Raw genomic sequence first — 57,671 nt, 5'->3', positions numbered from 1 at the left:
GCAAAGAATATATTACGTTGACGAGGAAGAAACTTGGAACCCTGTTGTTGAAAAGCCTGAGGAATTAGAGAAAAAGATGGAACAGACTATTGAAAAGGCTTTAGAATGGGAAGAGAGAATTCCTCTAGGTGTATTATTCCAGGATAAGACGAAACCTGAGTACTTCGAGAGGCTTAAGATGAGAATACCCTTCATAGGAGACATGCCGCCTTATAAACAACCTATACACATTGATGGTAAGCCTATTGTAGATGTAGCTCAAATATTCGTTGATAAACTCGTTATTTAGTAACCTTCCCTTTTTCCTCCTACTTGGAATGCTATCTTATTTTACTTCCATTAGATTTTATGTAGTGATGGGAGCTTGTATTGAGCAGACGCCTTGAAGAGTATATAGATAGTAATGACTGTAGTAAAGTCATTGATGAATTAAGGAAGCTCGAGAATATGATAGCATTGTCCGTAAAAGCGGTCCAAGAAAATATAGAAGATATAAGAAAGAAACTTGACGTTATAGAATCTCAATGTGCGAAAACTCAACAAAGCCGCATTGCATTGGGTAAATCTCAGTTACCCGTAAGGAGTAAGGACAAGCATGGAGAAGCTGTTCTAGAGTTTATTAAAGAAAAAGTAAATAGCCAGGGATACATAATGGCATCTAACGTCTTTAATCACTTTAAAATCAAACCCAGGCAGGTGGTGTATCTAGCTAGGAACAAGGGTTTTAAGATTATAGAATCTGGGGGAGATTACATTATAACATCAATAGGTACACTTATAGAACTAGAAAACAGGTTGTCTCATCTCCACTCAACAGATGTCAATGAGGCAATCAAGAAGGCAGAGAACCTATCCGAGTTATTTGAGGTTCTCAGACGGTATGGAATGGTATATTATGATGCACGAATAAAAGGATGGAAAGTTAGTCCCGATTAAGACTCATTCGATATGCTTTGCTATACAATTGATCTGATATAGCAGTGTCCTGTACGGCAATTCCAACACTCTTAAATACTGTTATTCCACTGGCTCTTGCTCTAGAAGTACTGCTTTCCTTTAAAAGCTTACCTATTTCTACAATTTCCCCTTTTCCTATTAAACCTTTTTTCATAGGTATGGAGAAGTCACCCACTTCCCTCATCACAGCCTCTATACTGTCTACAGCTATAAGTTCTGCTCTTCTAACAGTTTCATCGTCTAATTCACGGTAATCTGGACCCATTACACCTATGCTTATTACATGTACAGGAGCTGATAGGCATTCACCATTTATCGCAGGTTCCTTTGCTGTTGTAGCAAGTAAAACGATGTCAGCATCCTTTACTGCATTACAGGAATCTCTTACGGCTTCAACTCTATCAAATAATTTACCTGCTTCCACAATAAATTTGCTTACCTTATTTTTGTTTATATCGAATACTTTGACTCTATTAAGAGTTGGGTGTATTTCTTTGAAAAACTTCAGGTGAACTGAAGCTTGGTATCCTGTTCCGATTATAGATAGAACCTTCGGTTCCAGAGGTGACAACAGCCTAGAGGAAGCCATACTTCCAGCAGCTGTTCTATAGGCTGTGAGTATGGGGGCATCAATGACTGCTAGTGGACTACCGGTTTCGGGGTCCAGATAGACTACTATTCCATTTATCGTTGGCAGGTCTCTACTGGGATTTTCTGGGATAATACCCACGATCTTAACTGAGACCCCTGTATCGGGGAGACTAGCACTCATAACTCCCCACCAATTTCCCTTGACCCAGAAAACTTGTCTAGGGGGATTTATAGCATCTCCTTCAGAAAACATTGTATATGCCTTAGCCATCCTATTAACTAATTCAATTTTATTCACTTTTTCAATTTCATTAGGTGTAATTATCCTAATACTATCAAGTGACATTAGAGGTTTCACCTTATGTATTATAACTGGTTTTCAGGGGAATTTATACGTGGGGATATTGATGAGGCAACCGGTTCACTTGGAGGCTAGAAGAGTTCCTGAGAGCATGTTAATAGTTGGAGATCCAGATCGAGCGAAGTATTTATCTGAAGAGTTACTAGATAATCCTGTAGTAATAAACAGGAAAAGAGGGTACCTTATTTATTCTGGCGAATTTAAGGGTTTTGAAACAGGTATTGGTGTTCACTATGTAGGGGGTCCCACGACTGCAGTTTTCGTAGAGGAACTGGCTATGATAGGTGCTAAGAAAGTTGTCAGAATAGGTACAGCGGGCTCTCTATGCGAGGGTGTAAAGCTTGGAGATGTTGTTATACCCCCAGCTTCTGGTCATGCGAGTGATGGTGGATTATTAAGACAGTATTCGCCTCAAGGGTTACCCCCACTTTATCATTCACCTGAAATTGTTTTGGGATTGTATAGTAAAGTTAAGTCAAAGGGATTGAATTCTCTTTTAGCTCCTGTTGTTAGTAGTGATGCTTTTTATGTAGAAGACGAAGGTTTTGCCTCGTACTGGTGCTCTAGAAACGTTGTAGCTGTGGAAATGGAATGTTCAACATTAGCATATCTAGGTCTTGTTAGAAGATTAGATAATGCATGTGCGCTCGTTATTTCAGATGAGTTAATACATCTTGAAAGGGGACATCTCGATTCTATGGCTCTCAAGGAGGAGTTCTTGAAAGTAACAGAATCAGCATTAGAGGTTATGACGGAGAATTGAATTCAGATTTATACCTTGACTTTCAAAGTTATCGTCTCAATAGGATAAAAATATTAGAGCAGAATATAAAAAACAGACAAGTTGACTTAGAACTTATAGAATGGCTTATTATTTTTAACCAAAACAAATGTTTAGTCACGACTAGTAGTTGTAGTGGCCGGTTAACCCTCCATATGGGATCTAACCCTCTCGATAAAAAGAGCTCTGCACTTATTAGATCTTGGCATAATCCATCTCAAGGATATAGCGAGTTATGTGAGCATAGTATACGTCTATTTACCGATGAACATGCTTCTAATATATCCGGTATGGTGTGGTTATCGCTTCAGCCTCCCATACTTCACATTGTTTCACCTTTACTTGATCTGTTAATGGAATTACTTAATACAGCTGTTAAATTAGGTATGAGGCGGTCATGTCTCAGAGGCTCTAAACAAGGATGGCAGCTAGAGGTGAAATCAGGGGATAAATCTATTTACTACTTTGACTGGCCACCAGACTGTAAGGTCGTTGGGTCTATGGCTAAAATATTGGTTGAATATAAGAAAAGATTTCACTCTTGGATGGATTATGCTCTAGGTATCTCAAAGAAACATAAATGTATGTGAGGTCTTATTATTGTATTGTTTCTAGAAGGATATGACGTAGGGTCGACATAAGTTTCCCCACGTCCTCCAGCGTATGATGTATCGAAGGCAGTAGATGCATTATAGACTCACTAACGTATAGTATACCATTTATTCGCATGTATAAATTGATGAGCTGGTAAAGGTCTTCGCAGTATCTATACTCGAATACTTCTCTAGCGTTTGAAGGTTTTTTACTTGTAAAGTGTATTCCCGTTATGCCTCTTGTACCGGTAACATGTAATGGCATGTTTACCTCCCTGGAAATCTTATTTACCTCTGTTTCGACAGAAGAGTGTATTTCTCCAAGGTGCTCATAGATCTCCCTGTTCCTTTCTAAGAAGTTAATTGCTGTTATACCGGCAGATGCTGTTAAGGGATTGCCTGTGAATGTTCCTCCTTGGAATACATGCTTTTCTACTTCTCTATGATCTAGTAGCTTCATTATTTCTCGTTTTCCTCCAAAGGCTCCAGCTGGAAGTCCTCCACCAATTATTTTACCCATAACCGATAGATCGGGTTCGACGTTAAGGTATTCAGCTCCTCCTCCTAGGCCTATTCTAAATCCTGTGATAACCTCGTCGAAAATCAGAAGGCAGTTATACCTGTTACATAGCTCTCTAGCTTCTTCAGCGAATTCCCTGCTTGAAGGGACTCCTCCTCCTGCACCCAAGACGGGTTCCATGATTAATGCAGCGATATCATTCCTATTTTCAGAAATTTTTTCTTTTAGGTCTAATATGTTATTCAATTCGACGGTAATAGTGTATTCAGAAAACTCTCCGGGTATTCCTGGGCTCTCCGGTTTTCCTGTAAATGGGGGGTGAACATTAACGTGTAGACCATTATAGCTGCCATGCCATCCTCCTTGTATTTTTACAATTTTCTTCTTTTTAGTGTAGGCTCTTGCCAGCCGTATTGCATAGCTGTTTGCTTCAGTTCCACTGTTAGTAAACCTTATCATCTCCATTGAAGGATAATTTCTTTTGATAGCTTCAGCCCACTTAACAGCTAAAGGATGCTCATATCCATAATGTGTACCTATTTCGGTTTGCAACTTAATCATTCTTACTATTTCAGGGTTGCTATGACCTAGAATTAACGCTCCATGACCCATCCAGTAGTCTGTATATTCTTTTCCATCAATATCAATGACCTTTCCCCCCATCCCTCTTATTATATATGGCGGGTATGGGTGAAAGTCTCTGATTTTATATGTAACACCGCCAGGTAAAATTGATCTAGCTTTTTCATAGAATTGTTTGCTTCTAGGAGTTCTTTGCCTGTATATCTCAGTGTATTTAATTAGTAGTTTGGAGATATTTGAGCATGACTTATCAATCATATTCTAAGTACACCCTCGAGTCATGAACCATCTGCAAAACTAATTAAATAATATATCCAATTCATCCAATGATGGTTTTCAAATATGAGTGCTGGCCCGGTGTTTAGGAAGGTCTACCCAAGAACCAGTATTAGGTTTAGCTGCGTACGCTGTGATATATGCTGTGGGACTGGTCCTAATGTATCGCTCACGATATTTGATGTTATCAGGATGGCATCATATGTTAATATACACTGGAGACAGTTCCTTGAGATATATATAGATGTAATTATAGCTGATGTTTTCCCTTTTATGAAGCTCTCGGGAATAGGGAAAGGTAGGTGCCCTTTCCTACGGTTTGACCCGGAAGATAAAACATATTGCGTGATATATAATGCTAGACCTATGAAATGTAGGTTGTATCCATACATTATAATGTCGCCGTCTTCTCAAACAATATACATAGATGAGAAATGCCCAGGGGTGGGTGAAGGCTCTAAAGTAAAGGTTAACCTGGTGTTTCTCAAGAGATATCAAACGGAACTCAAAGAGCACTACGATAGATTGCATAAGCTCATATTAGAAGAAGGTTACGACCCGTTAGAAGCGCTATACAAGGCGTTAGATGGCGCATATCATGAAGCTAAAAATGGTGCTGAATGGTTTAACTTAGAAATTCTCTCAAGGTTGAATCCTCTTATTGAAGTAGAGTAGCAGGCAAATATGGAATAGAGGCGGGCAAGCCTCATTAATTACTTGGACAATTTTATTGGAGAACAGCCTTGGATGACAATCCTCACTCTCTTAATAGTTTACACGAACAACTTCTATTCGAGCTACTAAAAGCGATTGACAAGATAAAGGAGAATGGAGTACCACAGAATTTTAGTGGGATAGATCTGGTTCAAATAGAGTTAAATGAGGTTTTGAACAACCTAGTTGACATAACGAATTCTATTGCTGAGAGATTAAATAATATCGAGAGCGAAATGGCATCCACTCAGGAGATTCTAAACGGATTAAAGAGAAATGTTGATATGCTTCACTATGGTTTAAAGGTTCTATATAGTGATTGTGCTACAAGACGCGAATTTTAAGGCATTCCCTTGCTTTCCTATTTTCTAACCATGCTCTTCTAATAATAAGCTCTGCATTTACTCCTTTTGAAACAATTTCTCCCTCAATGCAAATTCTGCTGTTAAAGAGAGGTGAATAAACGACCAACGTTTCAGCTTCTCCTCCTTCAAAAGCCGGGTTGAAACCGTATTTCTCACTCTTTGCAATAATAGTATCAATAATCTTCTCATCAACTATTTTGCCCATTATTTCGATAGGCAAGCCATGTGCTGCTATTCGCGTTATTATGAACTCTATGTTCCTTCTTATTAGTTCTCTTAAATACTTCTTCTGATCACACCACCATAGAGGGCTTATAGGCTTGATGCCTAGTTCATCGAACATGTTATAAAATCTTATCCTCTGGTAGTCGCTTTTCAATGCCCCGGTTGTAATGTAAGAGAAGTTCTCTTTCTCCAATAAGTATTCTAGGTAATCTTTTATTTCAGCAACCTCTTTCTCCTTAACCCCTGAAACTCTGAAGGAATAGTATTTTAGGCCCATGGCTTTGGCTTGTAATTCGGATAACTCAGTATTAATTGTTTGCAACATGTATGAGTCGGTTCTAATGGAATTGAAAGTGATAATGCATTTAGGTGTAAAGCCGTGTGTAGTAGCCCAGAGGAGAGCATAGCTACTGTCCTTACCGCTTGATAGAAGTGAGCAAAAATTCATGGATCTCACGGGTAAAGCCGGTCTCTGAATCTAGGATAAGGGGTTGCATCTCTTATATGATCTAAACCACCGATCCACATAGCCATCCTTTCTATTCCCAGACCAAAACCGCTATGTGGAACACTACCGTATTTTCTTAAATCTAGATACCATTCATAATCTTTTGGGTTCAATCCTTCCTCTCTGATTCTGTTTAGTAGAACGTTATAGTCATCCTCTCTGACGCTTCCACCAACAATCTCTCCATAACCCTCTGGAGCTAGTAAATCAAAACCGTAAACAAGGTCTGGGTTTTCTTTTGAAATCTTCATGTAAAAGGATTTTATCTTCCTTGGGAACATTGTCACAAATACAGGTACATCAAATTGTAGTGTGAGCACCCTTTCCTCGTCTGCACCAAAATCGTCTCCCCATTCAATTTTGACACCCCTCTTCTTCAGGATCTCAACAGCTTCATTATAGGTAATAATAGGGAATTTATCTGATAAAACCTGCTCCAATTTTCCAGCATCCCTCTTAATCAGTTCTAACTCTTCAAGTCTCTCATTCAGAACTTTTTTCACTCCAGCTTTTGCCATGTCTTCAACAATATTCATCATGTCTTTCATATCCATCCAAGCCGCCTCGGCTTCAAGATGGGTATACTCATACAAATGCCTCCTAGTCCTGCTTCTTTCTGCTCTAAAACTAGTAGTGATAGACCATACTTTTACAAGGCTAAATATAAGAGTTTCCAAGTAGAATTGAGCGCTTTGGCTCAGATACGCCTTTTTACCGAAGAAATCAACAGGAAATAGAGTAGCTCCACCTTCTACAGCAGACATAGTCAGTATTGGTGGAGTAACTTCCCACCACCCATTGCTATTGAAATATTCTCTCAAACCTTCTAGTAATGTGTGTTTTATTTTAAATATACTTGTTAATCGCCTGCTTCGTATCCATAAATGCCTATTGTCCAGAAGATACTCAATACCCTCTCCTCCTTTTATTGGAAAGTTGTTTGATACGCCAATCACTTTCAGCCTGCTTATATTGATTTCTTTTCCCCCGGGAGCTCTTCTATCGAACCTTACTGTACCACTAGCTATCACAGAGGCTTCAATACCTATTTCCGATATCTCCTTCTCAAGCTTCTCAGTCATCTCTTTATCTATAACGCATTGAATTATGCCGCTTTGATCACGTAATACGATGAAAACCTTTCCGCCAAGCCATCTTAATCTATAGATCCAGCCTCTTAAATTAACAGGATCTCCTTCATTAGAGTTTTGTAATACATAGGAGATACTATGATAGGATTGCATATCTCTCACCTACAATCAAAACCTTCTAAATCCTCAAAGCTTTCATTTTCTATTAATACATCAATCATCTTGCAGTCATTATTAACGCATAGCACTAAACCCATAGTATTTTCATTTATTTCTATATCGTATAGATCTACTGAGGAACCTGACATTTCCTCAGACAGAATATGCTCCCCTTTCTCCGCCTCGCTTTTAGTAATACTGCAGTAAACATCTTTTTTGAGAATGTTCCCTGCATCTGTCTTTATGATTATTTTTCTAGTATGTTTATTGACGAATTCCTCCTCAACTACAACCATCACTGCATACCCTTAATGTGTAATTTGTGTAATAAAGGATAATACAAAGACTTATGTAGTTCACTTAATAACACTGACGATTTCGAGTGGTTTACCACAGAATGGGCATTTATAACCAACACGTCTAGCGTCTGCACTGCAGAAGTATGCTTCGTATTTATCTTTACAGTTAGGGCAAGCGTAAACAACATCCTTTGTTAAATCTAATGGTTTACCACAAATTCTACAATAGACAGTAAACCATCCTTTATGCCCCGATGTGTTGAGACCTCTGACTTTCCCTATAGTCATATGCATCTCACCTTAACCCTATACCGCCTAAAGGGGGTTTAGGGAAAGCAGTTAAATAGATTATCCATAAAATACACCATTCCAGCATCGGAGTTAGGGGCGGAAATGTTTAGGTGATAAAGAGTGGTTTCAGTGAAAATGCTATTAACAATAATATTCTTGTTATCGGTAATATCGGCTGGAATAGGAGTCTATATCGAGTATCCTAAAGTATCGTTTGAAACATATGTGTTTAAAGATCTCCAGCAGACACAAGGTAACCCGCCAGACATAATAACAATTCTTTCAAAGATAAGGTACATGGAATTTGCTGTCACTTGGAGAAACTTAACAACTGATACTGTTATAGAAGGAACAGGTGGTAACTACTCTATAAAAATATTTTATAATAATTCGTTGCTAGATGAAATAAAATTCCAGTTAAAGGATGATGCAATAATTAATCCGGTAGAAACAGTATTCAATACAACGACTGGAAAGCCTAGAGCAAGCAGAACCCTAAACGAGACAGAACTCGTTAGCAGACTCACTGGGAAAGCATACTCTACACAAGTAGCTCCAGGGTTAACTTTACTCCCCCCTGAAACCCTATTCCCTGTATATGTAATATATATGCCTCATGTATCCTTTAATCAAACTAAAAGTTACGTAGAACTAGCCTCATCCAAATTAGTAACAGTAACATTCGAAGATAAGAAGGTCTATGCTCTTCAAATAGGGTTAAGACCTACTGAAATAGGACTACAATTCGCTAGAACGACATGGGATCAAACGGAATATAATATAACTTTAACGAAAATGGATGGACTCCTTGTAGCATTACAAATTGAAATGGTCAATGTTCCACAAGGAGGTGCAACAGCTCTCATACCGGCACATGTTACACTTCTAAAACTCGATCTCAGCAAATAACACTAGGAATAATCCTTTTAAACACAAAACGTTAAACCCAAATAGAACAGGAAGCCGCCGTAGCTCAGCCTATGGCAGAGCGCCGGACTCATACGGGTAGTAGTAGAACCGAAGGTCAAGCCCTATTCGAAATACAGGGGTCCTGGGAGATCCGGAAGTCCCGGGTTCAAATCCCGGCGGCGGCACCACAAAAAGCTCTCCCAGGTCTCCAACAAACATAGATCCTTAGTATCCTAGTAGAAAAGATAAGACGAATGGAACACTCAACGTTATCAAACCTCCATTGATCATTGCTATTATAGAAGCTTTTCTACCTCCATACATCGCAATAACAGGCAACCCCGTATCCATAGTGGTTGCACCTCCGACAGCTATGCCTGGAAGCCAGCAACATCTAGCTAAAACAGGATATATCAATATATGTATGATCTCTCGAAGCAAGTTAGCAAGAAACCCTACGAGACCCATTAGCGGATCAATCTGCGAAATCATAGGCCCAACAAGACTATACCATCCGGAACCCCCTCCGATTACTGCACCCAACCGTGTGTCAATACCTAGAATCTCAGATACAAGTATACCTCCAATAATGCTCGATAAAATGGTGGAGAAAGCGAGAAATCCCCCGGTAGCGAATGCTTTACCAGCATTCCTGCCAAGTCTTGTTAATTCGTCTCCTATCAAATATCCCGCAGCTAAAACTAGTAAGTATAACGTATATATCATAGTGTTAGAAGGGATGTCTATCCCATGGTAACCAAGGAAGAATCCAGTAATTAATACTGAAACAGTATATAAACTGAATGGAAGCTTCACCAGTCTCTATCACCTGTCTTGCTTATAATAAAACCGGACAGCAAACTAAGCAATATTCCAGCAATGCTAAACAATGCGCTAGCTTCGACGAGAAAGCCCCAACTACCTGAACTCCTTAGTATGAATCCAGCTCTAATACCTATAGTGAAAACTATGACTAGGGTGCTAGCAGACAAAACCAGGTCAATGATTTCGTACAATTTTTCATTACCCTTATATTTTGAAGAGCCTATATACCCTAAGATAACGGCTAGAACAAGCAAGATAGCCAGGTCCAAATAGCAACACCGTGGGAATGGAGATAATGTGTTAGAATCAATAAAACAGTAATCCTTAAATCTCTACCTCTAGAGAAAATACTAGACGGTGCCGCCGTAGCTCAGCCGGTAGACCCCTGCGCGGGGCCGTAAGCGCCGGCCTTGTAAGCCGGTGGTCGCGGGTTCAAGTCCCGCCGGCGGCTCCAATTTCTGTCTTCTAATGGTTTTTCTTGGTTCAAATTAAATGTAAGTTGCGATCATTGTGATGTGTAATCGGTGGTTATAGCAAGCCTAGTCTAGCAGGTGTTGATAATCTCTGCAATATCTTTTATCGTTATCATTATTTCTCGGTAAGTGCTAACCATATCTAGATAGTCTTGTTTATTGAGGTAGAAGGTCATTTCCTCCGTTAAATTTTCTAGTACTTCTGTTTTTGTTTTTAGTAATTCTCCGACTTTTCCAGGGCAGGTTATATTATCAGCCATGTTTGAAGCTTCTCTAGCTAATGTGGTTGCTTCCAATGTTATGTTTTTAGTTAAATTTACATCAAGTGTAGTGTTTTGATTGATACTTGAGATTTGTTTTATAATTATTGTCTCTAGTTTATCTATAGTAGAAAGTTTTTCTATTAGAAGTAGCATCCTATAATTATTTCCTAGTTCTGTCACTTTGGATTGAAGAGAAGTTCTTTCATGCTGTGTCCCCTGCATGTAACCGAAGTCGTATCCTCCTAGTATACCGACTAGCAATCCTAGAATGAAAATTAGAACTATGGTTTGTTTTTTGCCATTCATTTTTCCTCCCTAGCTACTAACTTGCTCATACTAGTTTTTCAATTGTTTCCTTCAGAACATTAATCGCTTCATCAAATGCTTTCAACCCCTTTTCTGTAGGGTGATACCGATTTGTACTGTCTTTTCTTATAAGCCCTTCTTTCTCCATCCTATAAAGGACAGTGTAGGTAGTTATAGTTGCCGGATTGAAATTGAATTCTTGTTGGATCGCCTTTTTGACTCCATAACCATGCTGAGCCCCCCTTTTCTTAAGGACAGCTATTACATAGATCCATAGTGTTTCTATGGTCATTTTCCTTTTCAATCGTTTCAATGCCTCGGTTTCACTGTGATTCAATCTCACATGCACCGGTAAACCTTTTATATTTTATAGTAATTAATATTTGTAACGATAAATATGTGGTGGTAGACGTGGCCAAAATAAAGGCAGCTGTAATAGGAGTAGGAAATTGTGCATCTGCACTTATACAAGGAACATTTTACTATGAAGATGTAGCTGAAGATGAGTTTGTTCCTGGCGTATCTAAAGTAAAACTAGGAGGTTACCATATAGGTGGCATCGAATGGGTAGCAGCGATAGACATCTCTAAATATAAAGTAGGTAGGGATTTATCTGAAGCAATATTTCAGCCTCCGAATTTGACACCGAAGTTTGCAGATCTTCCAGAGAAACTAGGAGTAGAGGTCTCTCCAGGTGTCGTGCTCGACGGAGTCGCTCCTCATATGAAGGAAAGATTCAACCCCATCGAGCATGATGCAAGCTTCGAGGATGTAGTGAATACATTGAAAAACAGCGGTGCTGAGATAGTCATTAACTTCTTGCCAGTTGGAAGTGAAGAAGCAACTAGGTTATATGCTAAAGCTGCTCTCGAAGCTGGTGTAGCATTCATTAATGGTATGCCAGTATTCATAGCCAGTGATCCTGTCAGTGATTGGGATAAGAGGTTCAGAGAGAAAGGGATACCCTTAGTTGGAGACGATGTTAAAGGACAGCTAGGTGCTACGGTGTTCCATAGAACGCTCGTAAGACTTATGCATATGAGAGGTGTAAAAATCGAAGAAACTTACCAGCTTAACATAGGGGGAAACACTGATTTTGAAAACATGTTAGTAGAAGAAAGGCTGAGAAGCAAAAGAATATCCAAAACATCAGCAGTTACTAGCATCCTTCCATACGGTGACGAGCTAGCTAAAGAAGGTAAGGTGAGAATAGGTCCGAGTGATTATGTCCCATTTCTAGGTAATACAAAAATAGCGTACTTTCACCTAAAGGGAACTAGCTTCGCAGGATTTCCAGTAGTAATTGAAGCCAAACTCCAAGTGGATGATAAGAGTATGTTTGCTGGTGCAATGATTGATGTCATTAGGGGAACCAAGATCGCATTAGACAGAAGAATAGGTGGTATCATACCGAGCGTTTCAGCTCCCTTCTTCAAGCACCCTCCAATTCAAGCACCAAGTGATGAAATAGCCTACATATGGTTTAACGAGTTCATTGAAGGTAAAAGAGAGAGATAACGAAGGGCCTCCTCTTTTACAATGCCCATCTATGTTTAAATATATCTCTTATACTTTTCATATCTCCAACTAGCTCGGCTACCATTACTTCGAGAAACGGTGTTACGATAGCGTCGACCAGGTGACCAGTAAATGGAGTGGTAGGGTTTCTTGCTACGTTGACATGTAAATGCGTATAATACTTACCATCATCACCTAGTACACTGTTACCTAGTAGAGATACTACTTCTAGAACATGTCCGGGTTCGGGTTCAACATTAACAGTATCATAGGTTTTTCTATCAGGATCGAACACTCCTATACGAGCCCAGGAAAACCCGCCTATACCGTTAATCCAGGCAGATTCTATTCCTTGGGATTCTAGGAGTTCTTCTATTCCGCGGTGAGGGTGGTCCCCTTCATTTAGTTTTAAGAAGAATACTCTCCCAATTCTGGTAAAAGATTTCTCCATCATAAATCACCTCCTTAAACCTGCCATTAATTTGAGTATATCTGTCCTTGTTATTATACCGTTAGGATTATTGTTAGAATCTACGAGAATAAGCCTACCTATTCCATGGGATTCCATTAGACTTATGGCATCGAATATGTCTGCATGTTCACTTATGGTTATAACATCTCTCCTAGTCAGAGCCTCATGTACTTTATCGGAAGGTTTAAATCCTCGGGCTATTGCTCTAGCAAGGTCGGAAGCTGTAAAGAACCCGACAAGCCTATAGTCTTCATCTCTAACTGGTGCTCCTCTTATACCGTGTCTAGATATTATTGTTGCTGCTTCCAATAATGTCTGATTTGCATCTAGGTATATTACGTTTCTTTTAGCTATTTCCCCTACTTTTATCTCTGGGATGCTAATGATGTTTATTAACCTGACTAGAATTTGCCGGACAGCGTTATCTATTTTTTCCACGTATCCTTCTGCAATGAATCTAGGTTTGGGTATGCTCTCAATCCTAGCTTTCATTCCCCTATCGATGAAAGAAGTATCTCCCAAAACCTTTATGAATGCTTTACCCGGCTCCTGTGAAAATAGGTTAAGAATCTCCATCGAGATTATATTAAGCAAGTGCTCGCGTCTCTCACCTAGCTTTACAACTCCGTATGCTATGGGATGGCCATAAGATCTTTTTAAGAGCTCTTTTGCTTTTAGTGTTGGTATGTATCCTCCAAGCGGTCCAGTTCTTGATTCAACTAATCCAACATTTTTCAACCATACAATAATATTTCTAACAGTTCCTTCGTCTTTACCCAATATGCTTGCCACTTCCTTACTCTTTATCATCCCCTTTTTCTCTTCATACAAGTTCACAAGTGTTTCAAGTACTTGTCGCTGTGTCATAGTGAGTTCTACCAATAAATTCCACCGGCTGATCCACTAATTATATATGCAGATTAATAAGAATATTCTAAATAATTTAGAAATATAGGGGATCTCTAGGCTCTCAAAAAATAGGAAACTATCTTCTTGGGAACATTAAAAACTTCAAGTGCGATGTGGCCGACATAAGCATCATCAGGTATAACAGTTTTATCCCAGCCTAATCTAACAGCGAGAGCCTGCTTATACGCCTCTTTAGTTAATCTATCTCTTATCTCTCCTTCAGATATCGCGTCGGCAACTCTTATTGCAATGTAAAATCTAAGGTACTTCCTAATAGAAGGTTCGAGTTCAGGAAATGCCGTAACAGCATTCTTAAAAGCCTTAGCAACTTCTTCCTCTGCCGCCATACCAAATAGTTCCTTTACAACTGCAACTCTGAAGATCTTGGATAATAGGTTCATTGATACCTCATCGAAAGTTTTCTCAATGAATTCTCTAGCCTCATTTGAACTTTTGGTGAGGAGATATTCTAGGGTTCTATCCAGTTTTAACTCAAATTCAAATAAATCCTCAAAAATCTCTGGAAACTCCTCATCAAGGTGCATACCGTATTTCCCTACAACGTATAAGGCTACGAGCTCTTTTTCATAGATATCTGGAGGTGTTGCCTTTCCTTTTATAGGTGAGAGGCCTTCCATACGATATCTCTTTTCTAAAACAGAGATAACATCTTCCCTAGAATTGATGCTCTCCTTGTATTCATCGAGAATGAGGCCCCAAAGATCTGTTAATATCGATATCCTTCTTCTAGTGTTGTTTCCTTGCTTCCTATTATTCTCCACCTTTAATCCCCTTTGAATGTAACCACTTTATTATGGAATATAAAACACAATCATAAAACGTTGATAGAGACTTAGTACGTGTGATAGAGTACAGTTAAACAGTGCAGGTATGACTGTTTTAGGTGAGATGAAAGTGTTACATGAGGCTTTTATGCTAATTTCTAACAGGAAGGTTTATGCTTTAATTCTATTATTCTTGCTGTTTTTCACTGTAGGGCTAGTATTTTATAGTGATATCCTTAACTCTTTAAGCTGGGCGGGATTATCTAAAAAAGAGCTTGAAAATAGTATAAGAGAGAAGTTCTCGTTTTCTAAGGAGACTCTACTGTTCATACCAATAATAATCTTTGTAAATAATCTAGTAGCTTCAGTTATAACTTTTCTTCTAGGATTCACTATCCTAGGCCCTATACTTATTCTTTTGTACAACGGATTAATTACAGGTTTGGTAGTATCTATAGGATTAAATGCGTCTGAATTCTTCGGCCAGTCTGTAGTAGCTCTATTGATACCTCATGGTTGTCTAGAAATTCCAACTATATCGTTCTCAGGAGCAATCCCAGCATATTACATGTTGACTAGGGGTAAACTGGACAGAAATACCCTTTTTGGAGCCCTCAAAGTAGTTCTCTATACTCTTCTTACATTAGCTATAGTCGAAACATTCATAACTCCGGGAATAGCTATAGTTGATGCATTGTTTTCCAAGGTGATCGAAGCTGCAGTTTCAATGCTATATTAGGTCTATACTTTTAATGACGGTAATAGTGATAATTCTTTTCAGCTACTCTCCAGGTTTACTGACTCAGATTTATGGGGCTCAGACGAGTTATTTGAATGACAGCTGCATAATTGAGTCAAAAGTATATCATATTGATTATGTAATCATTTCAAATAGTATTTTTGAGCTTGATAATATATCTAAAGGGGCATATTCTGTAAAAGGGACAATATATCAACTTAATATAACGTCACCTTATTTCTTTAAGTGCTATCCTCACGAGTATTTAATAGCTTCAGCCAACGCCTCGAATTTGAATAGCATTGAGCTAAGAAGATTTCAGAACGGTGAATTAGAGGTCGTCTTGATGAAAAATTATACATTAGAGGAGATAAGTATTGATGGTTTATCCTTTCACAAGAGAGATGTTGATTATTTGAATAATACACTAATTCTAGTAAGGCGGAACCTAGTTACAGTTCCATTAAACAATATCACCATAGCTAAAAGCCTCGTCAAGAACGGGATGTATATGAGAATAGAAGTGGAAAAAAGTGTTGTTGACCTGGTTATATATCCACTCGAAAAGAACCGTGAAAACACTATATCAACTGCCTATGGAACCAATGAAACCTCAAAAACTCTAATAAATGAATCGTTAAGCCAATGGAATCTAACATCTAAAAATAATTCTATGTACCCTGTTAATCTAAGCAGCTTGAATAGGTCATTGTTATATGCTATAACATTAATTGTATCCCTTATTATACTTCTATACTACCTGGTGACGGTGAGAAAACTTGGCTAGAAATATGGGCATGATTATTGAGAGGTTTATTGAAGGAATCCCGGTATTAATACATGATAGTTCCAGCAGGGAAGATGAAACAGATATTGTTATATATGCTGGGAAGATAGATGCAGAGAAAATATACATCATGAGAACTCTCGGCGGGGGTCTTCTCTGTTATGCTACTACTGAGGAAGTAACAAGAAGTATGGGTATACCATTTGCAGACGAAATCTATGCACTAATAGAGACTCTTAAGCCTTTGACAGAAAAGAGGCTTTCTTATGGTGATAGACCAGCATTTACCGTTTGGGTAAATCACAAAGATGCCATAACTGGAATACGGGACAAGGATAGAGCACTAACAATCTCTAAGTTGCATGAGGTATCAACAAAAATTCTTGAAGGGAATATTGAAAGTGCAAAAAAGATGTTTAGAAGCGAATTCCAGGCCCCGGGCCATGTTCCACTCCTAGCAGGGAGAGGATTAGAAAAAAGGAGAGGTCACACAGAGCTAAGCTTGGCCTTAGCGATTATGGGTGAAGTTGTCCCTAGTGTGGCATTCATCGAAATGCTTGATTACGGTGATAGGTTACCTGTAGAAAAGGCTAGGAATGTCGCGGAAAAGAATGGATTCTTATTCATTGAAGGAACTGATATTATAGAGGCGTATAGAAAATGGGTAAATGCATAGCGGTTATAGATACGATGTTCTCAAGGGTTGATATGGGATCTGTTGCTTATGAAACGTTAAGAGAAGAGCTTCCCTCATATAAAATTGAGAGATTTACTGTACCAGGAGCAAAGGATCTGCCTGGAGCAGCTAGAAGAGCAATAGACAAAGGATGTGAAGGCGTGATCACCCTAGGGTGGATAGGTAAGAGGGAAGCCGATAGAATTACATACCTCGTTTCAAGTATGGGTTTAGTGATGCTAAGTGTGCTAACGGGAAAAATAATTATCGACGTTACAGTTCATGAAGATGAAGCTGAAAACCTTGAAGATCTAAAGAAGATAGCTCTAGATAGAGCCAAAGACCATGCATTGAACCTATCATACATGCTGAAGAAGCCTGAAGTTCTCACCAAGAAAGCTGGAAAAGGTATTAGACAGGGATATCCAAATGCGGGCCCTATTACGTGAAGATATTTTATTACCGATAATTCCACCATCGATTAGATGCAGGGTGGTTTAGGTGGATCAGCCTCATATAGGGATAGTGGTCTCCGAGTTTAACTACGATATAACTAGGATAATGCTTGAAAAAGCATTAAGTCACGCCAGTTTTCTCGGAGCTGTAGTTGAAGTAGTCTATAAAGTTCCTGGAGCCTATGACACTCCTTTTGCGGTTAAGCAAGTTCTTGAAAAAGAAAACATTGATGGAGTTGCTGTTATTGGAGCAGTTATTGAAGGAGAAACAGAGCATGATGAAGTGGTTGCTCACCAAGCAGCACGTAAACTGCTGGACCTAGGGTTGGATTATAACAAACCTGTTACACTCGGAATCATAGGGCCGGGAGCATCAAGAATGCAAGCAGTAGAGAGGGCAGAGGAATATAGTGCCAGAGCAGTTGAATCCTTGGTTAAGATGGTCAAAAGAAAGAAGAAATTCGAAGTAGCATATACACAGGAAGAAAGGAATGTTATAGAATAACTCTTCCAGCGTATTTCCAAGTGATAAAGTTTGAAGACTAGAATTACTTTAATAGAATTACATGGGTACAGGGAATGGACGGAAAGCCTAGGTTACGATAGAGAATGGAAAATACAAGTAACTCAATCCAAAATATATTATAAACTACAAAATACAGCATCGAAAGTGGGAGGCTATATTCTTCCGCTTAGATATGACTTCATTGTAGCATTGACGTCATCCCTCGAAAGTTCCGAGCATGTACAGCTCTTTAAAACAATAGTAGAAGAGAGCCCTGTTTCTGTAAGGATGGCAAGTGTAATAGATCGCACGCCTAGAAATGCATTAAACAAGGCATTTAGGAAGATATTAGAAATTAGCGATAACACCTATCATGTGGATGAACTCTCATCAGACGAGTATACGGCAGTATCTCATGTCGACATAAACTCTGTTACCAAATATACTCTCGATCACGGCGTTTTAGATGCATATGAGAAAACCATGGAGATTTTATATGATTTGGTTAAACTAAGCAGTCTATACGGGGGAATAACCCAGTATCTAGGTGGGGACAATATAATAATCGTTTTCCCACCTGATTCTTGGAGAGAAGCATCTAAGAAGCTGATTTTCGAATGGGTCAAAGTTGGTGGTGGCAGAGCTAGATTTGCAAGAAAAAGTATGGAGCTAGCTACGAGGGCTCTAGATGAAATCAGACAAGGTGTTACATCAGGAATAAATTTACTTGAAGAATGAGTTCTGTTTAGATTTCAATTCCATATGTTTTCATTACATACTTCTTAACCTTCTTTGGAAGTTTCTCTATCTTGACACTCCCCTTCAACGGCACATAGATGGTCTTAATCCTAGGTCCAGATATAAGTAAGCCTGAGACTTCTCCTCCAACAACGATGGGCCTCACTATATACCTATCAATAATTATCTCTTCATTAGATTGAAAAGAAATCATTGAGAAGTCACCTAATATACTATACGATTACTATCATATATAAACTATATTTGGGAATACTCAAAGAAAGGATAATCTTAGAGGGATGATGCTTTTTGAAAAGAAAAATAATTTCAACAGCCGTGGATGAAGAAACATATAAGCTTCTCAAAAAGAGGGCTGAATTGAAAGGATATAGGCTGATCTCAGATTATTTAAGAAACCTAATAGATTCCGACCTTGGAGAATCTGAGAATACTGTTGGCTTACCTGGTCTGGCAAAAGAAATCGATGTTATTTTGGATAAGAAAATTTCGAGAATTGAAAGACTGGTGGCAGACTTACTTAACCCCTATACTGGAAAGATAGATAGAATGATTGTTCTACTCAACGAACTTAAGGAGGAAATCGAGCAAGCTCGATTACAAACTCAAGCTGAGGTATCGCAAGCGCAGTCAAGAGAGTATAAAGTCGAAACCGAACAGAGGAAACCACTAGTTTCTTATAGAAGAGAACCCCCTCCTGTGCAAAGGAAGAGCGCTATCGAGAGATTAAAGGAAGAAGGTGCTGTTTTCGAAAGTGATCTTGGATGGCTTAAACGACCAGACTTGTTCTTCTCTAAGCTTGAGAGAGAGGGAGCTATAGTAATTGAATCAGGGGAGGAGAGAGTTGCAATTGACCCTCAATTCTTTGAGGAATTAAAGGCTAAGTTAAAAGAAATCAACATTCCTGAAGCTGAAGCTGTAGAAAGGCTCTTACGTCCTCAAGAAGCAAGATTATTTAGGTTGTTAGTCGATTCTGGTCACACGTACTATGATTCCGTAGAAGGAGGATGGTACGTAGAGCTCTAAACTAAATTAATGGATGACGAAGTTTAGCAGGTCTGACGCTCTCGTAGCGAATGAAGAAGTGGGAGACTCTGATGTCAAAAGAGAAGCAAGCCTTATAACCCACCTCTTATCCTGTTGGTATATCTGACGTGTTGATGGGGGATATAAAGTGGGTAAGCGATTAATACAACAGAGGGCTGGCAGGGGCACATCAACGTTTAGAAGCCGTAAGCATATACATCCAGGTCCAGGAAGATATCCTTCCATATCTGAGTCCACGTTAAAGGGTAGAGTTATTGAATTAATTCACGATCCCGGAAGATACGTACCTCTAGCTAAGATTGTATTAGAGAACGGTGCAAAGTTCTTGACGCCAGCAGCCGAAGGAACTTATGTAGGTCAAGTCATAAAAATTGGTCCTGATGCAGAGGCTTCTAACGGAAACATACTTCCTCTAGGTAAGATCCCTGAGGGGACTCAGGTATTCAACGTAGAACTAAGGCCCGGAGACGGTGGCAGACTAGCTAGGCAGTCAGGCTCTTATGCCTTAGTTGTAGGGAGAACAGGTAAGGAAACTATAGTGAAGCTGCCTAGTGGTAGGCAGAAATCCGTACTTAGTACGGCGAGAGCCACAATAGGGATACCTGCTGGTGGGGGAAGAATAGAGAAGCCCGTATTGAAGGCCGGCAACGCGTATCATAAATGGAAGAGAAAAGCAAAGAAATGGCCTAAAGTGAGGGGAGTTGCAATGTATGCAGCAACCCACCCGCATGGAGGCGGCTCTCATCAGAGTGAAGGACATCCGACTACTGTTGCCCGGAATACTCCTCCTGGAAGAAAGGTTGGTCATATAGCTGCAAGGCGTACGGGAAGAAGGAAAAGATAACTTTTCCTTTCACCCCTATTCTTATATGCATATTTTATTGCAAACAGTATAGACCGATTGTCTTGTTCTCAGCTAAACATAGGATCATATGAAGAGCGCTTACTGCGTCGACAGATATATTCAAAAGCGAGTAACAATTATTAGCGAGTTTCAATATATCATTACTAATTCTACCGTGAGGGAAACCCCCTATGCCTAATAGTATGCCATTTTTCGAAAGCTCTCTTCCGCATTTTTCATCGATCCTATTGCATCCGTATTCAAAAACTAGAAAACGATGGTATTTTCCTACAATATCTTCTAAGGATCCTCCGATTTTCATTATGAGAGGTTGGGATGAGTTGGGAGGGACTTTACCGTTTTCTAACACTTGTTCCATTAATCCTATGAACCTGTTATAGTTTTTCGGTAACCGTGTTGTAGGTTCAATTCTTAGGATCTCTCCATTTATTGTATGAAGATATAGAGAAGAAATGTAACCAAGTTTGTTCAGGGGGGACTCGAGTATGCTAAGTAACAGATAGTGTACGATATCAGGCCTCCCCCGCTTTTCGATTTGAGGTAGATTAGCTTTTTTCATTGCTTTATAATGTAGGCTTTTATCAAGTATAATACTACTCGGATCTTTTCTCCTTCTGTTCGATGTAGAAATTACAGAGGGATGATCATAGAGTACTTCTGGAATAAGTTCTAGGCTCCCTTCTAGGACTATGAACCCGTATTTTCCAGGCATTTGATTTCACCTATTACGTAGTTCGAGTTTTACTGGAAATATTGTAAAATAACTCCTTCTCGTGACTATTACTGGATACCAAGTCCCTAAACACTTTCTTTACAAGGTTATTGTCGGAAACTAGCCATGAAACACGGGTTAATAGCTCATCTAGACTGTCAACTCCTTCCGCGATCATCTTGCTGATTTCGAACTTAACTCTATGAAATAGGTTCTTTCTGTTCATGTTATGGATAATTGCTATATCTAGGTCCATGTTGTTATAAAGAACATCTAGGATAATCTCAAGTATTCTTGTAGGTCTATGTGGAACTCCTACAACACTACCATGTAACTCTAAGTGTCTTACCTTCGCCCATGGAACAAGGTTATTTACGTATTTCTCCATTCTCCTATCCCAATAGAAGACTAGCGGAATTACTATTCCTTGAGTGTTTTCAAGATCTTCTTTTGCAAGAGGTTTCCTTGCCAGTGGTGATATTAGAACAGAATCCTCTATTTCACTAGTCCATAACAAGTCTGCGCTTGTCTTATCTGATACTATCATATCGTGGTCGAAAACAACTCGCTTCAACTCCTCGGTAAGAGCTTCATTTATACTGGTGACTGCTAAATTTCTATCATACAAAAATCTCCTTGTTATCTGGAGAGCATGAGCTATAACTAAAACGGCTTCTCCCAACTCGTTTTTTGTGCCAAAGAAGTTTAGCAATGACATATCAAACACAAATAGTGGTTGAATACGGTTATTCAGTATGTGTTGTCTTATGTATGAGTGGCTAATAACGGGTTCTTCAGTGCAATAACCTATGAAATAGTTAACTTTTCTATCACCGCCTTTTATGTATAGGGAGATCTCATTGTTACATTCACTGCATTGGAAACTACCTATTTTCATCGAAGATCTTCCTTTTCTAGAGTAGCAGATATCCTTCCTATTAATCATCATATCTAAAAAAGCACTTTGAACAAATCTTTCACCAGGTAATACCGGGTAGGTGGAAACAAGTAAATCATAAATACCTTGTTTGCATGCAAATTCGATGAGGCTTTTCTCGTATGGAAGCATTTATGAACCCCTGATATTTCATGGTATTAGAAATAGTCTTCTAGCGTCTTACTTTTCTTTTTCTTAATCTGTTCTAAGCCTAACTTTTCCACTGTACTCCATGAGAGTCTTATGTAACCATTCAGCTCCTTTAGCTTGTTAGTCGATACTTTCTTTGCAAGACTAAGCATAGTTTCCCCATCCGATGGATAACCAGACCCGCTAAGATTAAGAAGATTATTAATCACAGTAATCCTCTTATCTCTGATATGCTTGGCAATTATACTAGCCAATGAAACCTCCGGATACTTTTTATCTGCTTTCTCTTCTATCTTTATCTCTGCATTCTTGTAGCCTAGTTTTCTAATACCGGATCGTATGTTTCTCTCTTTCCCGAATCTATCAATCGTTATAGCTTTAACTGATAGCGGATTGATTCGTTTAGATAGTAATTGTAAACCTTGAAGAATGGCTTTCTTTGTGATAACGCCGAGATTATCTGAGTCTATCAAGGCGGGTTTTACAGGTACAGTTACAAAGGGGATCTCTCGGTATAGAAGGTAGTATAGTTTCATCCTTGACCTAGGAGATAGTTCCTTGCTGTCTCTTACCCCCAGTTCTCCTATAAAACTAATAATTTCACAAGGAACGGCAGCTATTCCAACGATCATTTCACCGATAAGACTACCTCTTCCAGCTTCATCAACGCCGATTTGATAACAGTTTCCAGGCAATTGCTCCCCCCTCCTAATAATGTCGGCAAAGTCTCGCAACCCATTCACTAATATAGGGAAGAGGCGACTCTAGTCTTCCTAATAGATTACTTGTATCAACTCGAAACTTTATGGGATCATCTAGCATCGAGTTTATAATGGCTAAGGAGTTTTCTTTTGTATTCAAGTTGTATATAGGGAACCCTATTTTCCTAAGGATAATATCCTGTTTTATCTGCCTCGGGAAGAGGGAAATTCCCGGAGTACCTTGAAGCGCAGCCTCCCTTGCCATAGTTCCTCCTCCGGTAATGACTAATGCTGCATATTTTTCAAGACTAGGCCCGTCAACAGCTTTTTTAGGAACAATAATGTTTTCAATGTTCTTAACAATTACCAATTGGTCTTCATAACGTGGAAGAACAACTGGCTTGAGCTCCTTCTTACGGATAAGATCAACTAACTTTAATACAAATGGACGATCTTCAGTGTAGTAATGGGCTTTGAATTCTTCAGGCCTCACAATAACATATCTGTACTCTTCCAAGCCTAGGTCATTTAGTACTTTCCTATTAGGTTTAAACCCCTTTATCCACATAAGCTCGTCTACTCCCTTATAGGTAACAATCGTAGTGAATTTTTCGAGAATATGCCATATCATTTCGTCTGCTATAAAGGAGCTATAAATGGCGATATCTGCGAAAGGAAAGTCAAGTCTATTAGCAGCGAAAGCGTGAGAAGTATCACATAGTGCTATATGCCTAATTCCTAAACCAAAGGCTACTCTAGCAGCGCTGGGAGAAGGATAAGATACCAATACACAAGGCTTCTCTTTTTTGACGATTTCAGCAAGCTTTACTCCTCTCTCTAGTTCAACTAATAATTTCTCATACAAAGAATCTCCGTATCCTCCGATAACTATAGGTCGTATTCCGTTTCTCTCTAAATTAGATATGGTGTAATCGTATTTCCTTGTCGTAACTAAGGTTTCATACCCTTTTTCCGATAGTTCTTTCATTATAATAGATGCTATCAGTGCCTGCTTTGGAGTTCTAACATCAATCCATACCTTGTTCATCGACATCCTCCCTCCTAGCTAACCTCAAGATAGCTTAGAATCCTATAAGAAACAAACAGTATCATCCATAGGATAGTTAACAACCCTGAGAAGACTAGTAACTTAGTAGCAATCCTAAGAGACTTATCCTTGTTTTGCCTGCTAAGAATAGGGAATATACTTGAAGCTGAAATTATTACAGCTACCCATAAAATGTTATTCAAAATCATTTCCACACTCAACCTTCAAGACCACAATTTATACCTTACCTTATCAAAGAAATATTTGTGGTGGTCAAACGCATGGGAGTCTTGTTTGGAACGGATGGGGTTAGAGGAGTAGTAAATTTTGAGCTTACACCAGAAAAAGCTTTAAGAATGGGACAAGCAGTTGGCGCTTATCTTCAACAAGGTTCAAGAATCCTAATAGGGAGGGATGTAAGAGCAGGAGGAGACATGATTTTTCATGCAGTTGTTTCAGGGTTACAGTCTCAGGGAGTAAAAGTTTACTATGTTGGTTATATTCCTACGCCAGGTCTACAATACATATTGAAGACCCACAGCGAATATGATGCAGGCATAATGATTACAGCTAGCCATAATCCTCCTCAATACAACGGAATAAAAGTACTGTCATCCCAAGGTGTTGAAATGAGTAGAGAAGCTGAAAGAGAGATAGAGGAAATATACTTTGAAGGAAAGTTTAGACAGGTTCAGTGGAATGATATAATTAACGATGTAAGATTGCATGATGGTGCAATAGAAGAATACGTTGAAGGCATATTACATCACATAGACTCGAAACTAATATCTTCCAAGAACTTCAAAGTAGTAGTAGATCCAGCCAACAGTGTTGGCGCTTTAGTAACTCCCGTTGTTCTGAGGGAATTGGGTGTAAAAGTATATACAATTAACGGTCATCTGGATCCCTTCTTTCCCGGAAGAGAACCAGAGCCTACTGTTGATTCCCTCAAAGAACTATCCAGGATGGTTGTAGAAGCAGGAGCAGATCTTGGTGTAGGACATGATGGTGATGCAGATAGGGCTATACTAGTAGACGAGAGGGGTAATATATGGTGGGGAGATAGAAGCGGCTCACTTATAGCAGGATATATAGCCGATAGGAAACCCGGTCTTCCCAGAAGAGTGTATACAGGAGTTTCTAGCTCCATACTGGTAGAGGAATACTTAGGGTCAAAGGGAATAGAGGTTCGATGGACTCCTGTTGGAAGCGTGATTATATCACACATGATACTAAAAGAAGGTGGAGCAATAGCAGGCTTCGAAGAAAACGGAGGGTATATACATCCTTCGCATCAAATTGTCCGTGATGGTGCTATGAAAACAGCTTTGTTCCTAGAAATGATGGCTGAAACTGGGCTGAAGGCTAGTGAATTATTTTCTCTTCTTCCACGTTATTATCCGATTAAAACTAAAATACCGATGAGTCGAGATAAAGCAAAAATGGTAGTTGAAAGGTTACGAGAGAAATATTCGGGCTTAAAGACTGTAAGTATAGATGGATTAAAGGTATTCGGCGAAGACTACTGGTTCCTTGTCAGGCCTAGTGGAACAGAACCTGTTCTAAGAATAATGTTGGAAGCAAAATCACTCGAAAAGGCTAAGAAACTACTCGGAGATCTAAAGGAAAATATTCGAACTATGATTTAGTGAGAGGTGTATATTGAATGCTTTATAGGACACTTGACTTACTTGCATGCCCAAATTGTAAGCATTCCCCCCTAGACCTCATAGTAATAGAGGAAGAAGAGATTGGTAGAGAAATTAGTAACACTAAACCGTTGTGTTCATACTATTGCGGATATCTGAAAGAGGAAATTAAGGAAGGTAAAGAGTATCCTTGCGAGGAATGTATAAAGAAAGAAGTAAAACTAGGTATACTCATCTGCCCTAATTGTGGAATGTGGTACCCTATATCTAATGGTATACCGGTGATGTTTGCATCAAAAAAAGAGCGTGAAAAAACTATAGGCAGATTCCTTCAACAATATGGTGATAAGATCCCGAAGGAGGTGTGGGATAAGATAAAAAGCTATAAGGAAAACGGCCTAACATGAAAACGGTGAATAGAACTTGGAACACACTGACCCCGGATCAGCACTAGATTTTTCAGCTAGTCTTGAACGGTGGGTAATGCTACAAAAGAAACTCATAGATATAGTAGATAAGACCAAAGATCAAGTAGAAGAATTCGATAGATTAGAGTTAATCCTTTCGATTAGAACACTCTTCCAAAACATGATGAGAACACTAAAGGCATTCGATACATGGTTACAGGATCCTTTTATAACGAGTCAAATGCCAAGGGAATACCTCCTCTATGTTTGGGGGGAGACATATGAGTCGTTCAAAACTCTTGTAAAGTTAGATATTAAGCATACTTCGGATATGGCTAAGCTTATAAGAGAGAACATTTCAAAAGGAAGCGTCAATCCTCTAGTCAACCTCCTACGGGACATAATTCTAACAACGCAACAAGAGAGGAAGGAGAAGGAAGACTCGCAGAGAGGCCTTTATACTATTTAGACAGCGAATGGTGGGCCCGCGGGGATTTGAACCCCGGACCACCGGCGTTTCCCCCACGCAGGTAGATCCTCCGGAACAGGGCTTAGAAGGCCGGCGCCCTATCCTGGCTAGGCCACGGGCCCATCCGGGGATTGAATATTTAGAATAGTTTGGGCTTATAAATCGATTCCCACTGAATTTACTATATTATCATTTAGGTTGGTATTGGAGAGAGGATATTTAGCATATTTCTCCCATCCACCTTGGAGTCATCTTCTCTAAATCACAAGTAGCAGCTAGGCCATCCTTGAATATCTTTACATAAAGTTCTGGTAAGTCTATCGCCTTTTTTATGGATTGTAAGACGATCACGTCACTAGAGGCTATATAGTAGTCCTTTACCCCAAGTTTTATTAGTAGACTATCGCATTTCCCGACCATAACTTTAACTGGAGATGTCCAGTTGAACCCTTCTATCTTTTGTGCTAGTCTCCTGCTCCAGGGTATTGGTCTATCTATAATCATTACAACCTCACTGGGTTTTAGGATGCCTATGATTTTGCCTATAATAGGTAGCATTTCCTCGAGTTCAGACTCTAGATTCCTTATTTTAAGACGAGATGAAAGGATGTCTCTCGTGAATCCATCAGTACATTTTAATACAGGGTACCCTTTTTCTATAGCGTAAATAGTGGATAATGTATTCAGTAGATCTATAGCTAGTTTACTGTTAAGCACTTCTTTCGTTTTCCGCGAGTTTATTAGTGTAGAGAATTCTTTACTGTGAACACATCTATACAGTATGTTCTTGCACTCTTTTAACAAGGATTGATCGGAGACCCCATTTACTAGGTTGATACTGGCTATTCTCGGATAGTTATTGTCTAATAAAATCTGAAGGAGAGGTACTGTTCTGTTTAGCTTGCATTTTCTAACAAGTTCCTCACAATTTCCTCCAGATCTCTCTTTTCCATCTGTTCTTGAATCCGAATTGACGCGAAAGTTTTGCCACCTCCACCTTTTCCAGGGATTAATTCGAGGAGCTTCCTAGCAATCTCTTTTGCAGTGATGGTTCTTGCAGCCTTGCCGCTTAAAGCTATGAATATCTGATGGGAATCCCCTATATTTAGTATAGCCAGAGCAACAAGTCTCTCCCTCGAACTTGTCACCTGTTTTAGAATATCCTGGACAGCCTTTTGTTCTTTTTCCAGCGGCTCAAAGACGAGTAGCTCCACGCTTTTTATCTCAATTACTGATCTTGTAAGGAAATCCACGTATACTTTACGGTATTTATTCAGGCTAGATTCAAGCATCCTCTCGTATTCTATGAGTTTTCTAACTCTAATGGGAAGGTTCTCTTTGTCTGATTTGAGTAACTCGCCGACGCTGGAGAGAACTTTATCATACTCACCGGCTTTTTCTGCTACTCTAGTTCCCGCTACATATTCTAACCTTATAATGCCGTCTGCTAGTCTTTCTACATTTACGATTTTTATTCCACCGATTTCTCCCGTGTTTTGTAAGTGAGTTCCGAAACATGCCTGAGTATCCCAGCCGTCAATGTCTACCACACGAATATATGGTGTTCTGGGTACTCCACCTTGATACAACCCGAAACCGTATTTTTCTTCGGCCGTATTCCTATCGAAAATGAATGTTGAAACTTTCTTTCGGCAGTCAACAATATAATTTGCCAGCCTTTCAATCTCACTAATTTGTTCTTGGTTCAACGGTTTATGATGAGTTATATCTAGGCGTGCCTTCTCGACGGTTTTTTCAGCTCCTGCCTGCCATACATGTTTGCCTAGAACCCTTCTAGCTGCCCCAAGCACGACGTGAGTGGCAGTGTGATGCCGCATTAATCTGTATCTTCTGATCCAGTCGATTTTGCCGTGAACGAGATTGGCAGGTTTAAATGGCTTATCGAGGACATGGATTATTACATCTCCTCGGGTTTTGTAGGCTCCTTTAACTTCGTATTGTCCCGATTCCGTAGTTATGGTACCTGTATCATAGTCTTGGCCTCCTCCGATAGGATAAAAGGCGGTTTGGTCTAGTATGAGGTATACTCCGTTGTATCCTATTGGTTTTCCATAAAATTCTCTTCGATAGGAGTCTTCGTGGAAGAGTCTTTTTGTTGCAGGAAATTGTGAAGCCCAATCTATTATGTTACCAGGTAGTTGCCCTTTATCTTCTCCGGATTTCTTTCCTAGTTTGGTTTGTGACTCATGTCTAGATGCGACTATGCTGTAAAAGTTTTCTGGAACATCTATTTCTAGGTTATTCTTCTTTGCTTCTTCTGCTATTAAGTCAGGAGGGATTCCATTGCTTTCATATAGCTTAATTAAATCTTCTATTGTTATTCTCTTACTTTTCTGGACAATCTTTAATGCTATGGATATTCCTTTCCTTAGTGTCTCTCTATATTTATTTTCTTCATAAGCCACAGCATCGAGTATATAGTCTCTCGACCCTATTAATCGAGGGAAACTGTTTTTCCAGTAATCTATCTGCATTTCAATGAGTTCTTGCAGAGAATTCTCTGCTTTTATTTTCCATAATTGCCTAAGGGCACGTCTAACGACAAGTCTAGCTAAGTAACCCTCTCCAGTGTTACTTGGTACAATTCCATCTCCAAGCATTAATACAATCGTCTTCGTGTGATCTAAGATGCTATATAGGGCTCTTTCTCTATCTAAGTTCTCTTTAATATGCTCAATACTAAGTCCAGTCTCCTTCGAAATCCGCTTGAAATACTGTTTAATGCTTTGAGGGTTCTCAGGATCCAGTCTCCCCGCTGCTTTATAGGCTTTCCATAATATAGACTCATCTGGTTCTTCTATTGCTAGATTGTTCCTGAATTTTGCTAGTAGCTCGCCGTAAATAGCATGGAAGGCGGTGGGTGTTTTCGCGGTAAACCAAGATAATCTTTCTACTCCATATCCTGTGTCAACTATTTTAATCGGTATTTCTTCGTATCCTTTGTCTGTTATTTTATATTTCATGAACACTAGTGTCGCTAGCTCCAATCCGCCTACGGCGACCTCGAATGACGGTCCAGCGTTCCCTCCACCTTCCCACCAGGATTCTTTGAAAGTGATTAATTCTCTAGGTATTCTCATTTCTTCAGTGAAGAACTGGTAAGCATACTCGACAGTTTTTTCCTTCCAGTATATCATCTTGTCAGGATAGTTGAAAGCATGGTGTGCAGCCATTTCAAAGCTAGTCAAATGCCTACCGATAGTCAAGCCTACATTATCTATATCTTCAAGCCTGATAGAGGGTTGTGAAATTACTAACGGATTGGCAGGAGGAGGAACTAGGCCTCCAGTAACATGAGGTTGGAAAACAACTATAGAAGCAATTGTAAGGAAGAGATCGTCTCTCCATCTAGCAACAACTGGCCTCGGCTCAAGCCTTGTGTGACTGTTTCTTTCGAAGAACCCTAGAAAGAGTTCTCTAGCTTCCTTAACACTAAGCCTTCTGATAGAAGGTATTTTGTCAAACCAATATTCAGTACATGGAGCATCTTGGCATGTTTCATGTTCTCCTAAGGACCAAAAATACTCTTTCCCAACTTTACATTTGTAGCGTTTGAACCCATTGTCTTTGAAGAACTTCAACGCGTATTCCTTCTCGCTTGCTTCACCCTCCAAAACTCATCCCCAAGTGAATTAATGGAGGCATCTTGAGAATATAATAGAACATCAGAGACGAATGGATAGATATTCTTTGAATGAGTAAGGATGAATATTGCAAAAACAGAAGAGGCAGAGTTTATCCGAATAGTGCTCCGAGGCCTGCTGCGAGGTCTTCCTCGGATAGTTCTTCTTCTTCCTCTTCTTTTTCTTCCTCCTTTTCCTCTTCCTTCTTCTCTTCCTTTGCTGGTGCTGTTGCAGCTGCTACGGGTGCCGCCGCTATAGGAGAGGCCATAGCGTTCTTTATAACTTCTTCAATATCTATCGACTTAAGACCAGCTACTAGGGCTTTCACTCTTACATCGTCTACTTCAACACCTGCAGCCTCAAGTATTTTCTTCACATTTTCCTCTGTGATCTCCTTACCTGCATAATGGAGAACCAGAGCCGCATATATATATTCCATATCAGACACCTCCACACATCATGCAGTGAATCCTAAGCTGGGTTTAATGTATAAGAGGGTTAAAAAGATTCATTATCCGAATAGTGCTCCGAGGCCTGCTGCGAGGTCTTCCTCGGATAGTTCTTCTTCTTCCTCTTCTTTTTCTTCCTTCTTTTCCTCTTCCTTCTTCTCTTCCTTTGCTGGTGCTGTTGCAGCTGCTACGGGTGCCGCCGCTATAGGTTCAACACCAACTTCCTTAGCTATATCTTCACTAAAACTCGCGATGATAGCATTTGCTTTCATTATAGCTGATCTGAATACTTGTTCTGCAGTTTCCGGTGTCAGGTATCCAGCTTCAGAGGCGATAGCGACTGCTCTTCTATAAGCCTTGGTAAGAGTTAATTCGATAACCTCCTTGGCAGGATATACTATTTCGCTACCGACTTCTAATCCGGATCTAACAGCCTTTAGCAATTCACTTGTAGTCTGTTCTAAATCAAGCTTTAATCTATCGCCGGGAATCACGATTCCCCCGTCATAGACTGCTCTTAGTTTTACGCTTACCTCAAATGGAAGTATACCCATTTTTTGGAGGAACCCTGCTAGATCACTGCTAATTACACTGCCTTTCCTTGCAACCACAGTATCTTTACTGATCCAAACACTACCTCCTTTGATCTGGTAAGGTATCTTTAGTTTGCTGAAGGTACTCAGTTGCGGTCCAGGTTTTATACCAGTATCTCCTGCTGGAACAATTATATCGCTTTCAGCCACTTGACCAGGCTTTGCTGGGACCGGGACTTTTAATTCGTCAAGAGTCTTAGCTAGTTCGAAGGGGTTCATATCAGTAAGTACAACCATCAAGCTACCTGTTACATAATGTTGCAGCTTCTCTAGATCTATTCCAGCTCTCTCTAAAGCTCTAACCGCTATACTCGTCTTAACTACCTTAAACAGCACTTTATTCCTAAGTTTCTTCCTAATTTGCTGGAACTGAGCAGTTGGCAGCCTCTCAAGCGATCCTACTCCAATTACTTTATATTTCTTAATCTCAGTAGCTAGTTCTCCTACAGCTTTCTTCTTCCATTCAGGAACCTCCAGTCTACCTCTCTTAATGACTACCTGGCTCATCCTATTACACCTCCACAGGTATTCCCATGGTCTTTTTAACAATTACCTTAGCTATGGATTGAGGTCCTAGTTTTTGTTCGACTATATTATATACTGCATGGAGATTCTCGGCTAGTTTATCTGGATTCATATCGGCTGTCCCTATCCTTAAACTTATTTGGGGTTGCCCCTTTATCCTAACCATAGCCGCTTTTTTGTATCTGTCAATATAGTCCTCTAGGTTGGCATTTGGTGGCAACGGTGTTGGGACTTTCCCCCTAGGTCCAAGGGCTGGTCCCAAAAACCTTCCTGCTAAACCCATCAACTGTACTTGTACTAAAACCCAGTTACATCTCTGAGCGATCAGTTTTGCTTCTTTTTTCTCTATCCCCTGCAAATCCTGTCTACTGTATACATCTAAGCCTAATTGCTTTGCCTTTAATGCTAAATCTCCTTCTGCAACAATACAAATTTTTACATCTTTGTTGGGTTTGTTAGGTAGGTATACTATTTCCCTTATCCTAGCTTCAGGACTTTTTAGGTCTATTCCTTTAAGCACTATTGTGGCATCGACCGACTCGAGGAAGTTTCTTTTTTTACCTAGTTTTAATGCTATTTCAACTTTCTTCTTAACCGTATCCATGTCCAGAGGCATATTTCACACCTCTAACGGCCTATTAGCCTCCTCCCCACATTGTTAGGGAGTAATTAGAAGCTCTGTGAAAGGGGTTTATTAATCCTCTTCCTCCACCCATTCTTCTTCATATTTAGCTAGAAGCGCATCGTATTTCCCTTCATCAACCTCTTTACTGACCTCTTTAGCGTCTTTCCCATCAACAGTTATTCCTATGCTTCTCGCTGATCCAAGAACAGTCTCGACTGCTCGCTTCAATGTTTTTGCAAGTAACTGAGGTTTCTTCTGTAATGTTATTTCAACAATCTTCTCAATAGGAAGATCACCTATCTTCTGGTGCATAGGATCACCACTAGGCTCCTTTGCTCCTACAGCTAAGAGCAGTAAGGCTGTTGTAGTAGGTATACCTACTTCTATTCTATATTTCTTTGTTGACGGATCCACTATGATTTTCACAGGAACTGTTAATCCTTCGTAGGATTTAGTTTTCTCGTTTATCTCTTGGATAACTTTTCCTACATTTAACCCTGCAGAGGAGAGTGTAGGACCTAACGGGGGGCCAGGTCTAGCTTTTCCTCCTTCCACAAGAAACGTTAATACTTTCTCTCTTCCACTACTCATGTTTACTCACCCTCGGCAGGCCTCACATCATCTAGAGGCACTGTCGTAGTCATACGGAAATCAGTTTCTAATATGCTTAACTCAACCTCCTCTTTTTTTTCATTTACATTAATAACCTTGCCTTTAACTCCTCTTAACGGTCCACGTATTATAGTAACTATGTCACCAGGTTTTAGGTGTACTGTAACAGGTCTAACTACCACGAATTGCTCAATTTCATTTTCCTTGATTAGCACAGGCCTCCGTCTCTTGACGTGTTTGACGCCTAGCGTTGCTTGATATAGTGCATGCAATCCTTCTACTTCGAGGATAATCATACCTCTTATTCTGTCTGGGACAATGATCGAGTATACGGGTAATTCCATGGTTGTCACCCTTTGTTTTATGATGAGAGCCACAGCTATTTCTCTTCCAGCAGTAACACTGATCCCGTAAAACTGTCTTCTAATAGGTTTCTCCTGCTCGCTCACCAGCTTACACCTGGAAAGATTGAGGTTCCTTCTCATCATTTAAATAGTATTGGATGAAACGAAGGTTGGGGCTAGGACATTATAACGAATATTAGATGTATAATATAAGCTATACCACCTACTAGGCCGAAACCTAAGAAAGTTAGCTTTGATATAAGCTTGAATTCCTCATCATCAGGCTTCTTAGCTAGTAGGAATATCGTTTTCCACATGCCAACCATTTCCTTTAGTTTTACCCATAAAGACATCTCATTTCCCTCCCTTGCCTGAATTACATAACCTGTATCCATAAACTTTAAGAATTTAAGCCCGATAACTTGTTTTCTCTAGCCACTCTTGATGAAGGTCTCGCTCTTCTATTCTTCCTTTCGGTTTCACCTCTCTCCATATGCGGGCTCGAAACCTGTATACATCTACTCTTGGGTTGAACCAGCAATCCCAAGGCAATCCAGCCTTAACACAGGTCTCTGACAGGAATTCTTCAATGCTCCAACCGTATTCAACTGGTACCTGTGGAAGAAGTAAACCGGAAATTAGTCCGTAACCGACAAGTAACCCGTCTCTCCCTATCTTCACAAACTTCTTCCTATTCTCTCGATCCGAGGGCGCCTTTTCCATTTCACTTAGCACAGATACTTCGAAGGTTATATTGTTGATTTCATCCTTTCTCATAGGAGGGAACCTAGGGTCATTAAATGCTGCTTGTAATGCTACTTCTTTCACCGTGAGATATAGCGGCTTTACTGGCTTTATGTAGCCTATACATCCTCTTAAACTTCTAGACTCATTGTTGTAGGTTTCAATTGTAACAAAAGCAGCACCAGGTCTTCCAAATTTCTCGTTTGGAAGTTCAGAATAGGCTTCACTAGTTACTCCAAGGTACTTCTCCACAGTTCTTCTGGCAAGTTTCACTAGAAACACGCCTTCATCGAAAGAGAGCTCCTCTGGGCCTACAGGTCTAGCTTCCATACAATCCACCCCTACCAAAATATTATTTGCTTCCCCTTGATGTAAGGCTTTTCGCTTTTTCGAGCCGTGAAAGGATATCCTTCCAGTGAGACCCAATCCAATATATTTTATTGCACCTATTACAATACCAGAATTCTTCGTGCTCTTCATAGACCTTAGGGGGGACCTTACCTTTTACTTCATTTTTCGGTATTCTAACTAGCATGTTGTTGCATAAAGGGCACCTTGTCCTGTTCCAGTCAAAGTCTAGGCAAATATGAGTGTATTTCGCTATTTCACTTAACTTCTCTTCGGGCTCGATTCCTGCAATAATATAAGCTTTTAGCTTTTTTCTCCTTGCCCACGCTACAAGGCCTCTGTCCCTTGTGACAATAATCCTCCCGGTTCTTCTGGCAATTTGAATTATCCTATAGTCTGATAAATTCGGGCTATACAGGGTATCGTAACCTAGGATTCTAAGCCATCTGGCTAAATCTCCATGCATTCTATCTATAATAAACTTGGCATTCTTGTTACATGATGCAGGCAATTTTCCCTACTCCATGATCTTGGAGTTAAACTCGTCGGTTAATAGAGTTAGGTGGAATAAGATTTCCCCCCATTCTCCTTAGATATCCTATTAACTCTTGACCTGTTATTAACCCAACAGGTTTTCCAGAGTTATCTAACACCACAACTCCCCGATATCCGTTTTTTAGCATTAAACTTGCCGCTTCACCTACAGCATCCCCTGCTCCCACTGTAGGAGGCCTCTGTTTTATTGCGTCACCTACTACCAGGTATGAAATTTCAGTAAGATGCTTGGGGGTCTTTCTCGAAGTTTCATAGTATTCCGTTAGAATATCGAGGATTTCATCTATTCCAATAACTCCCCTAAAATCTCCATCATCGCCTATCGCAGGTAGGAAGCTAATATTGCTTTCAGCTATTTTCATTCTTGCATGTAGGATTCTATCGCTTAATCTTAGTGTTATTGGCGGCGTCCTTGATATTTCAAGTACATTGGTTTTATTGTCAACCAATAACTCTGCTATGCTGAATTTATCAAATATTTGCACGTCGCTATCCAGTATAGGCAAACTCGAAAACTTGTTCTTCCACATGATCTCGACAGCTACGCGCACACTTTTATTTTGACCTATTGTAAGAACAGGGTAACTCATAAAACCTGAGATTCTCCAAGATGATGGTTCAGTCCTCCTGGTTCGTTCTGTAGCTAGTTTCATTGTTATATCAAACTTAGTTGCTATTCCAGCTATATCTTCTGTTTTTGATTTAAGTATGATTCTGTCACTTTTACATTTCTTCATAGCTCTGAGTGCTTCACTCAGTGATTCATCTTTGGATAGCACACAAGCAGTCCTCGAAAAATCCTTAATTGGAATGTTATCTAGATTCAAAGGCTTCACCTCTAAAACCTACTCTATAGAATCTAGTAAAAAGAACTATGCATATAAATTAAACAGCCTTAACCCGCTTCCCTTATTTTTCTCCCCGTTGAAATATAAAGAAGCTCCATGAACATAGGGGACAATAATGCCACATCAGTTTTAGATATCAAACCAACTAATTTTCTGGTTTTTATATCTACTACTGGTAAATGGCCAATACCATAATCTTTCATTCTATAAACTGCATCGCTTAGCTTATCACTCGCATAAGTTTTTACCACTTTCCTAGTCATTATGTCTTCAGCTTTCGTTTCGTCAGGCTTAAGTCCAGGCGCGAGTACTCTCTTAATCAAATCAGTTTCAGTGATAATTCCAGCTATCTCCCCTTTCCCGTCTATAACAATAACACTACCTATGCCCCTTACACTCATTATTCTTGCTATTTCTTTCGCAGTAGTATCAAGGGAAACTGTAATAGGTGGAGTGCTCATTACGTCTTTTACTAGTAGAATTTCCTCGTCTCCTATAGGTTCTTCCTCCATATAGCTCAAACTTGCCTCACCATGTAGTTATAATATTAGTGTGGCTAATAGATTAAATTTACATATACAAATCGGTGAGAGCTTTATTTTGAAAAGGCGGCCTATACTCCTTTTTCCCTAGTGATGCATTTATCTTTCTAAATCTACCTGGTAATCTCTCTGTTAATTCTTCGCTAGGATAGGATTCAATGACCAAACAATCATTACCTACAAGCTTGGAAGTATTCCGCTTAAAAACCTCTGGGAATTCATCCATAGGATTATCGCCTGGGACTATAGTAACGTATAACCATGATTTCCTTGATACGGCCTCTTCGCTTCCTATTAAAACCCTAAGAAAACAGTCCTCCACAGGCTCCAAACCAAATGCAAGAGTTAGCCTGACTCCTCGCACATAGTTTTTCTTTCCATATATCATGAAGGCTCCTTTTGAGATGTATTCTCCTGCTGGAGGAGACTTAGACACCTGCGAACCCTTTACCCAAAAAACATTAACATATCCTGCACCAGCCTTCCATGCCCTGCTGTAGGATGCAGCTAGAATTGATGCATCCCATATATCATTTTCAGTTGGTTCCTTTCCCCCAGTTTTCATTATAGTGGCTGGTGCTCCGTGTATTTCAGCATGTAAGAAAACATCATTATCCTCAAGGTATCTCTTTACAATACTCTCGTTTTGATCGGCATTTTTACCGGCTATAACTAGGAAGCCGTTTCTAGTTATACTCCAAATATACTTTTCATACCATGCTCTCCTCCTGTTCCTGTAAAAACCCCGTAAAAACCTCCTAACAGCCCTCTTTTTTGCATCGGTTAACATTTTCTCCAAGTCCTGGAGAGATTTCTGAGCCCGTCTAGCTTTTCCTTCTAACTCACCTGCAAGTTTATACATATCATTTAAAATGTCATCCAATTTCTTTTGAATGTTAAGTTTAATGTTTCTATCTTTAATTAATACTATGATATTTCCAGTAGAGGGATCTACTGAAGCAACCCAGCCAAGTTTTCTTATAGCATCCCAGCCTTCTTCTTCCTTTAGCTTTTTTATGTATCCAAGGATTTTTTCGAACTCTGCATAATATTGGGACATAAATATTGCTTGTTCCCTAAGTTCAGCTGATTTAGAAGTGTATTCTTCGACTAACTTTCTGTGCTTTTCAATGCTCGCTAGAACCCTGCCAGTTTCTTCCTTCATTATCTTCTCTAACCCTTTAGGCTCTCTCAATCTTTTGCTATATAGAACATCAAGAGCATCATCTAGTGTGTTATAGTACTCTACTTTCAAGTCACGCTCCAGGTACAGTGTCGGTTTAAAGCTAACAGCAAGAATAGGGGTTTCATTTTCATATACCACATAACCCCTACCTTGAATTGCTTCCTCATATATTTCTTTTAGTCCGGCTTGTAATAATTCGATTTGACTACTATCTAGTTCAGACGGTTTCATGTTTTTATCGAGTCCAACGCGATGAACGGTTTCTTCGGCGAATTCACCGGGTAGGCCTAGTCCTCTTACAAGTCCTCTTACAAGATCTTGACCCTTTATTAAATGACCTTTGAGCTCTTCCGTTGATAACAAGGTAATCTGCGGATTTTTGTTGGGCGGCATTATGTATAATTCCTTAGGCTTTATCCTTCTGTCCTTCATTCTTCTATATTCAGTCGCCACTATGATTTTGGATTCTTTGTCAAGTAGTGCCAGTATACCTTTCTTCATTAATTCGACAATAATCTTATGATCCTTTATGTTTAGGGTAACTATTCTATCGTTGTTTAGTTGTTGAATATTCCTAACAATTCCTCCTCTGGTATACTTCCTAAGTGCTGTAAGTACGCTGTCTTGCTTGAACTCTTTAGGGGTGGAGGTGCTCTTGGAGAAATGTATACGCCTTCCAGGTTCTATTACAAGGATTTCACGACCAGCTATTTTGGTGTGTAGCTTAAATAAGAACAGTTTATCGATTTTGTAAATATTTACAAGTCTTGATGTCTCAACAATGTTTTTACCTGTAGTACTAACCCATGCTGCTACATCGATTACTGACATCGTATCTTTAGCCAATCCAGACACCTATTGGAGAATACTATTTACCCCGCAAATATAATCATGTCAATAGCTGGGCGGTGCAAGTACTATGTCAATGCTTGAGACGCCTTTAAGTGATAGAGCATTTAAGCTGTATAGTATTGCAGGCGTAATTATGGGATTCCTATTCTTTCTAGAGCAACTTTATAGTGGAGCGAAATATTTCCAGGGAAGTATATGGGGATTCGAGCTATCCTTTGCTGGGGCAACTGTGCTATTCTTGGCTATTATTCCATTGCTTAAAAAGAACATTGTAGGAGTTGGTTGGAGAGATTTAATTAGAGCATTAATAATAGGTGGCTTTACATATTACCCCCTTTTATACGTAACATGGTCCTCGCTATATCAGCTCTGGGTAGCTTTAAGGTGAATTGGAAACATTTTTCAGGTCCTTGTTATATCACAAATACGAGGCACATTCTCTTGGGCGTGCCCCACTTGATGGGGCAATGGTGGATTTGCTGTGGAGAAATATGTATTTGTGACTGGTGGAGTGCTATCCAGTGTTGGAAAAGGTATAACATCAGCTTCACTAGGCATGCTCCTCCAGAAAAGAGGGTATAGCGTAACTATAATCAAAATAGATCCATACATAAACGTTGATGCAGGCACAATGAATCCCTATATGCATGGAGAGGTATATGTAACAGAAGATGGAGGAGAAACGGATCTAGACCTTGGTCATTACGAGCGTTTCCTGGGTGTAAATCTTTCAAAAAAGAATAACATAACTACGGGAAAAATTTACATGGAGGTGATTGAGAAAGAAAGAAGAGGAGACTATCTAGGCCAAACAGTACAAGTAATACCTCATGTAACAGATGTTATAAAAGAGCATATAAGAGCAGTATCGAGAGGTACGGGTTCAGATATCACAATAGTAGAAATAGGTGGTACAGTGGGAGATATTGAGGGCCTTCCATTCTTAGAAGCCATAAGGCAAATGGGTTTAGAGATGGGTGAATCAAACCGGGTATATATACATGTCGCATTATCCCCGTATTTGCATACTACAGGGGAACAGAAGACTAAACCTATTCAACACAGCGTTCAAGAACTAAGGAGAATAGGAATACAGCCTGATATAATAGTAGCAAGATCTCACACACCTCTTGATTTAGCTGCAAAGAGAAAAATATCGCTTTATGGTAGCGTCCCCCTTGAGGCAGTGATAAACAGTTATGATGTTTCAACAATATACAGGGTCCCCCTTATTCTTGAAGAACAGAGGCTAACGAGGCTTGTTCTCAGAAAACTATCGCTAGATGAAAACGATAGAGTTAATCTTTCCGAGTGGATCGACTTTGTTGACAGGATAGAGGACGGCTTAGAAACTCTTAAAGTTTCAATGGTAGGTAAATATGTTAAGCTTAAAGATAGCTATATAAGCATAGTAGAAGCGTTAAAACATGCCGCAGCTTTTCATAGAGTGAGACTAGAGTTAGAATGGTTTGAAGCAACAGATATAGAACGTGGTGCTCTCGACGCTAATCAGATATTAATGGGGGATGGAGTAGTTATCCTTCCAGGTTTTGGTAAAAGAGGATTTGAGGGTAAGATAGAAGCAATAAAGGTAACTAGAGAAGCAGAGAAACCTTTGATCGGTATATGTCTAGGCATGCAACTAAGTGTTGTTGAGATAGCACGACATTTGGCCGGGCTCAAGGGGGCTAATACGACGGAGGCGGATCCAAATACTCCCCACCCAGTGATAGTACTTCAGGAGGAACAATCTAAACTTAAAAGACTTGGAGGTACTATGAGGCTTGGTGCATTACCTGTAAAGATACTGCCTAATACAATGGCATATGAAGTTTATCAAAACCACATAGTCTACGAGAGACACAGGCATAGGTACGAGGTAAACCCGGACTATATTGACAAATTAGAGGCAGTAGGACTTCGAGTTTCAGCTGTTAGTATGGATGATGAGAATAGAGTTGAAATAATAGAATTAAAAAAGAGTATGCATCCCTATTTTATAGCATACCAGCCGCACCCGGAGTTTAAGAGCAGACCACTGGATCCTAGTCCGCCTTTCAAATCCTTTATTGGGGCTGTTAAGTTTCTAAAAGAGTATAGTTGAGGTTTATTCGAGAAATATTCTAATCTCCTTTATTGTTCTTTGAACAATTTTCTTTATACCTCTCTTACCTGGTTTATATGCAGATTTGACAAGCCCAGCTTCCTCGAGTTTTCTTATCTGACTGCTTATATTCGCTTTACTATGATTTAAAACCTCAGCTAGCTCAGCGACATCCATCTCTCCTTCACTAAGCTTCTTAAGTATCAAGATCCTTGTTTCACCTGAGAGAGCATCGGCTACTCTTTCAATGTAGTTGAAGCCTCTTACATATAGAACTCCATCTTTCTCATAGATTCCTTCCTTTTCAGGGACAGGTATTTTGTTTTGTTCATTACTCAAGCTTCTCACCATCCAATTAATTATTATTCAATTAAACTTTTTATATTTAATTATTTCTTTATAATTTTTACAGAAATCGATTATCATTTAACTTATTTTACTCTTATACAAGCAAAGATAAACCGGATGAAGAAAAATGGTTTCACAGTTAGCCATACTTTACAATAAAACAGATAATGATATGTTTAGAGTTCTAAGAGCAATAGAATCTCTTCTTATAAAATATGAATACCCACCGATCGAACTGGTTGAGAAAAGATCCAGATTACCACCCGGTAGGTTTAGAAAAGCCCTTGAGAGACTAATTGAATCAAAGCTCATAAAGAAAGGAAAACATCAGCTCATGGGTTATACTCTAACATTTCAAGCTTTGGATCTACTGTCCTTAAGAACATTAGCAATGAGAGGCACGGTATCGGAACTAGGGCCCAAGATAGGTGTAGGCAAAGAGAGTGAGGTTTATGATGCATTATCCCCTAGTGGTATGAGGCTTGTCCTTAAATTTCACCGTGAAGGTACTAGGTCATTTAAAAGGGTAAGGAAAACCAGGGTATACATGGCAGATTCTACAAGAAAGCAATGGATACTCAAAGCCAAACTGATAGGTGAAAGAGAGTTCAAGGCCCTGGACACTCTATACAAGCTTGAGGCATTAGTTCCCAAACCAATAGATTACAACAGGCACGCCGTAGTGCAAGAATACATAGAAGGAGTAGAACTATATGCTCTTCCGAGTAATAGTATAGATAACCCGCTAGAGTTACTCTCCGATATAATTAACACAATCCTAATTGCTTACAAAAAAGCAGGGATAGTCCATGGTGATCTCAGTGAGTACAATATTTTCATTTCCATTGAAGGTAAACCCTATGTAATAGATTGGCCGCAATATGTATGCAAAGGAGATCCGAATGCGAATCAATTATTAAAAAGAGATGTGTATTACATAATAAGATTCTTCAACAAGAAATTCAAAGTTGGAGTGGATCCGGAAGAGGTCCTAAGAGAGATTAAGGGAGGCACTAATGTCTGAGAGGAAATCTACATATATGGGTGTAGATATAAATGCAGGAAGTAGTCCCTCATCGATATACAAGCCTAGGTATTCTCTCATAGTAATCGATTCAGATAAGAGGGTATTATATAAGAACGAGGAAGCTACTCTACCCAGGATCATTAGACTCGCGTGGGAGTATAATGTTTCATCTATAGGAATCGACAATGTATATGAACTAGCACCTACCGAGCAAGGAATAGCCAAGATACTATCGTTGCTCCCTCCGGAAACAAAACTGATGCAAGTAACATATAACGACGGAAGATTCATACCCATAAAAACTGTAGCTGAAAAGCATGGTATAAGCATTCATCCGGGGAAATTATCGCCAGGGAAAACAGCCTACATAGCAGCACTCTTAGCTGAAAAGGGAATAGGAGGGCAAGTCCGGTTAAGGGAGGAAAAAACGCGTATAACGGTATCCAAAGCAAGAGGGGGATCAAAAGGAGGCTGGAGCCAGGGAAGATATCAGAGAAGATTGAATAGTATTATCAGTCAGGTGGCGCAAAAGATAAAAGAGACTCTTGACAAAGGCGGCTTAGACTACGATGAATCCTATAGGAGGAGTAAGGGAGGGCTGGAATCAGCAATATTTACAGTTTACGCGGGAAGGGAGAAGATATATGGTCTAATAAAACCATATGATGGACGGGACTATAGGATCCGGGTGACGCCACTATATAGCCAGAAACTCATCATAGGAGAACGGGATATAACCCTCTCCCAGAGACCCGTGATTGTTGGCGTTGACCCGGGAATATATACTGGACTAGCAGTCCTTGATATATCAGGGAACATATTGTACTTATATTCTTCTAAAAACTTGGATCGCTCAAAAATTGCCTCAATATTATCTGATATAGGTAAGCCAGTAGTGATTGCTACAGACGTTAATCCTCCACCTGACACTGTCAAGAAGCTGTCGGCAATGTTTAACACGCAATTATATGTTCCACCTGTCAGTCTATCGACCGCTGAGAAAAGATCTCTAGCTGACCAAACATACCCTGAATATGAGGATACTCATCAAAGGGATGCCCTTGCAGCCGCATACAAGGCTTACAGGGAGCTCAGTGAGAAATTCAAGCAGATCGAGGTCTATGTTTCTAAGAGGAAGCTAAACTTGGATATTGATAAGATCAAAGAAGCTATTGTAAAAGGTAAAACTATAGCAGAGGCTGTAGAAGATGAGATTGAGAGGAAAATAGGTATTGTTGAGCTATCATCTATAGGCAGAAAAGATAATGCCTCCAACGTTCAGAAAAAAGTGCAAGAGGAGTCATGTACTATTGCCCTGGCTGAATATAGGGAACGTCTAGAATATTTGTTATACACTCGTAGGAAGCTGGAAAACGAAATAAGAAAGCTGAATAACGAACTGGATTATTTTAAGAAAGCTCAGAAGAATGCTGTACGCGAGTTAAGGAAAGAGGTAGAACAGGAAATTCAGGTAGAGAAATATAAAGGCAGGATATATAGTTTAGAGAAAAGATTAACTGACTTAGAGTCGTTGTTAACCGAAGTTAGAAAAGAGAAAAATCTTTTGCTTCGCAGTATAACTAGTTTAGCTAGGAAGGATAAGGCTATTGGATATTATATTGAGAGACTAACAATTGATTCGTTGAAGAACCTTGAAAAAGTTATCAATGGAGTAATCCCAGAAGGATCTGTAATCATCGTGGGTGAGAATGACCCGTATGATTCGAAAGCTATAGAACTCCTATTATCTAGAAGAATCGAGGGTTTGATAGTAACTGGTATACCAGCGTTTACCGGTTTAGTTGAAAGCAAAGGTTTACCGGTAGTATCTATAGATGAAGGGGATATGCAAAGAGCCGAGTACATAGTATTTCTAGATTATTCAATTCTCAGTAGAATTAAGAAGAGAAGGCTTGAGTTAGGCTCAACGGGTTTGGATCAGGAGAAGCTTGAGTTGTTAATGAAGGCCTATAAGAAGGGGTTAATTGAAAAATAGACAATTGTGGGGTTGGGACTTATTCCGGTAGAAGATTTTCTTCTTCTAACCTATCTGCAATCCATTTAAGCTCTAATTCCTCTAGTTTTGCTCTTGTTGGTCTTCCATTGAGCCAACCTCTTAGCTTATAGTATTCAGGAAGCATTTCATCTAGCCTTACCACCTGTCCCTTGCTAGCACCTTCAGGCATGGGTTCTTTCAAGAATCTAGGAGGAAGCGTATCATATTCAACTCCATCTCCGAAGCTTAACACATTGAATGCCCTCTCAGCATTATATATCATTTCACCTATTTTATGGACTTCATCTTTACTAATATCCCAGCCGGTTACTGCAGAAAGTATCTTGGCATAATCCTCATCCCATAAGGCAAAACTACTGAATTTACATAGAATCATAGAGTCAATTACACCGAATACATCCTGGAACTCTTTAACAAGGGCAGGTTTGCCTTTCGTCTCAAACCTGTCTACAAGCATAGGTACTCCCAGTACTTCAGGGCTTATCATATAAGCTCTTAAGTGACAGCCTCCTCTGTTGCTTGTTGCATATGCTAAGGCATGGCCTTGTGCCCCTCTAGGATCATATGCAGGTAGCTCTTGTTTCCTAACACTCATGGATAGTTCTGGTGCACCGTATTTGCTTGCCAGCCTATAGGAGCCTTCTGCAAGCTCATCCCCTACTCCGCTTCTAAACGCTGTTCTCCACGTTAGCTCAACCACGGCTTCAGGGGTACCCCACTCTGCTTTCAACCCCCTCAGCTTTTCTTTGGGGAATTTGCCTTTTTCCAAGAGCTCAAAGAGGGCTCCAATCGTATTGCCCGTCGAAATAGTGTCTAAGCCTAGTTCATTGGCTAAGAAGTTAGCCTTTATAACGGACTCGAAATTATCATTGCCTGTCTGGGCTCCAAAAGCCCAGACGGTTTCATACTCGGGGCCGCCACCTTCACCGCTGAAGGGTGATTTTCCTACTCGGGAGTATCTAGCACAAGTTATTACACAGCCCCAGCATGCTTCTTCTATGCTCTTTTTCTTATCTAGGTAGGTTTCGGCTAGCGTTTCACCACTTATTTTCTCGGCTCCCTCGAAATAGCCTGATTGGAAGTTCTTGGTCGGTAGCAATCCGTTTTGGTTTATTATATTGACGAGTATAGCTGTTCCTAGCTGTGGAAGGCCTTCGCTTGTGACAGGATTCTCTTTATGTTTTTTCACTATATCTTTGACTACTTCTCTAAATAGATCCATTTTACCTATCTTCGGGACTTGATGTCCCAGGACTGCTATAGCCTTGAGTTTTTTACTACCAAGGACAGCTCCGTGTCCTCCTCTTCCAGCTGCCCTGTTCTTATCGTTCATTATTGCGGCGAATTTAACTAGCCTCTCACCTGCAGGACCTATAGCAGCTACTTTGATTTTACTCGCTTCATTCACACCTACCTCGCCCGTCAACTCTTCTCGTATTTTGTCTGTAGTCGAGTGAACATCTAGCCCCCATAAATGACTTGCATCTCTCAGCTCTGCTTTTCCATCATGGATCCATAGGTAAACAGGCTTCTCGGACATGTCCTCAATGAATATACCATCATATCCTGCGAACTTTAATTCTGGACCGAAGTTTCCGCCACTTTGACTGTCATGTACAGTGTCTGTTAGTGGCGCTTTTGTTACACTACACCATCTACCAGACTCGGTTACTCCCGCCACGCCCGTTGCAGGGCCTGTCAGTATAAATACCTTGTTCCTAGGACCAAGAGGATCAGCCTTAGGATCTACCTCCTTTAACGCTAAATATACTCCTAGGCCTCTACCACCTATCCATTTTCTTAGAATGTGATCAGGTAAAACCTCGTCTTGCAGTTTCCCGCTCCAGAGATTTACTCTAAGGAATTTACCCATATATCCTCCTGTCAACATACTTCAACTCCCTGTCAAAAAGACATGAAAAGATTGTTCTCATTTCATATATTGGTAACGATAATATAAATAGTTATAATTAATCCTTAACTGGTGTTTACAGATTGTTCAAAGTGAAAAAATGGCTGGTAAAACCCTCTATGGCCAGTCATCCTAGAGAATTAATGATCGAGATCTCGAATAAATGCAACTATAAATGCATTTATTGTTTCAGGAATCTAATGACGGATCCAGAAGGATTCATGGGTCCAGAATTATATGGTAAGATCATAAAAGAAGCATATGACTCAGGTGTAGGGAAAATAACTTTCTCAGGTTGGGGAGAACCTTTACTTCATCCTAGAATCGGGGACTTTGCCAGGAGAGCCAAGGAATTCGGGTTCAAGGTACTTTTGAATACAAACGGTTACTATCTCAAGGAAAATACTAGTTGGATAAAAGATTTAGTAGATGAGCTCTATATAAGCATAGATAGCAGTGAAAGCAATTTATACTCTATAATAAGAAAAGGCGGGGATCTTTCGAGGCTCCTTGAAGCGCTAGAAGACATAAATAGGTATAGAAAGGAGAAAATGGCTAGAAAGCCGGAAATAATCGTCCAGTTCACACTAACTAAGCTCAATGTAGATAATTTAGTTAAAACCATTGAACTTGCTGGAAAACTAAAAGCAACAAGGTTTATTGTGTCAAACATTCTTCCATTAACACCAGGACAGGAAAAATCACTGGCGTGCTATATAGATGACAAATGCAAAGAGAAAGTGGCTAGGATAGTAGGGAGGCTCGCTAGGTTAAGTATGATCCATAACATCCTCATAAGCCTACCTCAGCTGGGCTTGTCGACCGAAAGAGAGTGCCCTTTCGCTTCTAGGAATGCATTGTTCGTTAGATGGGACGGCAAAGTAGCTCCATGCATATACATGGCCCACGGATGGAGAAATACTTTCTACAAGGTAACGAGAACAATAAACCCTGTGATACTCGGAGACCTCAATAAAAAGAGTTTGATGGATATTTGGAACTCTGAGAACTATACGCAATATAAATTCAACCTAGATTTCATGTACTATCCGAGCTGTCCTGATTGCCCGTTACGGGACTATTGCACTCTCACACTATCCAATGATATGGATTGCTGGGGAAATCAGCCAAGCTGTGCCAGTTGCCCTTACGCGAGGGATATAGTAAGATGCCCGTTATAAAAGTCAGGATATATGCTGGGCTTAGAGTGCTTCTAGGATAGAAAGAAAAACTAGTAAAACTAGATGATAACTGTAGGAAAGTCAAGTGTTTACTCAAGAGTATCCCAGAAATACAGAGAGAAATAGATAGATATGTAGAGAAGGGCTATAATCCTATAATCCTAGTTAACGGTCGGAACGTTTTCCTAGACAGAGGGTTGAATGAAGAGTTAAAGAAAGAAGACACTGTAGATATTTTCCCACCAAGTGCAGGAGGCCTTACAATACTGAGAGTCACTCAAGTATAATCAGGCGTTTTAGGAATGATGCCACGCCAAAAACTGCTCTATACCTAACTGGAAAGATAATTTATATTAAAGAGTGATCTAATCATTGTTGAAGTCAACGTTCTCGTAGAGTTACCTTGATCGTTTTCTTAGGCTTCTTCAACTCATAAAATTCTTCTTCCTCCTGTTTAGAAAGCTTACTTTTTACATATCCTTTAACAGCTCTGGAAGCAATATCCCACATCGTCTTAAAACGGCCTCTTCTTATCTGATGAAGTATAAATGCTGGTCTCAGGTAGAAGCTCCTGTAAGCCCAGCTCAGCAACTTGAATAAGACTTCTCTCTCGAAGTGATATCCCTTCATCACTGGATAAATTGTAGTATAGTAATCCCAGTCAGTTATCTCGATCAAATTATCCTTCTTTACCTGGTAATATAACGGTGTTCCAGGATAAGGTGTGGCAACAGTGAACTGGGCATAATCAACCCCTAGTTTCTTCGAGAATTTCACTGTGTTTTTCATATCATCAATGGTTTGCCAGGGAAATCCTAGTATAAAGCTACCTGCACTCTCTATACCCGCTTCTCTAGTCCATTTTACAGCATTGACTACTTGTTGTATTGTTATTTTTTTACCTATTTTTTCTATGTCCTCATCCTTATAGGATTCAACTCCATAATAAATAGTGGTGCAACCAGCACTCCGAAGTTCCCTAAGCATATCAGGATTAATACTGCTTACTCTAGAACCACAAGTAAAAGTGATATCCAATCCCCTACGGTTAATTTCTTCTACAAGATCATAGACCCATTTACGGATAAGCGTCAGCTCGTCATCCGAGAAAACCACAATATTAGTTTTATATGTATCCATAGCATCTTCAATTTCATCTACAACTTTTTCAACACTCCTCACTCTATAACGTCTACCCCAGAAATAGCTTGTCGTACAATAAATGCAACCATAAGGGCATCCTCGGCTAGCCATCACATGAATTATCTTTATAGGCTTATCGAATAATGTATACTTATCCATTGGAAGCAAATGCCTAGCTGGTGGAGGAAGTTTATCGATATCTTTAATTAGAGGTCTAGGCTGAGTGACTCTGACCTTCCCTTCTTCACTAACATATGCCAACCCATTAATATTCCGTGGCTCGCCATCTCTCTTTTCTAGAAATTCAATTAGCTCTTTTGAGGTAAGTTCTCCTTCACCTATAACTACATAATCAGCTCCATTAGCCAATGCTTCCTCAAACATGAAAGAAACGTGAGGGCCACCCATTACAATCTTAATACTAGGATCTTTCTCTTTTAACAGGTTAGCAACAGCATATCCACCCTTTACGGTAGGTGTAACAGCTGATATGCCAACAACATCAGGATGCCTAGACAAAACCTCCCTTGCAGTTTCTTTTACTGAAAGCTCTAGCGTAGGGGCATCAATTATACTAACTTTATGGCCCTCTTCTTCAAGGACTGAGGCTATATAAGCTAGTCCTAAAGGTGGAGCCCTAACACCAATACTCTGATAAATCTCCAGTCTTCTAAGCCCAGGAGAGGAAACTAAAGTAATATTCACTTCCCACCACCAGAATCCCTGGACTTAGAAGACTGTCTTATAGTAACGTGAGGTTTAGGTATATTATCCCAATCTTTTTTATTCAAGATACACCCGGGGTCTGGTGCAGTTATATCATGGAAATATGCATACGCTCTTGCTCTACATCCTCCGCACACGTATTTATAAGGGCATTCGCCGCAGTAGCCTTTGAGGAGTTCTCTATTTCTGAGAGTCTGGAAGACTTCTGAGGTATCCCAAATTTCCCTGAACATTTTCTCCCTAATATTTCCAGTTTTAATAGGTAGGAATACGCATGGTGCTACATCACCATTTGGTTGTAGAGCAGCATATATTCTTCCTGCACCACAACCTCCGACAAATTCTGCTAAAGCATTGACTATTTTATTACTGCCTACATAAAAGTGAGTTGGTGACACCTCTTCTCCATGGCTTTGTTCGAGGACTACTCTTGCATACTGGGGTGCAGTAGACTCTATTTCCAGGCTTCTCTTTTTCATTTCCCGATAGACTGTCTTAAGGAACTCTTCTCTTTCCTCAGGTGTCAGGTCCATCCATGCATAGTCGGCGCCTCTACCTGTTGGGACAAAGTTAAAGAATATGACTCTATTTACACCAATCTCCTCCGCAAGATCAAGTATTTCTTCAACCTCGTTTATGTTAAACTTAGTGATAGTTGTAGCCATTCCATTATTTAATCCTAACTTAACTGCATTCCTAAGAGCTGTTGTGGCTTTTTCCCAAGCCCCTGGAACACCGCGGAACCTATCATGAACTTCAGGTTTAGCACTATCAACGCTAACCTCCACGTATCTTATACCAGCTTTGACCGCTTTCTCGAGGTTTTCCATTTTAGCAAAAAATGTACCGTTGGTAGCCACAGATATATATATGTCCCTGTCAGCTAGTTCTTTGACTATCCTGTAGAAATGTGGGTGTATCGTCGGCTCGCCGCCACTTAAAGCTACAGCTGCAACACCAGCCTTATCTATCTGCCTTACAGCCTCAAGCTTCTCCTCTAGAGTAAGTTCATCCGGTAAAGGCTTATCAGCCCTTTGATAACAGTGTATACATTTTAAATTACACATGTTCGTGAAGTTCCAAACTATAAGGAAGGGGGCAGGCATTTTCTGTGGAACAGTAACACCATACCTTGCTAGACCCTCCACTACAAGCGATACTCCTCTCCTAACAGCAGGATCCCTGAGAGCCTCTTTCGCACTTTCAGTATCACCTCTAAGGACTTTTACTCCAATTTTTATTGTAGCATTGATCATCCAGCTTAGGAATCTTGCTGTTACAGGGCAACCTGTTACATGTGAACCTGTAAAGGATGAGAGAGCATGAAACAATACGGTTTGTTCCCTGCACTTATCTTCTTCACAGCAATCGACTCTCCTAGTCCCAGCTCTTAGGTAACTTCTGGTTACAGGGTTATTGAAAATTAATCTAATTCCAGTTAATAATCTCCCAATATCCCCTTTTTTCTCATTTGCCGTATTATAATTACTACTCACGTCTAATTCACCAATAACATGTTTATCTTATTAAAACTATTAGATCCATCTGTATATCATGTAAACCTAATAAAACAGTTGAACTGCTCCAATTTGTAGGGTAGTTCACTGCCTCCTTGAAATGAGTCTAACAATAGGAACTAGTTTATTCAAGTCATCTACGCTTCTAGGTATTCTTGGGAGGATAAACGATAAAAGTAGCGCTCGTTTTCTAGTTTCCTCCAGAACCTTATTTTCTAAGTCTATAAGCAAGCTAGGATCGTCGAATGCTTTTAAGATGCTGTCCAACAGAGAGTTGACCCACCCCGGCTCATAGGTCTCTATAAGCTTTGCTAGTCTAATAACGTTTAATCGAATAACGTTTCCCCCTACTTTACCTTTTATTCTTATGTATAACAAGTGGGATCTCGGAGTGAAAACAGTGTTCTTCATTCTAGCATCCAATTCATCTATTGGAATAACTAGTTCACCGCATCTAATCTCATTTACACCCGAAATCAAGTGTTCGATTTCCAACGAGAAATCCGTGTTGAGCCATTTGTACAGTGGAATATCATATACGCCTAATGGTAATCCAGACCAGAAGCTCCTGATAAGGTATTGGTGAAACCCCAGACTATATAGGAATCCCGTGGAGGCGATAGGAGGATCTGTGCATCTAATTCTTACAGAATAACAACAATTAACCAGTTCTCTGACTGCATTTACAAGGACTTTAATATTTTTATGTTTACTGCCCCACTCTATCAGCTCGCGATCAATATTCATTTCTCTAGCCAAGGTTTCTAATAATGGGAACCTACACTTTTAAACATAAGTAATAAACAAGGCAAAACAAACGGAAAACTGCCTCAAGTTATCGGTGGCTTAGTAATGAATATACTAATACTAGGAGCAGGAGCGATGGGATCATTATATGGAGCGTTGCTAGCAAAAGCCGGCTATGAAATAACGTTACTCGATATAGACGAGGAGAAAGTAGATACAATAAATAGTAATGGAGTACATGTTACAGGCATAGAAGAATTTGAAATGCATCCCAAGGCCACTATTAAACCTCCCTTGAAACCTCCTAGTGTGATTTTCATTTTTACTAAGTCATACTCTACTGATGACGCTTTGAGATCAGTAAAACACCTGATAACAAGTAAAACGTTACTTGTAACTCTTCAAAACGGCTTGGGGAACGAAGAGATAGCTAGGAAATATGCAGATAAGGTAATAGGGGGAGTAACTACTTATGCAGCCGTATTAGAAAATCCTGGAGTAGTAAGGTGGGCAGGGAGGGGGATTTCTATAATAGGGGGATATCCAACAGGTATTCCAAGCTACGTTTACACTGTAAGGGAAGTATTGTCTGATGCTGGATTCAATACGATCACAACGGATAATATAATAGGATGGAAGTGGCTAAAAGCTATAGTCAATTCAGCCATAAATCCTATCGGTGCACTGTTGCATGTTAAGAATGGTTATATATTGGAGACAAGTGTACTGAAACAACTTGCACTGGATATTGTTAGGGAAGGAAGAAGAATAGCTGTAAGGCAGGGAGTCAATATCCCAGGGAAACCAGGAGAAATGCTTGTTAAAACACTTCAAAGCACAAGAGAAAACTATAACTCGATGCTCCAAGACTTAAGTAGGTGTAGAAGGACGGAAATAGACTACATAAATGGTAGGATATTAGAGGTAGCTAGGAAAGCAGGGTTAAAAGCCCCATTGAATCAGGCATTATGGTCGCTGATAAAAGCACTCGAACTTAAATGTACAACATCTACGGACAACTGATCTATAAGAATCTCGGAGGATTAAAAGGGTGAAATTATTCCGTGAACTGCAGTGAGCTAGGATATATAACAGCATTTCTAGCAGGGTTATTCTTCGGGTTAAGTGATACCCTTGTCAGAGCGGCTTCAGTAAAACTCAAACCATTCCAAAATCTATTAACAAGCCTCCTCGTTGGAACACCTATACTCTGGGCAGCATCTTTATTCTCATGGAACGATCTTCCATCTTTCAATGCAATCTTTTCATTTATTCTCGCAGGTATTCTGAACTTCATAGTTGGACGATATTTATTTTACCTATCCATTTCATATGCAGGTGCAACAACCGCTTCGATAGTTACAAGTCCTACAGTGGTTTTCGCTTCATTATTCGCTTGGATTCTACTCGGCGAAACCCTTACTAAACTGCAAATCTCCGGTGTGTTTCTAGTCATGATCGCGGTATATTTAGTTTATAACGAACCGAGCGGTAAACCATTCCACGGAGGCAGATCATCCATAGGCATATTAGCTGGGCTAGCATCCGCTCTAGTATTTTCATTGACATCATTACTAGTAAGATTCGGAGCCGGTTACAGCAGTGGAAACCCAGTATTAGGAGCAGCAATATCGTATAGTGTAGCGCTCATTCTGCTCACTCCTTTTCTAACTAAAAACACATTAAGAGAAGTATCAAGTCATGGTAGGATCTTTCATTATATGATTGCTGCAGCAATTATAGTTGCAATTGCCCAATTGTTTAGATATACTGCTTTCTCTGTATGCAATGTGGCTAGGGTTTCTGTCTTAATAACACTATTCCCTATTTATACTCTATTGTTTTCAATGCTCTTATCTAGCGAATTAAGGGAAAAACCTGGATTAAGTCATATTGCTTCTGTTATTATTGCTGTTATCGGTGTGATATTGGCATCTGGTTGAATGTGTAGATTATTAATATAACTACTATGTAAATGTCATTACTCAGTTCACCCGCATTTTACTGAGTCCTTATGGTGTCTTAATTTGACTGAAAACCCAGGGTATCGGTGGATTGTGCTTTCTATATACATACTAGCAGGCATAGCCTCGCAGCTTATCTGGATAACTTATGCCCCAATCTTAACAGTATCATCAAGGTTCTACCATGTTTCCAGCGATGAGGTAGGTTTATTCGCAGCAGTATTCCCACTAGTATACCTTGTAATATCCATTCCAGTAGGATACTACATCGACAAATACGGGTTCAGAAGAGCACTGATAACAGGAATGATATTTCTAGGAGTATTTTCCGCATTTCGAAGTATAACAACATCATTTATTGTTGCATTGTCTTTCCAAGTAATTGCAGGTACAGGTCAGCCATTTGTTATGAATAGTGTTTCAAAACTTGTTAGGTCATGGTTCCCTGAAGAGGAAGCTGCTCTAGCAACAGGATTAGGCACCCTCTCGCTAATGCTAGGAATAATAATAGCACTTGCACTCACACCAATCCTAGTATCGCACATAGGATTAACATACACGCTATTAACATACGGAGCCTACAGTATTATGACTCTCTTTCTAGTATATGTCCTTGTTAAGGAACCAGAAGTCAAGTTGAAAGAAGAAAGAGTAGGAATAGGATTAAGGGAAATGAGCCTAGTACTCAAGAATAGAAACATACTAATACTTTCAACCTTGTTCTTCCTAGGAGTAGGTGCTTATACAGCATTTACCACATGGGTTGAACCGCTTGTCAAAGCGGTGGGTGTTCCACTCAACAGGACAGGCATGGTAGGTAGTCTACTTACGGTTGGCGGAATTATCGGTTCGATAGTTATACCTGGAATAGCAGATAAAATAGGGTCAAGAAAGAAACCAATGATATATGCACTACTAACAGCTGTAATCCTATGGATTATACCCTATTTTGTGAACGGAACCCTAGCAGTCTCAATAGACCTCTTCATAGCGGGTTTCTTCCTCCTATCACTGGCACCATTATCACTGGACTTAAGTGCAGTTTCAGTAGGCGTCCGGTATTCGGGAGCAGCTAACTCAGTCCTATGGGAGTTCTCGCAAATAGGGTCACTTCTCCTAATATGGGTATTCGAAGTAATAGGAGAAACCAAAAACTGGATATCAATCTATCCGATAATAAGCCTACTTATCATAGTAATGCTGTTGTTAGCGCTAGGATTGAAAGAGCAGAAGCAACAATAACGGGCCAAGAATAATCATTTCGTATTTTTAGCAATATCCATTATAATTGCCCTAACATGACTATCAACCAAACCTACTCCAATTCTCTTCCCAACTAACTCTCTAGATACTACATTGCTAGCATACATAGCTTCGCTAATTATATCATTAAATTCAACTGGAGGAAGAATAGCTATAGCCCGCACCTCACCTTCCCGTATATCTATTATATTCGTAACAATAGTTAAAGCAAAAGAACTAGTCGAAGCTCTAGTCACCTTTAACCCTTTACCGAGATCTTCTATATCCACTACCTCAGCACCGACAATATCAATAGCATGCTCCGGAACGTTCTCTTCGCCAAGTTTAATCCTCATGGGCAAACCTAATAGGATACTAAGCGCATACTTAACCTCAGCAGCGGCATACAGACTCTTGGCTGGTATATGAACGGACTTAGACTCGAGAGGAAACAATATATTGTAGAGGAGTTTTGCCTCATCTACAGTATCTTTCAGCTCAAAAGACTTTAGTATCATTCTATAAGGAAGGAAACTAAACCTAAGTTTCAGTATATCCTTATGAATGCTTTGTCTAGCATTCATCGCCTTACCCTTCTCAATAGACCAAGGGAGAATCCAGTTTCTAACTCTCCTTTCAAGTCTCTCACAGGCATCCAATGCTAGAAGAATACGATAATCACTCCTAGTATCCAAGAATCCCCACCTATAAACCGGGAATAATTAGGTAGAGCATCTAGAATAATTATCTTATACAAACGGTGGAGCCAAATTGGATTCTATGCTTAGGATTCGTTGGATATAAGAGCTAGGAATAACGCGTTAGAAGGTCATAGAAGAAGGGCTAAAATATTGAGTAAAAACATTGATATGGTGGCTAAGGGATTGACTGGTATTATAAGGGATTGTAGAAGATGGGCGATATCTAACTATTCACTGTATGTTATTAGTTGTTAGCACGTGTTTTTAGGTTAGCCTCAAAGTACGAAGTAATTCTTCCCTGAGTAGAATTCCTGTGGAAGGTGTGTTTGATTACTTGTGGATACTAGGTTTATTTACGGTTTAGTGTAGATTGTTTTCTATTACTTTTACTAATGTATTTTCTGAGGATACTTTATACCTATTTATGGAGTTATCCAACTTATGATATATAGGGCGATACTCCTCCAATAGTTTACTGTATTCTTTCTCGAACCAGTTATTATCTACTGGATAGTATTTATAGAGCGTCCTACGCCACGACTCTAGGAATAGAGGAGTTTTACCTATATATTCTGCTGCTGTAACTATTCTAACGTTTTTCTGTTTCCTGGATATCGTCCTAATCCATTGATATCCCATACTACATCTATTAACATGGTGATCAACGACTATCGTGTGAGCAATCTTAGATAGTCTTGATATGTTTCTACTAGCCTTTCTAAGTAGGGTTTCAACAATGCTTTGGTTATAAAGGAACCTATAGATAGGCGGTCCATCGGTGATTATGATATCAGGTTTTAATTGGAGGGCAAAGTCAACCAATTTATCGCATAGTAGCTCTGTATCAGATAAATGCATTACTTTTTCTCCAGCATCTATGAGAGACGTGTATGTTTGAGTTCTAGAAAAAGTACCATGGGGATATGGGCCATATATGCTTACAGGCCCCATTTCAAAGCCCCCATGTTCAAAGGTTATTACGTTACTACCATAGACTTCAATAATCTTCTCTAGCCGACTTCTTTCTCTACTCTTTAACATAGAAGCAGTTGGAGCTATAATTTTCAGTTTATCGTTATAGTCGAGGTAATACAAGTTTAGCTGAAACGGATTAGCGTTATATAAGGGGACGTGATCGCCATGCATGTGGCTTAAGACAACGTAATTAGTACTCCTCCATACTTCCTTGATCTGGTTTCTAACCTCGTCTCCAGCAACAGCTTGAATAGGATGAGGATGAAGACCCCACCTAGTAAAACCTAATGCAACACCAGGATCGATAAGAACCTTTACTCCACGGTGCTCTATGAAGCAAGACAGACCTCTAACACCAAGGCTCTCACTCCCAATCATTTGAAGATTGACCGTTACATCCACCCAATAATTAATGTTATAAGTCCTTCAGACTTAACACTAATTTCTCTTAGCATAAGAGTTCGATGGCTTGAAACTTATAACAGACGATAAAAAAACTGAGCAGTATTGCATCCAAATATGTGGAAACAATGAATAGTAGAAGGTTGCTGAATAATTAGCTCTATAGACAAGTAGTCTTCTATTACTTTGCGAGGACTAGTATTGCTTCTCCCTTGCCTTCCTCGATAGTTAAGTGTACCAAGTATATGTTATCATAGATTTTCCAGTACCCTCCATAGAGATCGTAGTACCCAATGGTCGGGCAAGAATAAACTGTAAACACACGATACCTCCATCCAGAAAATGCTATATACTCCCGTACAGAACATCCTGTATACGTGATGCTCTTGTTCTTAGGAAGGAATACTATAGTTACATTGCCTACGTTGATAGACTTGTTTGATACGTTTATTTCTCCATGATTATACCATAATTCTAGTACTCTGTACTTGTATGTACTTCCATTTATAATTAGAGTGTTTTCACCCACGAATGTTGCATTAGCTATTAAATTTTTGGCAAAACCTTCTATGCGGGCACTTACACTTGTATTTCCTTTGAGTGACTCCTGATAAATTTCCCGTGCTTTCAGTAGATATTTACTTAAAATATTATTGTAATTGGTACTAGTCTCGTTGTAATACTGGCCTCGACTGGTTGCGGGCCACCATATGTGCCCGTGGCAATGGCCATAAGGTTCTCCCCACGCCTTATAAGGTTCCGTTTGCTTAGGTACGTTAACTGTTATAATAGTAGGAACGTTTTCAACATCTCCTCTCCATATTAGTCCATTAGAGGTTTCCATGAAATGACTATTAATGAAATCTAGCCTCCAGGCCTCAAGGAACCATAAAAAGTCAGCTACAATTCTATTATCATTGATCCACATTTCATTTGTTACTGTAAACGTTATAGTGATCATGTTGTTAGATTCGTTATATGATAAACTTAGATTTGCTATATAAGCACCGTGTATTGTGTAGGTTTGATTTATTTTATTTGTGATGTTTTGGGCAAAATTATCCCAGTTTTTGATGATTGTACTAAAGGATTCCTTATTATAGTTTATTTTTTCAATGTATT

Annotated in this window: 67 protein-coding genes and 3 tRNA genes (1 of these 70 running past the window's edge); 29 read left to right on the top strand and 41 right to left on the bottom strand. The window is 39.7% G+C overall.

What is annotated here, in order from left to right:
* Positions 1-289, top strand: the final stretch of a protein-coding gene (locus F7B60_07000) for a thiamine pyrophosphate-dependent enzyme (protein ID MCE4615256.1). 638 nt of this gene lie to the left of the window's left edge; only the last 289 of its 927 coding nucleotides appear in the window; its start codon lies beyond the left edge, outside the window; it ends in the stop codon at positions 287-289.
* Between the two features lie 80 nt (positions 290-369).
* Complete coding sequence (locus F7B60_06995) at positions 370-936, top strand: hypothetical protein (protein MCE4615255.1); 567 nt, start codon at positions 370-372, stop codon at positions 934-936.
* On the opposite strand, the gene F7B60_06990 is transcribed toward F7B60_06995, so the two are convergent.
* On the bottom strand, positions 923-1,894 hold the full coding sequence (locus F7B60_06990) for an ornithine cyclodeaminase family protein (protein ID MCE4615254.1): 972 nt from the start codon (positions 1,892-1,894) through the stop codon (positions 923-925). The genes F7B60_06995 and F7B60_06990 overlap by 14 nt on opposite strands.
* Before the next feature lie 61 nt (positions 1,895-1,955).
* Here F7B60_06990 and F7B60_06985 point away from each other — a divergent pair, with 61 nt between their 5' ends.
* The gene (locus F7B60_06985; GenBank protein MCE4615253.1) at positions 1,956-2,672 is read left to right on the top strand and encodes a nucleoside phosphorylase; all 717 of its coding nucleotides are present in this window, start codon (positions 1,956-1,958) and stop codon (positions 2,670-2,672) included.
* 404 nt (positions 2,673-3,076) lie between these two features.
* Positions 3,077-3,280 carry a hypothetical protein gene (locus F7B60_06980; GenBank protein MCE4615252.1) on the top strand — a complete coding sequence of 68 codons (204 nt, stop codon included), beginning with the start codon at positions 3,077-3,079 and terminating at the stop codon, positions 3,278-3,280.
* Between the two features lie 7 nt (positions 3,281-3,287).
* Here the strand turns inward: F7B60_06980 and F7B60_06975 are convergent, their stop codons facing one another.
* Positions 3,288-4,643: an aspartate aminotransferase family protein gene (locus F7B60_06975; GenBank protein ID MCE4615251.1), complete on the bottom strand. Its 1,356-nt coding sequence runs from the start codon at positions 4,641-4,643 to the stop codon at positions 3,288-3,290.
* 84 nt (positions 4,644-4,727) lie between these two features.
* Here F7B60_06975 and F7B60_06970 point away from each other — a divergent pair, with 84 nt between their 5' ends.
* Both F7B60_06970 and F7B60_06965 read left to right on the top strand, forming a co-directional pair.
* Positions 4,728-5,336: a YkgJ family cysteine cluster protein gene (locus F7B60_06970; GenBank protein MCE4615250.1), complete on the top strand. Its 609-nt coding sequence runs from the start codon at positions 4,728-4,730 to the stop codon at positions 5,334-5,336.
* Positions 5,337-5,404: 68 nt separating this feature from the next.
* On the top strand, positions 5,405-5,719 hold the full coding sequence (locus F7B60_06965; GenBank protein ID MCE4615249.1) for a hypothetical protein: 315 nt from the start codon (positions 5,405-5,407) through the stop codon (positions 5,717-5,719).
* Here the strand turns inward: F7B60_06965 and F7B60_06960 are convergent.
* From F7B60_06960 to F7B60_06945, 4 genes are read right to left on the bottom strand one after another with little or no spacing between them, the layout of a single operon-like run.
* A complete protein-coding gene (locus tag F7B60_06960) occupies positions 5,700-6,413 on the bottom strand; it encodes a diphthine--ammonia ligase (GenBank protein MCE4615248.1) in 714 nt (237 codons plus the stop codon). The two genes, F7B60_06965 and F7B60_06960, sit on opposite strands and share 20 nt — an antisense overlap.
* 5 nt (positions 6,414-6,418) lie before the next feature.
* The gene (gene asnS / locus F7B60_06955) at positions 6,419-7,717 is read right to left on the bottom strand and encodes an asparagine--tRNA ligase (GenBank protein ID MCE4615247.1); all 1,299 of its coding nucleotides are present in this window, start codon (positions 7,715-7,717) and stop codon (positions 6,419-6,421) included.
* Between the two features lie 5 nt (positions 7,718-7,722).
* Positions 7,723-8,019, bottom strand: a complete 297-nt coding sequence (locus F7B60_06950) for a hypothetical protein (protein ID MCE4615246.1) — start codon at positions 8,017-8,019, stop codon at positions 7,723-7,725.
* Between the two features lie 60 nt (positions 8,020-8,079).
* A complete protein-coding gene (locus tag F7B60_06945) occupies positions 8,080-8,310 on the bottom strand; it encodes an endonuclease Q family protein (GenBank protein MCE4615245.1) in 231 nt (76 codons plus the stop codon).
* Positions 8,311-8,433: 123 nt separating this feature from the next.
* On the opposite strand from F7B60_06945, the gene F7B60_06940 reads away from it, so the two are divergent.
* Both F7B60_06940 and F7B60_06935 read left to right on the top strand, forming a co-directional pair.
* A complete protein-coding gene (locus F7B60_06940) occupies positions 8,434-9,222 on the top strand; it encodes a hypothetical protein (GenBank protein ID MCE4615244.1) in 789 nt (262 codons plus the stop codon).
* Positions 9,223-9,275: 53 nt separating this feature from the next.
* Positions 9,276-9,410, top strand: a tRNA-Met gene (locus tag F7B60_06935).
* A gap of 37 nt (positions 9,411-9,447) precedes the next feature.
* Here the strand turns inward: F7B60_06935 and F7B60_06930 are convergent.
* The gene (locus F7B60_06930; protein MCE4615243.1) at positions 9,448-10,038 is read right to left on the bottom strand and encodes a lysine exporter LysO family protein; all 591 of its coding nucleotides are present in this window, start codon (positions 10,036-10,038) and stop codon (positions 9,448-9,450) included.
* Positions 10,035-10,316 (bottom strand): hypothetical protein, encoded by a 282-nt coding sequence (locus tag F7B60_06925; GenBank protein MCE4615242.1) that lies wholly within the window; start codon positions 10,314-10,316, stop codon positions 10,035-10,037. The genes F7B60_06930 and F7B60_06925 overlap by 4 nt, the downstream gene beginning before the upstream one ends.
* A gap of 90 nt (positions 10,317-10,406) precedes the next feature.
* Between F7B60_06925 and F7B60_06920 the strand changes: the two genes are divergently transcribed.
* A tRNA-Thr gene (locus tag F7B60_06920) sits at positions 10,407-10,501 on the top strand.
* Between the two features lie 90 nt (positions 10,502-10,591).
* Here F7B60_06920 and F7B60_06915 read toward each other — a convergent pair.
* Together F7B60_06915 and F7B60_06910 are read right to left on the bottom strand one after the other, a co-directional pair.
* Positions 10,592-11,089, bottom strand: coding sequence for a hypothetical protein (locus tag F7B60_06915; protein ID MCE4615241.1), 498 nt, complete (start codon positions 11,087-11,089; stop codon positions 10,592-10,594).
* 25 nt (positions 11,090-11,114) lie between these two features.
* Positions 11,115-11,426: a PadR family transcriptional regulator gene (locus F7B60_06910; protein ID MCE4615240.1), complete on the bottom strand. Its 312-nt coding sequence runs from the start codon at positions 11,424-11,426 to the stop codon at positions 11,115-11,117.
* Between the two features lie 74 nt (positions 11,427-11,500).
* Between F7B60_06910 and F7B60_06905 the strand changes: the two genes are divergently transcribed.
* Positions 11,501-12,607, top strand: a complete 1,107-nt coding sequence (locus tag F7B60_06905) for an inositol-3-phosphate synthase (GenBank protein MCE4615239.1) — start codon at positions 11,501-11,503, stop codon at positions 12,605-12,607.
* A gap of 16 nt (positions 12,608-12,623) precedes the next feature.
* Here the strand turns inward: F7B60_06905 and F7B60_06900 are convergent, their stop codons facing one another.
* The 3 genes from F7B60_06900 to F7B60_06890 form a co-directional block, all read right to left on the bottom strand.
* On the bottom strand, positions 12,624-13,058 hold the full coding sequence (locus F7B60_06900; GenBank protein ID MCE4615238.1) for a DNA-binding protein: 435 nt from the start codon (positions 13,056-13,058) through the stop codon (positions 12,624-12,626).
* Positions 13,059-13,064: 6 nt separating this feature from the next.
* Positions 13,065-13,961, bottom strand: coding sequence for a CBS domain-containing protein (locus tag F7B60_06895; GenBank protein MCE4615237.1), 897 nt, complete (start codon positions 13,959-13,961; stop codon positions 13,065-13,067).
* Between the two features lie 80 nt (positions 13,962-14,041).
* Entirely contained in the window at positions 14,042-14,770 is a 729-nt protein-coding gene (locus tag F7B60_06890; protein ID MCE4615236.1) for a DUF2192 domain-containing protein, read from the bottom strand.
* 109 nt (positions 14,771-14,879) lie between these two features.
* On the opposite strand from F7B60_06890, the gene F7B60_06885 reads away from it, so the two are divergent.
* The 6 genes from F7B60_06885 to F7B60_06860 are packed head-to-tail and all read left to right on the top strand — an operon-like array spanning position 14,880 to position 18,673.
* Positions 14,880-15,512 carry a stage II sporulation protein M gene (locus F7B60_06885; GenBank protein ID MCE4615235.1) on the top strand — a complete coding sequence of 211 codons (633 nt, stop codon included), beginning with the start codon at positions 14,880-14,882 and terminating at the stop codon, positions 15,510-15,512.
* 13 nt (positions 15,513-15,525) lie between these two features.
* Positions 15,526-16,299 carry a hypothetical protein gene (locus tag F7B60_06880; GenBank protein ID MCE4615234.1) on the top strand — a complete coding sequence of 258 codons (774 nt, stop codon included), beginning with the start codon at positions 15,526-15,528 and terminating at the stop codon, positions 16,297-16,299.
* Positions 16,292-16,975 carry a 3,4-dihydroxy-2-butanone-4-phosphate synthase gene (locus F7B60_06875; protein ID MCE4615233.1) on the top strand — a complete coding sequence of 228 codons (684 nt, stop codon included), beginning with the start codon at positions 16,292-16,294 and terminating at the stop codon, positions 16,973-16,975. Before F7B60_06880 ends, F7B60_06875 begins: the two co-directional genes overlap by 8 nt.
* Positions 16,960-17,424, top strand: coding sequence for a riboflavin synthase (ribC, locus tag F7B60_06870; GenBank protein ID MCE4615232.1), 465 nt, complete (start codon positions 16,960-16,962; stop codon positions 17,422-17,424). Before F7B60_06875 ends, ribC begins: the two co-directional genes overlap by 16 nt.
* A gap of 52 nt (positions 17,425-17,476) precedes the next feature.
* Positions 17,477-17,935, top strand: coding sequence for a 6,7-dimethyl-8-ribityllumazine synthase (ribH, locus tag F7B60_06865; GenBank protein MCE4615231.1), 459 nt, complete (start codon positions 17,477-17,479; stop codon positions 17,933-17,935).
* Positions 17,936-17,965: 30 nt separating this feature from the next.
* Positions 17,966-18,673: a GTP cyclohydrolase IIa gene (locus F7B60_06860; protein MCE4615230.1), complete on the top strand. Its 708-nt coding sequence runs from the start codon at positions 17,966-17,968 to the stop codon at positions 18,671-18,673.
* A 7-nt stretch (positions 18,674-18,680) separates the two neighbouring features.
* Here the strand turns inward: F7B60_06860 and F7B60_06855 are convergent, their stop codons facing one another.
* Positions 18,681-18,887: a hypothetical protein gene (locus F7B60_06855; protein MCE4615229.1), complete on the bottom strand. Its 207-nt coding sequence runs from the start codon at positions 18,885-18,887 to the stop codon at positions 18,681-18,683.
* 95 nt (positions 18,888-18,982) lie between these two features.
* Here F7B60_06855 and F7B60_06850 point away from each other — a divergent pair, with 95 nt between their 5' ends.
* Both F7B60_06850 and F7B60_06845 read left to right on the top strand, forming a co-directional pair.
* A complete protein-coding gene (locus F7B60_06850; protein ID MCE4615228.1) occupies positions 18,983-19,717 on the top strand; it encodes a hypothetical protein in 735 nt (244 codons plus the stop codon).
* Between the two features lie 148 nt (positions 19,718-19,865).
* Entirely contained in the window at positions 19,866-20,582 is a 717-nt protein-coding gene (locus F7B60_06845; protein MCE4615227.1) for a 50S ribosomal protein L2, read from the top strand.
* Between the two features lie 34 nt (positions 20,583-20,616).
* Here the strand turns inward: F7B60_06845 and F7B60_06840 are convergent, their stop codons facing one another.
* Genes F7B60_06840 through F7B60_06820 form a run of 5 tightly spaced genes read right to left on the bottom strand, consistent with a single transcriptional unit; the run spans position 20,617 to position 24,372 of the window.
* A complete protein-coding gene (locus F7B60_06840; GenBank protein ID MCE4615226.1) occupies positions 20,617-21,315 on the bottom strand; it encodes a 16S rRNA methyltransferase in 699 nt (232 codons plus the stop codon).
* Between the two features lie 13 nt (positions 21,316-21,328).
* A complete protein-coding gene (locus F7B60_06835) occupies positions 21,329-22,384 on the bottom strand; it encodes a hypothetical protein (protein ID MCE4615225.1) in 1,056 nt (351 codons plus the stop codon).
* A 26-nt stretch (positions 22,385-22,410) separates the two neighbouring features.
* Positions 22,411-23,097 (bottom strand): ribonuclease HII, encoded by a 687-nt coding sequence (rnhB, locus tag F7B60_06830; protein ID MCE4615224.1) that lies wholly within the window; start codon positions 23,095-23,097, stop codon positions 22,411-22,413.
* A 13-nt stretch (positions 23,098-23,110) separates the two neighbouring features.
* Entirely contained in the window at positions 23,111-24,151 is a 1,041-nt protein-coding gene (locus F7B60_06825) for a DUF354 domain-containing protein (GenBank protein MCE4615223.1), read from the bottom strand.
* A gap of 14 nt (positions 24,152-24,165) precedes the next feature.
* Complete coding sequence (locus tag F7B60_06820; GenBank protein MCE4615222.1) at positions 24,166-24,372, bottom strand: hypothetical protein; 207 nt, start codon at positions 24,370-24,372, stop codon at positions 24,166-24,168.
* A gap of 60 nt (positions 24,373-24,432) precedes the next feature.
* Between F7B60_06820 and glmM the strand changes: the two genes are divergently transcribed.
* Genes glmM through F7B60_06805 form a run of 3 tightly spaced genes read left to right on the top strand, consistent with a single transcriptional unit; the run spans position 24,433 to position 26,676 of the window.
* Positions 24,433-25,800: a phosphoglucosamine mutase gene (gene glmM / locus F7B60_06815; GenBank protein ID MCE4615221.1), complete on the top strand. Its 1,368-nt coding sequence runs from the start codon at positions 24,433-24,435 to the stop codon at positions 25,798-25,800.
* A gap of 17 nt (positions 25,801-25,817) precedes the next feature.
* A complete protein-coding gene (locus F7B60_06810; GenBank protein MCE4615220.1) occupies positions 25,818-26,207 on the top strand; it encodes a hypothetical protein in 390 nt (129 codons plus the stop codon).
* A 16-nt stretch (positions 26,208-26,223) separates the two neighbouring features.
* Entirely contained in the window at positions 26,224-26,676 is a 453-nt protein-coding gene (locus F7B60_06805) for a DUF2153 domain-containing protein (GenBank protein ID MCE4615219.1), read from the top strand.
* 8 nt (positions 26,677-26,684) lie between these two features.
* On the opposite strand, the gene F7B60_06800 is transcribed toward F7B60_06805, so the two are convergent.
* The 14 genes from F7B60_06800 to F7B60_06735 all read right to left on the bottom strand — a co-directional run bounded on the left by F7B60_06800 (position 26,685) and on the right by F7B60_06735 (position 38,537).
* Positions 26,685-26,798: transfer RNA gene (locus F7B60_06800), tRNA-Arg, on the bottom strand.
* A gap of 97 nt (positions 26,799-26,895) precedes the next feature.
* Entirely contained in the window at positions 26,896-27,513 is a 618-nt protein-coding gene (locus F7B60_06795) for a DUF5616 domain-containing protein (GenBank protein MCE4615218.1), read from the bottom strand.
* A 59-nt stretch (positions 27,514-27,572) separates the two neighbouring features.
* Positions 27,573-30,311, bottom strand: coding sequence for an alanine--tRNA ligase (gene alaS, locus F7B60_06790; protein ID MCE4615217.1), 2,739 nt, complete (start codon positions 30,309-30,311; stop codon positions 27,573-27,575).
* A 121-nt stretch (positions 30,312-30,432) separates the two neighbouring features.
* The gene (gene rpl12p, locus F7B60_06785) at positions 30,433-30,759 is read right to left on the bottom strand and encodes a 50S ribosomal protein P1 (protein ID MCE4615216.1); all 327 of its coding nucleotides are present in this window, start codon (positions 30,757-30,759) and stop codon (positions 30,433-30,435) included.
* Positions 30,760-30,831: 72 nt separating this feature from the next.
* Positions 30,832-31,869 carry a 50S ribosomal protein L10 gene (locus tag F7B60_06780; protein MCE4615215.1) on the bottom strand — a complete coding sequence of 346 codons (1,038 nt, stop codon included), beginning with the start codon at positions 31,867-31,869 and terminating at the stop codon, positions 30,832-30,834.
* Between the two features lie 4 nt (positions 31,870-31,873).
* Positions 31,874-32,503, bottom strand: coding sequence for a 50S ribosomal protein L1 (locus F7B60_06775; GenBank protein MCE4615214.1), 630 nt, complete (start codon positions 32,501-32,503; stop codon positions 31,874-31,876).
* A gap of 78 nt (positions 32,504-32,581) precedes the next feature.
* Positions 32,582-33,103 carry a 50S ribosomal protein L11 gene (locus F7B60_06770; protein MCE4615213.1) on the bottom strand — a complete coding sequence of 174 codons (522 nt, stop codon included), beginning with the start codon at positions 33,101-33,103 and terminating at the stop codon, positions 32,582-32,584.
* A gap of 2 nt (positions 33,104-33,105) precedes the next feature.
* Complete coding sequence (locus tag F7B60_06765; GenBank protein ID MCE4615212.1) at positions 33,106-33,573, bottom strand: transcription elongation factor Spt5; 468 nt, start codon at positions 33,571-33,573, stop codon at positions 33,106-33,108.
* A 71-nt stretch (positions 33,574-33,644) separates the two neighbouring features.
* Positions 33,645-33,821: a protein translocase SEC61 complex subunit gamma gene (locus tag F7B60_06760; GenBank protein MCE4615211.1), complete on the bottom strand. Its 177-nt coding sequence runs from the start codon at positions 33,819-33,821 to the stop codon at positions 33,645-33,647.
* Between the two features lie 55 nt (positions 33,822-33,876).
* Positions 33,877-34,542: a TIGR00296 family protein gene (locus tag F7B60_06755; GenBank protein ID MCE4615210.1), complete on the bottom strand. Its 666-nt coding sequence runs from the start codon at positions 34,540-34,542 to the stop codon at positions 33,877-33,879.
* A 22-nt stretch (positions 34,543-34,564) separates the two neighbouring features.
* Positions 34,565-35,071 (bottom strand): Mut7-C RNAse domain-containing protein, encoded by a 507-nt coding sequence (locus tag F7B60_06750; GenBank protein ID MCE4615209.1) that lies wholly within the window; start codon positions 35,069-35,071, stop codon positions 34,565-34,567.
* 25 nt (positions 35,072-35,096) lie between these two features.
* Positions 35,097-35,942 (bottom strand): CBS domain-containing protein, encoded by an 846-nt coding sequence (locus F7B60_06745; GenBank protein MCE4615208.1) that lies wholly within the window; start codon positions 35,940-35,942, stop codon positions 35,097-35,099.
* Between the two features lie 68 nt (positions 35,943-36,010).
* Entirely contained in the window at positions 36,011-36,475 is a 465-nt protein-coding gene (locus F7B60_06740) for a CBS domain-containing protein (GenBank protein ID MCE4615207.1), read from the bottom strand.
* Positions 36,476-36,533: 58 nt separating this feature from the next.
* On the bottom strand, positions 36,534-38,537 hold the full coding sequence (locus tag F7B60_06735) for an NFACT family protein (protein MCE4615206.1): 2,004 nt from the start codon (positions 38,535-38,537) through the stop codon (positions 36,534-36,536).
* Between the two features lie 73 nt (positions 38,538-38,610).
* Between F7B60_06735 and F7B60_06730 the strand changes: the two genes are divergently transcribed.
* The gene (locus F7B60_06730) at positions 38,611-38,931 is read left to right on the top strand and encodes a hypothetical protein (protein ID MCE4615205.1); all 321 of its coding nucleotides are present in this window, start codon (positions 38,611-38,613) and stop codon (positions 38,929-38,931) included.
* Positions 38,932-39,024: 93 nt separating this feature from the next.
* Positions 39,025-40,647, top strand: coding sequence for a CTP synthase (locus F7B60_06725; GenBank protein ID MCE4615204.1), 1,623 nt, complete (start codon positions 39,025-39,027; stop codon positions 40,645-40,647).
* 3 nt (positions 40,648-40,650) lie between these two features.
* Here the strand turns inward: F7B60_06725 and F7B60_06720 are convergent, their stop codons facing one another.
* On the bottom strand, positions 40,651-40,986 hold the full coding sequence (locus F7B60_06720) for an ArsR family transcriptional regulator (GenBank protein MCE4615203.1): 336 nt from the start codon (positions 40,984-40,986) through the stop codon (positions 40,651-40,653).
* 136 nt (positions 40,987-41,122) lie between these two features.
* On the opposite strand from F7B60_06720, the gene F7B60_06715 reads away from it, so the two are divergent.
* Both F7B60_06715 and F7B60_06710 read left to right on the top strand, forming a co-directional pair.
* The gene (locus F7B60_06715; GenBank protein MCE4615202.1) at positions 41,123-42,019 is read left to right on the top strand and encodes a serine/threonine protein kinase; all 897 of its coding nucleotides are present in this window, start codon (positions 41,123-41,125) and stop codon (positions 42,017-42,019) included.
* Positions 42,012-44,018, top strand: coding sequence for a DUF460 domain-containing protein (locus F7B60_06710; protein ID MCE4615201.1), 2,007 nt, complete (start codon positions 42,012-42,014; stop codon positions 44,016-44,018). The genes F7B60_06715 and F7B60_06710 overlap by 8 nt, the downstream gene beginning before the upstream one ends.
* Before the next feature lie 19 nt (positions 44,019-44,037).
* Here the strand turns inward: F7B60_06710 and F7B60_06705 are convergent, their stop codons facing one another.
* On the bottom strand, positions 44,038-45,930 hold the full coding sequence (locus F7B60_06705; GenBank protein ID MCE4615200.1) for an aldehyde ferredoxin oxidoreductase family protein: 1,893 nt from the start codon (positions 45,928-45,930) through the stop codon (positions 44,038-44,040).
* Between the two features lie 113 nt (positions 45,931-46,043).
* Here F7B60_06705 and F7B60_06700 point away from each other — a divergent pair, with 113 nt between their 5' ends.
* Entirely contained in the window at positions 46,044-47,132 is a 1,089-nt protein-coding gene (locus F7B60_06700; protein ID MCE4615199.1) for a tungsten cofactor oxidoreductase radical SAM maturase, read from the top strand.
* Positions 47,133-47,513: 381 nt separating this feature from the next.
* Here F7B60_06700 and F7B60_06695 read toward each other — a convergent pair whose 3' ends face one another.
* The 3 genes from F7B60_06695 to F7B60_06685 all read right to left on the bottom strand — a co-directional run bounded on the left by F7B60_06695 (position 47,514) and on the right by F7B60_06685 (position 51,265).
* The gene (locus F7B60_06695; protein MCE4615198.1) at positions 47,514-48,980 is read right to left on the bottom strand and encodes a B12-binding domain-containing radical SAM protein; all 1,467 of its coding nucleotides are present in this window, start codon (positions 48,978-48,980) and stop codon (positions 47,514-47,516) included.
* Positions 48,977-50,497, bottom strand: a complete 1,521-nt coding sequence (locus F7B60_06690; GenBank protein MCE4615197.1) for a radical SAM protein — start codon at positions 50,495-50,497, stop codon at positions 48,977-48,979. Before F7B60_06690 ends, F7B60_06695 begins: the two co-directional genes overlap by 4 nt.
* Positions 50,498-50,602: 105 nt before the next feature.
* On the bottom strand, positions 50,603-51,265 hold the full coding sequence (locus F7B60_06685) for a hypothetical protein (GenBank protein MCE4615196.1): 663 nt from the start codon (positions 51,263-51,265) through the stop codon (positions 50,603-50,605).
* A 105-nt stretch (positions 51,266-51,370) separates the two neighbouring features.
* Here F7B60_06685 and F7B60_06680 point away from each other — a divergent pair, with 105 nt between their 5' ends.
* The 3 genes from F7B60_06680 (at position 51,371) to F7B60_06670 (ending at position 54,471) form a co-directional block, all read left to right on the top strand.
* Positions 51,371-52,288, top strand: coding sequence for a 2-dehydropantoate 2-reductase (locus F7B60_06680; GenBank protein MCE4615195.1), 918 nt, complete (start codon positions 51,371-51,373; stop codon positions 52,286-52,288).
* Positions 52,289-52,329: 41 nt separating this feature from the next.
* Positions 52,330-53,208 (top strand): DMT family transporter, encoded by an 879-nt coding sequence (locus F7B60_06675; protein ID MCE4615194.1) that lies wholly within the window; start codon positions 52,330-52,332, stop codon positions 53,206-53,208.
* Between the two features lie 84 nt (positions 53,209-53,292).
* Positions 53,293-54,471 carry an MFS transporter gene (locus F7B60_06670; protein ID MCE4615193.1) on the top strand — a complete coding sequence of 393 codons (1,179 nt, stop codon included), beginning with the start codon at positions 53,293-53,295 and terminating at the stop codon, positions 54,469-54,471.
* A 14-nt stretch (positions 54,472-54,485) separates the two neighbouring features.
* On the opposite strand, the gene F7B60_06665 is transcribed toward F7B60_06670, so the two are convergent.
* From F7B60_06665 to F7B60_06655, 3 genes are all read right to left on the bottom strand, one after another.
* Entirely contained in the window at positions 54,486-55,166 is a 681-nt protein-coding gene (locus F7B60_06665) for a hypothetical protein (GenBank protein MCE4615192.1), read from the bottom strand.
* A 366-nt stretch (positions 55,167-55,532) separates the two neighbouring features.
* Positions 55,533-56,525 carry a hypothetical protein gene (locus tag F7B60_06660; protein ID MCE4615191.1) on the bottom strand — a complete coding sequence of 331 codons (993 nt, stop codon included), beginning with the start codon at positions 56,523-56,525 and terminating at the stop codon, positions 55,533-55,535.
* 205 nt (positions 56,526-56,730) lie between these two features.
* Positions 56,731-57,671, bottom strand: a 941-nt coding sequence (locus tag F7B60_06655) for a hypothetical protein (GenBank protein ID MCE4615190.1), incomplete at its 5' end; no start/stop codon positions are given.

The sequence above is a fragment of the Candidatus Tiamatella incendiivivens genome, from assembly GCA_015522635.1.
Taxonomy (GTDB): domain Archaea; phylum Thermoproteota; class Thermoprotei_A; order Sulfolobales; family Acidilobaceae; genus Tiamatella; species Tiamatella incendiivivens.
The sequence above is the reverse complement of the archived record's forward strand: the minus strand, read 5'-3'. Positions and strand labels throughout refer to the sequence as shown.

Bases quoted from the DNA above. Each gene is read 5' to 3' on its own strand.
- rpl12p (MCE4615216.1), bottom strand. From the start codon at position 30,759: ATGGAATATATATATGCGGCTCTGGTTCTCCATTATGCAGGTAAGGAG.
- F7B60_06760 (MCE4615211.1), bottom strand. From the start codon at position 33,821: ATGTCTTTATGGGTAAAACTAAAGGAAATGGTTGGCATGTGGAAAACG.
- glmM (MCE4615221.1), top strand. From the start codon at position 24,433: ATGGGAGTCTTGTTTGGAACGGATGGGGTTAGAGGAGTAGTAAATTTT.
- F7B60_06985 (MCE4615253.1), top strand. From the start codon at position 1,956: ATGAGGCAACCGGTTCACTTGGAGGCTAGAAGAGTTCCTGAGAGCATG.
- F7B60_06990 (MCE4615254.1), bottom strand. From the start codon at position 1,894: ATGTCACTTGATAGTATTAGGATAATTACACCTAATGAAATTGAAAAA.
- F7B60_06715 (MCE4615202.1), top strand. From the start codon at position 41,123: ATGGTTTCACAGTTAGCCATACTTTACAATAAAACAGATAATGATATG.
- F7B60_06810 (MCE4615220.1), top strand. From the start codon at position 25,818: ATGCTTTATAGGACACTTGACTTACTTGCATGCCCAAATTGTAAGCAT.
- F7B60_06915 (MCE4615241.1), bottom strand. From the start codon at position 11,089: ATGAATGGCAAAAAACAAACCATAGTTCTAATTTTCATTCTAGGATTG.
- F7B60_06880 (MCE4615234.1), top strand. From the start codon at position 15,526: ATGACGGTAATAGTGATAATTCTTTTCAGCTACTCTCCAGGTTTACTG.
- F7B60_06710 (MCE4615201.1), top strand. From the start codon at position 42,012: ATGTCTGAGAGGAAATCTACATATATGGGTGTAGATATAAATGCAGGA.
- F7B60_06705 (MCE4615200.1), bottom strand. From the start codon at position 45,930: ATGTTGACAGGAGGATATATGGGTAAATTCCTTAGAGTAAATCTCTGG.
- F7B60_06755 (MCE4615210.1), bottom strand. From the start codon at position 34,542: ATGGAAGCTAGACCTGTAGGCCCAGAGGAGCTCTCTTTCGATGAAGGC.
- F7B60_06660 (MCE4615191.1), bottom strand. From the start codon at position 56,525: ATGATTGGGAGTGAGAGCCTTGGTGTTAGAGGTCTGTCTTGCTTCATA.
- asnS (MCE4615247.1), bottom strand. From the start codon at position 7,717: ATGCAATCCTATCATAGTATCTCCTATGTATTACAAAACTCTAATGAA.
- F7B60_06945 (MCE4615245.1), bottom strand. From the start codon at position 8,310: ATGACTATAGGGAAAGTCAGAGGTCTCAACACATCGGGGCATAAAGGA.
- F7B60_06855 (MCE4615229.1), bottom strand. From the start codon at position 18,887: ATGATTTCTTTTCAATCTAATGAAGAGATAATTATTGATAGGTATATA.
- F7B60_06770 (MCE4615213.1), bottom strand. From the start codon at position 33,103: ATGAGTAGTGGAAGAGAGAAAGTATTAACGTTTCTTGTGGAAGGAGGA.
- F7B60_06960 (MCE4615248.1), bottom strand. From the start codon at position 6,413: ATGAATTTTTGCTCACTTCTATCAAGCGGTAAGGACAGTAGCTATGCT.
- F7B60_06885 (MCE4615235.1), top strand. From the start codon at position 14,880: ATGACTGTTTTAGGTGAGATGAAAGTGTTACATGAGGCTTTTATGCTA.
- F7B60_06970 (MCE4615250.1), top strand. From the start codon at position 4,728: ATGAGTGCTGGCCCGGTGTTTAGGAAGGTCTACCCAAGAACCAGTATT.
- F7B60_06730 (MCE4615205.1), top strand. From the start codon at position 38,611: ATGTCAATGCTTGAGACGCCTTTAAGTGATAGAGCATTTAAGCTGTAT.
- ribC (MCE4615232.1), top strand. From the start codon at position 16,960: ATGGGTAAATGCATAGCGGTTATAGATACGATGTTCTCAAGGGTTGAT.
- F7B60_06840 (MCE4615226.1), bottom strand. From the start codon at position 21,315: ATGCCTGGAAAATACGGGTTCATAGTCCTAGAAGGGAGCCTAGAACTT.
- F7B60_06835 (MCE4615225.1), bottom strand. From the start codon at position 22,384: ATGCTTCCATACGAGAAAAGCCTCATCGAATTTGCATGCAAACAAGGT.
- F7B60_06680 (MCE4615195.1), top strand. From the start codon at position 51,371: ATGAATATACTAATACTAGGAGCAGGAGCGATGGGATCATTATATGGA.
- F7B60_06740 (MCE4615207.1), bottom strand. From the start codon at position 36,475: ATGGAGGAAGAACCTATAGGAGACGAGGAAATTCTACTAGTAAAAGAC.
- F7B60_06950 (MCE4615246.1), bottom strand. From the start codon at position 8,019: ATGGTTGTAGTTGAGGAGGAATTCGTCAATAAACATACTAGAAAAATA.
- F7B60_06975 (MCE4615251.1), bottom strand. From the start codon at position 4,643: ATGATTGATAAGTCATGCTCAAATATCTCCAAACTACTAATTAAATAC.
- F7B60_06900 (MCE4615238.1), bottom strand. From the start codon at position 13,058: ATGGAGAAATCTTTTACCAGAATTGGGAGAGTATTCTTCTTAAAACTA.
- F7B60_06775 (MCE4615214.1), bottom strand. From the start codon at position 32,503: ATGCCTCTGGACATGGATACGGTTAAGAAGAAAGTTGAAATAGCATTA.
- F7B60_06825 (MCE4615223.1), bottom strand. From the start codon at position 24,151: ATGAACAAGGTATGGATTGATGTTAGAACTCCAAAGCAGGCACTGATA.
- F7B60_06780 (MCE4615215.1), bottom strand. From the start codon at position 31,869: ATGAGCCAGGTAGTCATTAAGAGAGGTAGACTGGAGGTTCCTGAATGG.
- F7B60_06980 (MCE4615252.1), top strand. From the start codon at position 3,077: ATGAGGCGGTCATGTCTCAGAGGCTCTAAACAAGGATGGCAGCTAGAG.
- F7B60_06685 (MCE4615196.1), bottom strand. From the start codon at position 51,265: ATGAATATTGATCGCGAGCTGATAGAGTGGGGCAGTAAACATAAAAAT.